A 54,411-nucleotide genomic window follows, 5' to 3' on the forward strand; every position below is an offset into this window, starting at 1 on the left:
GACGAGATCATGATCAGCACGACGAACCGGTCTTTGCCGTGCGCCGGGACGAGCTTCGTGACGTTGACAAAGACCAGGTAGGTCACAAGTACCGCCGCGGCCATGAGGACGACGACCTGCCACGGGCCGATCGTGGCAACGATCAGCCCGACGGTGACGTAACCGCCAGTGCGCAGCTTCAGCTTCGAGAACGGGCCGTCTTGAATGAGCACGGCCATGAGCACCGACAGCGCCGTGAGCGCGAACGTTAGCGTCGGGTGAGCTTCGGCGGGCGCGAACATCCGGCCGATGGTGCCGGCGTCGGAAATGCGGTACGACAACGAGGCCAGGCCAAGCCCCACTACGCCGGTCAACGGGAGCATCCACACCATGGGGACGAGCGTCTTGGCTACGCCCTGCTTGTTGAACGAGTTGCAGAGCATACCGGGGATGATCACGCCCACGATAGCGATCTGTGAGGGGATGGAATCCGACCCGAACACCGCAGTGGCCACCGCAAGCCAGATCGCGCCGTAACAGATGCCCACGAGCAGGCCGATGCCGAAGATTTGGCGCGGCCGGGGCAGCCACAAACGGAGCACGACCCGCTTCACTGTGACGTAGGAAATTAAGGCGATGACGATGGTGGATACGATGGCTACCGGCCACAGGATGCTCGCCCCGAGGTAGGCGACAGCGAGCGACCCGCCGCAGGAGATGTTGGTCTTTTTGTAGTAGATGTAGCTCACCAAAAGACCAGTGATGAACAAGTAGTGAATGGCTTCGACTGTGAAGCCGTACTCGGTGGGAAGAAACGCAAGGGTCATGATTAGGCCGCCATCTTCGTCTCGGTTGTTTCCAGTTCGGGCTCGTGGTCTTCGATGAACTCGGCGCCCTCGTAGCCGAAGGCGGCAACATCGGAGGTGAGCTCCGCAATCGCCGACTGTTCCTCCTCCGCCACAGGGCTTGCGCCCGCTGCTGCGTCGTCGGTGGCAGCGGCGTCGAAGTAGCGGATGAGCTCAGTAGCGTGATCGGTGTGGATATTGACCATGCCGAAGACGGCGACGTCGCCGTCCAGGCCGTCGATGACCCGGCGCAGGAGCGCCTCGCCGGTCGCGTTTTCTAGATCGCCGGTGGTCACCACCATGTCCGCCGGCAGACCGTTGTCCACGAGCTGCTGGCTCACCACATCCTGTAGGTCACCGAACAGCACCACGCGGTCGATCTCCTCACGCAGGTCCGTGCTGATCAAATCGTTGAACATCTGGGCGCGGTCGGTGCGGTCCGAGCGGTTGTTCAGGATGACCACACGGGAAGCGTCGTCGCTGAGCTTCTCTGCGCTCACCGAGCGGAACACGCGCACTGTGGACTCCCAGTCGTTGACCGCGAACATCGGCACCCACTTGAGGTCGGTGACGGACGAATCCCCAACCGGGATGCGCTGAACGGCCGTGGTGCCCGGGTCGGGGGCCGCGGCCAGCATCCCGCGCGCGGCAGTCTGGGCGTCGATGCCGATGAGCTCGGCGACGGCGAGCACCACGGCGACATTCTCCTCAAACTGCTGGTAGGAGAAGTAGGGGACGAGGCCTTCGGAAAGATCCGTGCGGGCGGCGACAATGACGCGGGATCCGCGCTCCTTCGCGAACTTCTCGATGATGGAGACGAGGCGGGGATTGCGCTCCGCGGTGACGACGGTGCCGTTAAACGGCACGGTGTTGCATAAGGAGGCGGTGATCTCTTCCAGGGTGTCGCCCATGTCCTCCTGGTGATCCAGCCGCACGTTGGTGATGACCGTGATGGGCGATTGCAGGATGGTTTCCTGGCAAACCTTCTGGTACTTGGGCTTCACCGCCATGCACTCGACCACCAGCGCATCCACGTCCTCTGTGACCCATTCGCGGATAAACGAGTACTGCTCGGCGATGTTTGCGGGACCGGTGCGCTTGATTGGGTGCTCGCCGCTCTCACAGTCGATGACGCAGGCGTACGTGCCCGTCGTTTTGGAGATCGTGCGCAGCCCTGCCTCCCGCAGCACAGCCCCCATCATGCGGGTCACGGTGGACTTGCCGCGGATGCCGTTGATGTGGATGTTGTGCTGCAATCCGTCGAGACGGGAGCGGTGGCGCGAGTGAAAGGTGTGGAGGTAGGAGACGTGCGCGGCGGCACCGGCAGCACAGAGGCTAATCATGCTCAGCATTCTGGGAATACCTTTTCAAAACGATTGGGGTGGGTACGGGAACGACGGACTGGAGGAAACTGGGGCGGATCTAGGGGGCCGAGCTAGCAGCGGCGCCTCCTCCCCGGCGAGGGTCGGCGGCGGCAGCCACAGTCCCGTCGATGAACGTGACAACTGACGTACCGCTATCTGCCTCGCCGGTGTCGAGGCTGTGGCCCCACCGTTCGAGGACCTTGCGCATTCGCTTCATATCGCGGGGGATGTCCTCGTGCTTCGGCGCTTCGACGTAGGCGGAATGTCGTCCGGTCGCGCCGAAATTCGGCATGGTGACTGCCTGGTCGGGGGCGAGGCCCCAGGCGGTGAGCGCCACCGTGGTCTTGATGTTGTAGGACGGGATGGATTTGCCGCCGGGTGAGCCGAGCGCCGCCACCGCGTCGCCGCCGTTATCGGTGATGATGAGCGGGGACATCGTCGTTTTCGGGTGCCGCCTGGGTGCGCGGGCATTCGGCTCGCGCTGGTCGTCGCCGCCGAAATTATCCAGGGAGTTGTTGATGAAAAAGCCGCCTGCTGTCAGCCCGGTGCCGAAGTTCTTCTGCAGCGTCGTCGTCACCGAGGCAAAACTGCCCTCGCCGTCCCGGACGCTGATCTGGGCGGTGCCCTCTTCTTCGAAGTCGCGGTACTTGCCCGCCACACCGTCCAGGCGCTCCGCCTCGGGCTCTTTCAGGGGCCGCTTTTTGCGGATCGACTCCGCCTCGCCTTTGAGCGTGCGGCGGTCGGTGACAATGTCGTTGATGTAGCCGTCCGCGATGGCCTCCTGCGCTTTGTCTCCGGCAGGGTCGCCTGCCCACGTATTCGCGTTGGCGAAGGCGATGCGCTCGGCCTCGATGATCTCGTGCGCCGCTGTCGTCCGGGCGACGCGGAGCCCGTCGTTGTCGTATGGCTCGTGGCGCGCAGGGTCGAGGTGATTCAAGATGCCGAGCGTCTGGGCGACGATCGGGGTCCCTGTGGCGGGGGATCCCACGCCACACACCTCCGTGTCCTGGAAGGTCACGCACAGCGGATCAACCTCGGCGGCGGCGGCGTCGTGCCACTCCCGGGCGAAGTTCGCCCTCCCGGCGACATCGGGCAGCTCGCTCGCAAGGGACTCGATAGTGTCTTTCGACAACGCACCGTCAGTATCGATCCAGGAGCCGAGGAAGTCGGCGTACGCCCTGTTAGTCAGCGTCTCGCCAGCCGTGATGCCGTCGGCGCCCTCAGCGCCGTACAGCTTCTCGGCCAGGCCGGTGTCCGTAAGCGGTGAGCCGTCGCTCGCGGCCGCGTCCGCGAACCGCTCCGAGACGGTAAAGCCGTCCGACGCGAGATCTCGCGCGGGTTCCGCGATGCTGGACGCGTCCAACACCCCGTAATCGGCGCGCAGCGATGCGAGCAACGCGAGGGTGTGCGGTACACCGGCAGAGGAAAGCGCGTCACCCGTTTCGTCCTTGGGCGCCACGACCGTGCCGTCGTAGGCGCTGAGCGAGCGGGTGTGGGCGTCGTAGTACACCGCGAGCGCCCCGCCGCCTGGGCCCGAGGACATTGGTTCAACAACCCCCAATGCCAGCTGGGCGGCCGCGACGGCATCCGCGGCTGAGCCACCCTGGGCAAGCACGGTGCACGCGGCCCACGCGGCCTGCGGGTGCGTTGTGGCGACGGCGAAGCCGTTGCTCCCACTCGTCGACCGGGCTGTATCCGTAGCGCAGCCCGTGTCCGCCGCCGGGGCAGAAGAGGGCGCGGCCGAACGCGTCGAATCCAACGCTGAATCGGTACCGCAGGACGCCAAGAGGACAGCTGACGCTGCCAGCGAGGCGACCAGGGGCCGCGGCGTGTTACTCATCGAATTCTCCCAACCGAATTGCAGTTTTGTAATCAGATCTGCAGTGAACAGACAGGGAGGTTAATAGCGGTGCAATACCTGGGGAAGAGGCCGCAGCGGAGTGGGAACGAAGGTGCCACGGCGGGACGAAAGTACACCGCCGCGCTGCGGTCGGCCCGCGGTAGTGTGGTCTCAAAACGCAGTTCACTGTGGGTATGGGCCGGGCTGGCTGAGAAGACGACGACACCCGTGCACGCGGCCGGAACGTGAAGCCGCAATCATGACACGAAAGTTCCTCGCTTCTCCGGCCGTGAACGGGTACTCAGGTTTACCATGGGCGCGGTGAAACCAACCGCAGTGATTGTGGGCGCCGGGTCAAACGGGCTGACGGCCGCGGCGCGCCTAGCCGTGAACGGATGGCGGGTTGACGTGCGAGAACGTGCGAGCAGCGCCGGTGGTGCTGCCGCGACGCAGCAGCTTGAGGGCGGCGCGATGCGCGACCTCGGCGCGGCCTGCCATCCCTTCGGCGCCGCAAGCCCGGCCTTTCACGCGCTGCGGCTGGAAGACTACGGCGTGCGCTGGCTGCGCGCTCCGTTCGAGATGGCCCACCCACTCGAGGGCACGTCCGCACTGCTTGAGGGCTCCCTCGAGGCAACGGCGGCGGGGCTTGGCGGGGACGGGCGCGCATGGACCCGGCTGCACCAGCCGGTGGTGGACAGTATCGACGGCATCCTGGGCGACGTTCTCGCACCCATGCCGCGGCGGCCGAGGCACCCGGTGGCCCTAGCGCGGTTCGGGGCCCGAGGAGTGCTGCCGGCTGCGGCGCTCGGGCGCACGGTGTTCCGCACCGAGGAGGCACGCGCACTCTTCGCCGGCAGTGCGACGCACGCGATCACGTCGCCTGCGCGGCCGCTCACCGGCGCGTTCGGCCTGCTTTTCGGGGCGCTGGGGATGACGCGCGGGTGGCCTGTGGCCGAGGGCGGCTCCGGCGCGATCACCGCTGCACTGCTCAGGCTCGTGGAGGAGCATGGCGGCGTGGTGCGCTGCGGCGAGGAGGTGCGCGAGCTGCCGGAGGCGGACGCGGTGATCCTCAACCTCACGCCATCGCAGGTGCTGGCTATCGACGGCGCTTCGCTTCCCGCCCGGCGCAAAAGGTCCATGCGCCGGTGGCGCTACGGCCCGGCGGTGCACAAGGTGGATTTCGTGCTCGATGCGCCGGTGCCGTGGGCGGACCCCCGGGTGGGACAGGCGGCGACGGTACACGTCGGCGGCCGCGTGGACGAGATTGTCAGCGCCGAGAAGGCCGTGGCCGGCGGCATCATGCCCGAGCACCCGTTTGTCATGGCCGCCCAGCAGTACGCCGCCGACCCCTCCCGTGGGCTGGTGCTGTGGACGTATGCCCACGTGCCGCACGGCTACCGGGAGCACTACCCCGGCGAGGTGGCGGAAAAGATCGAGCGGCAGATCGAACGGTTCGCGCCGGGCTTCAGCCATGTGGTGAGGCAGAGGATCGAGGCATCCCCGGCGGCGCTGGAGGCGTGGAACCCGAACATCGTCGGCGGGGACATCGCGGGCGGAGCCATGGACGGCGCACAGCTTCTCATGCGGCAGCCGCACCGGCTGCGCAAGGGGCTCTACCTCGCGTCGGCGTCGACCGCGCCGGGGGCCGGCGTGCACGGGATGCCTGGATGGTGGGCGGCGGAGGCGGCCCTGCGGGACTTCGACTAAATTACTTACGTTGCCGTAGGTTAGAGATGAATTCAGCCGAAAGCCATGGCAACGACGACAGCGGAGGTGACCCGTGACCGCCACGAGACCGCACCACACACTCCAGCAGGGCCAAGTGCAGCGCAGCTACGTTATGGCGGATCGAGGCGCGCGCCCCGTGATCCGCGGCTGGTTCCACTTCGGCGCGGCAATACTCTCGGCGCTCGCGGCGGCGGTGCTGATCACGTTCGCGTGGATGACGCTGCAGTGGGTCCAGGCCCTCGGGGTCACCGTGTACGGTGCTGGGTTGTTTCTGCTTTTCGGGGTCTCCGCGATGTACCACCGTTGGCCGTGGCGCACCGCCAGCGCCGTGCAGTGGTGGCGCCGGGCGGACCACGCCACGATCTCGGGGTTCATCGCCGCAACGTACACGCCGCTGTGCCTGACTGTCTTCCAGCCGAAGACTGCGGCCGTGATGCTTGCCGTCGCATGGGCGGGCGGCATCGGGGGAGTGGTGCTCAACCTCGTGTGGATCAACCACCCGCGCTGGCTGGACGTGGTGGTCTACGTTGGGCTGGGGTGGGTCATCGTCCCGCTCCTCCCCACACTGTGGCGCGAGGCGGGAGCGGCGGTGGTGTGGCTACTTGTCGCGGGCGGGGTGATCTACACCCTCGGCGCGCTGGTGTACGGCTTTAAGTGGCCGGGGAGGTCAGCGCGCTACTACGGCTACCACGAGCACTTCCACACCGCGACGGTCGTGGCGGCCGTCCTGCACCTCGTCGCCATCTGGATGGTTGTGGTGCAGGCGGGGTAGCGGCTACGCCTCGCCGGTGAGCTCGTGCAGCTTCGCGCGCACCGCGGAGGCCTCCGGGTTGGTGGCGTGCGTGCCGTCGGAGTAGAGCACGGTGGGGATGATGCGGTTGCCGTCGTTGACGGACTTGATCCACTCGTTGACCTCGTCCATGCCGTCGGCGTCCACGTCCACCACGTCGTAGGGTGTCTCGGTGCGGTCAAGCCGCTCGCGCAGCTTGCGGCAGAACGGGCACCAGTCGGCGGCGAAGATGGTGACGGGCGAGGAGGTTTCGGGGGTCTTTACAGTCATGTCAGATCCTTTCAAAGCGTTGGAATTTGTATCGCAGGCCGGTCTCGGAGGTCTGCCACTCACCGTCGCGGGCGAGCGCGAAGTCCGCATCGATCCGGGGCGCGTAGACGGCTCTGGACGCGGGGACGTCCGGATGGACGTCGATAAGCGTGCGCTCGATGACGTCCACCTCGTCGATGGTGGCCTCATAGACTTGCGCGCCGCCGATGATCCACGCGTCCGTTTCTAGGTCGGGGATGTCGCGGGAGACGTACGCGCCGCGCGACCACGTGCCCGGTTGGCGCGACGACAGCACGTGGTTCGCACGCCCCGGCAGGGGGCGAGTGGGCAATGATTCCCACGTCCGGCGGCCCATGATGATGGGGTGACCGTAGGTGATTTGCTTGAAGTGCTTCAAGTCTTCCGGCAGGTGCCAGGGCATGCCCGCGCCGTCGCCGATGACGCCGCCCAGGCTTTGCGCCCAGATCGCGCCCAGGGTCACGCGCTGCGTCATACGGAGACCTCCGCCTTGATGGTGGGGTGCGGGTCGTAGCCTATGACCTCGATGTCGGCGAAGTCGTAGTCGAAGATGGACGCCGCCTTGCGCAGGCGCAGCTGCGGGTACTGGCGCGGGGAGCGGGAGAGCTGCTCGCGCACCTGCTCGACGTGGTTGTTGTAGATGTGGCAGTCGCCGCCCGTCCAGATCAGCTCGCCGACCTCCAGGCCCGCCTGCTGCGCGAACATGTGGGTCAAAAGCGCGTAGGAAGCGATGTTGAACGGCACGCCGAGGAACATGTCGGCGGAGCGTTGGTAGACCTGCATAGACAACCGCCCGTCGGCGACGTAGAGCTGGAACAGCAGGTGGCAGGGCATGAGCGCCATCTTGTCTAGCTCTGCCACGTTCCAGGCAGAGACGAGGTTGCGGCGCGAATCCGGGTTTTCCTTCAGCGTGCGCAGCACTTCCTCGATCTGGTCGATGTGCCCGCCGTCCGGGGTGGGCCAGGAGCGCCACTGTACGCCGTACACGGGGCCGAGCTCGCCGTCCTCGTCCGCCCACTCGTTCCAGATACGCACGCCGTTGTCCTGCAGCCAGCGCACGTTGGAATCGCCGCGCAAGAACCACAGCAGTTCGCCCGCGACGCCCTTGAAGTACACCTTCTTGGTGGTCAGCAGGGGGAAGGACTCGGACAGGTCGTAGCGGATCTGGCGGCCAAACACGGAGCGGGTGCCGGTGCCCGTGCGGTCGCCTTTCTCGGTGCCGTGCTCGAGGACGTCGCGCAGCAGATCCTCGTACGGGGTGGAAATCACTTGGCTACTCCTTCGAAGGTTCCGTGCTCGTCGCGGTAGCGCGCCGCCGCCTCCAAGATGTCGTCGGCGAGCTCGGGGCGGCAAATCACGATATCCGGAATGTAGGTGTCCGCGTTGTTGTAGCGCAACGCGGAGCCGTCGAGCCGGGAGGCGTGCAGCCCGGCGGCCAGCGCGACGCCCACCGGCGCGGCTTGGTCCCATTCGTACTGCCCGCCGGCATGAACGTAGGCATCGTAGTCGCCGAGCAGCACGTGCATCGCTTTCGCGCCCGCAGAGCCAACGGGTTCCGCCTCGAAGCCCAGCGCCTGCGCAACGTGCGCCGCCACGGCCGGGGGACGGTTGCGCGACATCGCCACCTTGCCAGCGAAGGGGCCTGAGACGTGCCGCACGTCGGACGACTTGAACACCACACCCAGGTCGGGCAGCCCCACCGCTGCGTGGGTGGGCACCCCGTCCTCCACAAGCGCGACGTGCACCGCCCAGTCCTGGCGGCCGGTGGCGAATTCCTTCGTGCCGTCGAGGGGGTCAACGATCCAGACGCGGTCCTTGCTCAGCCGGTCGTGGTCGTCCGCGGCCTCCTCGGACAGGAAACCGTCCTCGGGCCGGTGTTGCGCAAGCACGCGCGCGATCCAATTCTGCGCGAGCTCGTCGCCCGCCTCGCCGAGCTCGCGGCCGCGCAGCAGCCCCACCCCGCGCACGCCTTTGAGGATCTCCCCGGTGCCCTCTGCAATGAGGTTTGTCAGCCGGGAATCCGAGTACTGAGCAGTCATGCGCCCGACTCTACCGCCCACTCGGCTACGCAGGCTAAAGTCTGCACAATGAGCTCGCCAATCCTCTCCCGCTTCCACCCGCAGGTGGCCACGTGGTTCGAGGAGGTGTTCGAAGCGCCCACCAACGTCCAGGAGGGCGCGTGGGAGGCAATCAGCCAGGGCGAGAACGCGCTCGTTGTCGCGCCAACCGGCTCCGGTAAGACCCTGGCCGCGTTTTTGTGGTCCCTCAACGCTCTCGTGGAGCGCGCCGGGCAGCAGGCCCTGCCTATCGACGGCGCTCACGCCTCCACACACGGCGGCGTGCGTGTCCTCTATATCTCCCCGCTCAAGGCGCTCGGTGTGGATGTGGAGAACAACCTGCGCGCGCCGCTCAACGGCATCGCCCGTGTGGCGCAGCGCTTGGGCCGCGACATGCCGGACATCTCCGTTGCGGTACGCTCCGGCGACACCCCGCAGAGTGAGCGCAACCGGCAACTGCGCAAGCCGCCTGACATCTTGATTACCACGCCCGAGTCGCTCTACCTCATGCTCACCTCCAAGGCGGCGGGCATCCTAAAAACTGTCGACACGGTCATCGTGGACGAGATCCACGCGCTCGCCGGCACGAAGCGCGGCGTGCACCTCGCACTGTCGCTCGAGCGGCTGCGACGGCTCGCGGGCGATTTCCAGCGCATCGGGCTTTCTGCAACCGTGCGCCCGGTCGAGGCTGTGGCCAACTTCCTCGGGCCCAAGACCACCATCATCAACCCGCCGGCGGAGAAGCGCTGGCACTTGGACGTGCGCGTGCCGGTGGACGACATGTCCGATCTGCCCGTGCCCGAAGACGCCTCGACCATCGGGGAGGCCATCTTCGACGACGCACTGTCCGACGACGATGAGTCGTCTCCTCCGCCGCCCGGCGCGACCAACTCGATCTGGCCGCACATCGAGCAGGCGGTGTACCAGCAGGTGATGGAGCACCGCTCCACCATCGTGTTTGTGAACTCGCGCCGCACCGCCGAGCGGTTGACCAGCCAGCTCAACGAGCTGTGGGCGAAAGAGCACGACCCGGAAGCGTTGAGCCCCGCAACGCGTCGGCCCCCAGCGCAGCTGATGAAGTCCGTGGATACCGCAGGCCACGCCGCCCCCGTGATCGCGCGCGCCCACCACGGCTCGGTGTCCAAGGACGAGCGGGCGATGACCGAGACGATGCTGAAGGAAGGCTCGCTGCGCGCGGTGGTGTCCACGTCCTCGCTGGAGCTGGGTATCGACATGGGCGCGGTTGATTTGGTGATCCAGGTCGAATCCCCGCCGTCGGTCGCATCCGGACTGCAGCGCGTGGGGCGCGCCGGGCACTCGGTGGGCGCGGTGTCCGAGGGCGCGTTTTACCCCAAACACCGCTCAGACCTAGTGCAGACGGCGGTGACGGTGCCCCGGATGCGCGAGGGGCTCATCGAGGAGCTGCACACCCCACGCAGCCCGCTGGATGTGCTCGCCCAGCAAACCGTTGCCGCGGTTGCGGTGGAGGACCTCGATGTCGACGAGTGGTACGACACGGTGCGCCGCGCGTGGCCGTACCGTGACCTCGCGCGCGAGGTGTACGACTCGGTGATCGACCTTGTCATCGGCATCTACCCCTCCACGGACTTCGCCGAGCTGCGCCCGCGGGCCATCCTCGAGGGCTCCACCTTGAAGGCTCGCCCCGGCGCCCAGCGCGTGGCGGTGACCAACGCGGGCACCATTCCGGATCGCGGCATGTTCGGCGTCTTCTTGATCGCGAGCGATCAAGAAGGGGGCAGAGGACCTCGGCGCGTCGGTGAACTCGATGAGGAAATGGTCTACGAGTCCCGCGTCGGCGATGTGTTCACCCTCGGAGCCTCGAGCTGGCGCATTGAAAACATCACGCGCGACCAGGTGCAGGTGTCTCCGGCACCGGGGCACACCGGGCGCCTACCGTTCTGGACTGGCGACGGGCTGGGCCGGCCCTACGAACTCGGGAAAGCCCTGGGCGCGTTCCGCAGAGAAGCAAAAAGCTCCCTCGACCCCAGCCTGGACGAGCGCGCCCGCAAGAACCTCCTGCGATACCTCGAGGAGCAGGAGGAGGCCACCGGCATCCTGCCGGACGAAACCACGCTGGTGCTCGAGCGCTTCACCGACGAGCTGGGGGACTGGCGGGTGGTGCTGCACACCCCGTTTGGCAAAGGGGTCAACGCCGCGTGGGCGCTGGCGACGGGCTGGCGTGTGGCGCAGGAGACCGGCATGGACGCCCAGGCGGTGGCGGGCGACGACGGCATCGTGCTGCGCCTGCCCCAGGGGGATAAGGAACCGGACGGCAGCCTGTTCCAGTTCGACGCGGACGAGATCGCCGACATTGTCACCGAGCAGGTGGGCAACTCGGCGCTGTTCGCCTCCCGCTTCCGCGAGTGCGCCGCCCGCGCGCTGCTGTTGCCGCGCCGCAACCCCGGCAAGCGCGCGCCGCTGTGGCAACAGCGCCAGCGCGCCGAGCAGTTGCTCGACATCGCCCGGAACTACCCGTCGTTTCCCATCATCCTGGAGACGGTGCGCGAGTGCCTCCAGGACGTCTACGACCTCCCAGCGCTGCAGGAGGTCATGCGGGACGTCAACACCCGCCGGGTGCGCATCGCCGAGGTGACCACCGATACGCCAAGCCCGTTCGCGTCGTCGCTGCTGTTCAACTACACCGGCGCGTTCATGTACGAGGGTGACACCCCGCTGGCTGAGAAGCGGGCCGCGGCGTTGTCGCTCGACCCGTCGCTGCTGGCCAAGCTGCTCGGCACCGTTGAGCTGCGCGAACTCTTAGACGCGGACATCATCGAGGAGGTCGACGCGTCGCTGCGGCGCGTGGGCCGCGCCGAAACGTCGGAGCAGTTCGCGGACACCCTGCGCATCGTGGGCCCCGTGCCTATCGACGCACTCCGCCTCTACACCACGGTGCCCCTGAACTCGCTCGAGCAGAGCCTGCACGGGCGCATGATGCGGGTGCGCATTGGCGGCCGGGAGCACGTCGCGCAGACCCTCGACGCGCCGCTGCTCCGCGACGCCCTCGGCGTGCCCGTCCCGCCCGGCGTGGCCGCCCAGGTGCAGACCATTCCGGACGCCCTGGCGCAGCTGGTGGGCCGCTGGGTGCGCACCCGCGGCCCGTTCACGCTCCGCGATTTGGCAGACGCGTTCGGGCTAGCGGTCGGCGCGGCCCACGAGTCGCTGTCGCGGCTCATAGAAAAGGACAAAGTCATCCCCGGGCGCTACCGGCAGGGGATCGACGAGGAAGAATACGTTGCCGCTGAGGTCCTGCGAATCATCCGCTCGCGGTCGCTGGCGGCGGCGCGCGCCCAGACCCGGCCGGTCTCGCAGTCGGCGTACGGGCGCTTCCTGCCGGCGTGGTCGAACGTCGCGCCGGCTGGCGTTGTGCCCGCGCTGCGCGGGGCGGACGGCGTGTACTCGGTGCTGGAGCAATTAGCCGGTGTGCGGCTGCCCGCGTCCGCCTGGGAATCGCACATCCTGCCCGCCCGGGTGGGGGATTACTCGCCCGTCATGCTCGATGAGCTCACGGCCAGCGGCGAAATCAGCATCGTCGGCGCGGGCAAGGCCGGCGCTCGCGACCCGTGGATCATGCTGCTGCCCGCCGACTACGCCGCGCAGCTCATGCCACAGGTGGACGAGCCGCTGCTGTCGCTCACCCAGTCCCAAGTGATGGAAAAGGTGCGCCGCGGCGGCGGGTTCCTGTTCCAGGATCTGCTCGAGCCGACAACGACCACCGAGGAGCTCCGGGAGGCCATGTGGGATCTGGTCGAGGCTGGGTTGTTGTCGCCAGACTCGTTCGCCCCTATCCGGGCGCGCCTGGCTGGCGGGAAGACGGCGCACCGGGCGAAGCGGAGGCCGTCGAGAAGCAGGGTGCGCTCGGGCCGCACCAGCTTTGCCACGCTCACCCCGCCCGACATGATCGGCCGCTGGTCGCTCACGCCGGAGCCGGACGCGGACGCGACGCGTCGCTCGGTGGCGCTGGGGGAGTCGCTGCTGGACCGCTACGGGGTGGTCACCCGCGGGTCCGTGGTGGCCGAGGACATCCTCGGCGGGTTCGCCTTGGCCTATAAGACCCTGTCGGGTTTTGAGGAAAGCGGCAAAGCGATGCGCGGTTACCTCGTCGACGGATTGGGGGCCTCCCAGTTCTCCACGCCTGCGACCATCGACCGGTTGCGCGGGCACCAGGATTCTGACGACCTAATCGGGTGGCCGTCGGGCGCGAAAAACCCGCACGTGCACGTGCTCGCGGCGACCGACCCCGCGAACCCCTACGGCGCCGCGCTCCCGTGGCCGGAGCAGGGCCCCACCCGCTCGGCGGGCGCAATGGTGGTGCTCATCGACGGCCTGCTCGCCGCCCACGTCACCCGCGGGGGCAAAACGATGACCACGTTCTTCGACACGTTCCCGGAGGGGATTGACGACCCGATGCCCCTCGTCATCGACGCGCTGACGCAGGCTGTCAGGGCAGGACGGATGCAGCCCTTGGGAGTGGAGAAACTCAACGGCGGGCCCGCATTCGAGTTGAAGGACTACGGCGCGACCGTGAGCCACAAGGGCGTGAAGATCGGCGGCAAGGCTGTGGTGCCGCCGAAGCGGCGCGGCCGGAGCGTGGCCGAGGCACTGGGGGAGCTGGACGACGACAGGGCTGAGCCTCCGGACGGTTTGAGCTTCGATGACTGATTCACATTGGAAGCGCATCTTTCTAGGGCCGCATCGGCACCCGGTGGGTGGGCCGATGGGTGGCTTGGGCCGCGCGCCCCGGTGGCGGTGGAGACGTGGGCCAGTGCGTTTTTGCAGGTGGTGGAGCCGACGTTGCTGCACGTTTCGCCCGGATCCGGTTGACCGCCGAGTGCATGGCGGGATCCGTGGTGTTGGTGTGGCGGGTCCCGTCGGCCTTGACTAGGACGGCATCGCCGGTGTCGGGGTCGTAGTCCATGTAGCCCTTATTGAAGGAACCGTCGCGGTGGTCGTTGTTGCACCGGTGGTGGGTGGGGCACAGGCCGGTGAGGTTTTCGATGTCGGTGGCACCATAGCGCAGCCAGGAGATGATGTGGTGGGCCTCGCACTCGCTCATGGCGGTTGTGCACCCGGCCCAAGAGCACACGCCTTGGACGGCGAACATGGCGATGCGCTGACCCACCGATGCGAGCCGTCGCGAACGGCCGAGGTGCAGCGGCACCCCGGTCAGACCGTCGACGGTGAGCAGGAAATCGCTCGTGTCGTCCATGCCCAGCCGAACCAGATCGAAGGCGTTGAGCTCCACCCCGACGTTCGTTTGGAACAGCGTGTTGGCGTCGGCCTCCGCGAGGTCGTCCAGGGTGACCGAGACAACCACCGATGCTGCGCCACCGTTAGCCGCCTGCTGGTCCTCTTCGAACTGGCGCAGGATGGCCATGAACTGGTCGTAGCGGCGCTGGCCCTTCGTGCGCGGGTCGCGATCGCCCTGGAGTTCTTCGGGGATGTTGGAGTTCGGCGACAGGCCCTTGTCAGTGAGCGCCTTGTATAGGGCGTAGTCGCCACGGGTGAGTGAAAGCGTTACGCCGTAGGTGCCGTCACTGTTCTCTTTGCCCAGCGATGCCTCGCGCTTCTCAAACCCTGCGTTCGGGTTCGCCTTCGCGTACGGCTTGTTCGCCTCGTCGACCAACCGCTTGACCAATTGCCGCAGATCCTTCTCGTCGCGGTACTTCGCCTGCTCCATCGCGCGGGCATAGATCCGCATCCGCTCGCCCTCGGCTGCCTTGAGCAGCTTGTCTAGCTCGCGGCGGATGATGTCCTGCTTGGCGGCCGGAATTTCGTCGGCGCGCTTGCGCGCTTCTTCCTGGTCCTTTCGGCGGCGCTCCGCTTCTTCCTCAGCGACCTTGCGCGCGGCCTCCTCAGCGGCGATGCGGTCATCGTCCGAGCCGTCCTCCTCGAAAAGTCCACCCAAATCCGGCTCGGGCGGAGGCGGCGCGTCGAACAGCGCCTTCGCCCGCGCGACGCGGTTGTACGCCTCGCCACGGGAGATGCCGAGCTTCTCGGTCAGGTACGCGTCCGGGTGGTTCGCGCCGACCAGCTTGCCCGCGTCTGCCAGCACGCACGCCTGCGCGAAGGACGCATCCACATACGCCTTCTTGTCCATCGCGCGTTCGAGGCGCGCGATGTCGCGGGTGATGGTGGCGAGGGGGAGGGCCGAAGGATCGTCGAGAAGCTGGCGCAGCTGCGTGAGGCCGTCAACGACCTTGTCTACGAGCTCAGTGACGTTGCTCATCGCACCCTCCTTTCCGCACTTTTCGCGGGTGATGGGGTCAATGTAACAACGCAGCCGACACCACAAACTAGTGTGCGAACAGGTGTTCTAAATTAGCTGCTTGACCAGGTGGTTAGCAGCCGCAAGTCCGAGTCGCGGGTTCGCTTCACGCACGTCTTTCACCGCGCGCACGAACTGCTCCTTGGGGTTGGTGCCGGTCTCCGCGAGCACCCCGCGCGCCCACTCGGTCGCGGCGTCCATGTCCGGGAAGAAACCCACCAGCGATTCCTCCGGCGTCGGGCCAGTGTTGAAGATATTGCGCAGAAAGCGGAGCATAGACGTCACTATGCCCGAAGGTGATTCCGTCTACCAGCTGTCCAAGCGCCTGCAGTGGATGCAACACCGCGAGGTCACAGCCACCTCCATTCGCGTTCCCCGCTACGCCACCGTTGATTTCACGGGCATGACCTGCGAGCGCGTCTGGCCGCACGGCAAGCACCTGTTCATGCAGTTCGGCGCTCCAGGCCACCGGCCGCAGATCCTGCACACCCACCTGAAAATGGAGGGCACCTGGTCCATGCACCGCGCTGGCGACAGGTGGAAAAAGCCCGGCCACGCCGCACGCGTGGTGCTCAGGCTAAGCGACGCGCCAAAGGCCGACATCGAACTGGTCGGCTTCTGGCTCGGCCTAGTCCGCGTCTTCCCGGCGAGGGAGTACGACCAGGAGATGGGCTACCTCGGCCCAGACCTGCTCGACCCGGACTTCGACGAGGAGGAGGCGGTACGGCGCATCCAGGCCGAACCCGACCGTGAGATTGGGCGCGCGCTGCTGGATCAGCGGAAGCTGGCCGGCATCGGCAACGAGTACCGAGCGGAGATCAACTTCCTCGCCGGTACCCACCCGGCAGAGTTGGTGCGGAACGTGGACGTCGAGAAGCATGTGCGCCTGGCACGACGCCTGATGTGGGCCAATAAAGACGCCCCCGTCCGCGTGACCACAGGGATCAAACGGGCGGGGGAGACGAGCTACGTGTTCGGCCGCAACAACAAGCCGTGCAGGCGATGCGGCACCTTAATCACCAAGGGCTTCCTCGGTGGGGAAGGGGACCTCGAGCGGGTTATTTGGTGGTGCCCGCAGTGCCAGCCTGAGCCTGGCGCTCCCGCACCGCACGGCGGATGAAGAACACCAAAAAGCCCAAAATGATCAGTGCCAGCACCACGTAGATGATGCTGGAATACGTGTCCGCGTAACCGGTAGCCTTTTCCCAGTTATCGCCGAGGACGTAACCCAGGTAGATCAGGATGGCGTTCCAGATGCCGGAGCCCAGCGTCGTCCACAGACCGAACGTGAGCAGGTTCATGCGGTCCAGGCCAGCGGGGATGGAGATGAGCGAGCGCACGCCGGGGATGAGCCGGCCGATAAACACGCTGGGTTTGCCGTATTTGTGGAAGAAGTTCATCGCCGCGTCCACGTCGGAGGCGCGCACGAGCCACATCCAGTCCGCGATCTTGCGCAGTCGCTCCAGCCCCAGCCACGCACCGACGCCGTACAGCACGTAGGCGCCGATGACGGAGCCCAGGACAGACCAGATGAACACGTTCACCATGTTCAGCGAGCCCTGCGCGACGGTGAAGCCGGCGAGCGGCAGCACCACCTCGGAGGGGATCGGCGGGAACAGGTTCTCCAAGAGGATCGCCACACCCACGCCGGGCGCGCCGAGGGTCTCCATCAGACCCACAATCCAGTCGATGATGCTCTGCATTGGGCCTATCTTACCCTACTCAACCTCGAGCGTCCAAGTGTGCACCGGCGCGTCTGCCTGCGAGTTTTTTAGGTATTGGCGCACAACACGGGCCAAGCCTTCGGTGCGCTCCTTCGTCAGCGGCTTCGATTCGGCCGCCACCCGCTCCAGCGCGGCGAGCTGCCATGCAGCGCCGTTTTGGCGGGTGCGCACCCTTCCCTCGATCACGCCGAGGTACTCGTCCGCGCACGCTTGATCGACCTCAAGCGAGCGCAGGCCCTCGGACGCCAGCTCCAGCAAATGCTTCTCGACGAGCTCCGCCACGCCAACCGACCCCAGCGTCGGCCACTCCATTTCCGCCTGGATGCCGTGCTTGGCGCCAGCGAGGAAGTTGCGCTCCGCCGCGTCGAAACTCAAACGCGACCACACCGGGCGGGTTTGGTTGCTCAGCGCCTTGACCAGCCCGTAGTAGAACGCCGCATCTGCCACGATGTCGGTCACGGTGGGCCCGGCGGGCAGCAGTCGGTTCTCTACGCGGAGGTGGCTGACCTCCCCATTCGGATCGTAAATAGGCCGGTTCCACCGCCAGATCGTGCCGTTGTGCAGGTTGAGGTAGTGCAAGCCCGGGTTGTCGCCGTTCATGAACGGCGCGCCTGCCTCCGCGCGCCCCTCCGGCAGCAGGGGAGAGAAGTAGCGTACGTTTTCCTCGAACAGGTCGAACACGCTGGTGATCCAGCGCTCGCCGAACCACACCCGCGGACGCACGCCCTGGTTGACCAGCTCCTTGGTGCGGGTGTCGATGGATTGCTTGAACACCGGGATGCGCGATTCGTGCCAGAGCTTGTGGCCCATAAATAGCGGCGAGTTCGCCGACAGGGCCACCTGCACTCCCGCAATCGCTTGGGAGGCGTTCCACGCGCTTGCGAAGCGGTTCGGCGCTACCTGCAGGTGCAGCTGCATCGAGGTGCACGTCGATTCCGGTGCGATGGTCTCGAAGTAGTGCGTGTATTTCTCGTCGCGCCGGAAGTCGATTTTCACCAGCTCGCCGCGCGATTCCAGGATGGAGTTATTCAGCCCGGCGTAGCGGTTCTCCCGGGTCATCCACTCGTCGCTGTCTAGAAACTGCGAGCTCATGGTGGGAAGCGTGCCCACCATCGCCAGGTGCGAGCCCGCCTCTTCAGCGGCATTGCGCACGATGGCGAGGCGCTCGGCGACGCCGTTGGCCAGCCGCGCGAGGCCGTCACCCGCAATGCTCAACGGCGGGTGGTTCATCTCTACGTTGTACGCGCCGATTTCGGACTGGTACTCGTCGTCCAACAGCGCCAGCACCGCCTGGTTGTTGGGGTGCGGCCGCATGGCGTCGTCAACGAGGTTGAGTTCGAGCTCCAGCCCGATCGTGCCGTGGTCCACAAACTTAGCGCCTTGCAGGTGGCGGTCAAAACGCTCCAGTTCGTCTTCGAGCCGGCGCCTGTAGGTGGTGCGTTGGCGCGGGGTATAGGACTCGGATGAAATTGCGTCGCCCATTAACGGTGCTCCCTGTACCAGGTGATCAAATTATCTGTGGATGCATCGCCCGTCGCGGGCTGTTCTTTCCCAGCCACGGCTGCAGCGAGGTCGTTGGCTTGGGATTTGCCCAGCTCCACGCCCCATTGGTCGAATGCGTTGATGCCCCAGATGGCTGCCTCGACAAACACGATGTGCTCGTACAACGCGATGAGCGCGCCGAGGCTGTGCGGGGAAAGCTCCTCCGCGAGGATCGTGGTGCTCGGTCGGTTGCCCGGCATGACCTTGTGCGGTGCCAGCGCGTGCGGCACCCCCTCGTTCTCGATTTCAAGCTGGGTTTTGCCGAACGCCAGCACCTTCGTCTGCGCGAACAGATTGCCCATCAGAAGATCGTGCATGGATCCTTCACCGGATGCGGTGGGAAGATCTTGGCGCGGTTTGGCAAAGCCGATGAAATCCGCCGGCACGAGCGTGGTGCCTTGGTGGATGAGCTGGAAAAACGCGTGCTGGCCGTTGGTGCCCGGCTCGCCGAAGTAGATCTCGCCGGTGTCGTGGTCGACGCTTGCGCCGTCGATATGCGTGTGTTTGCCGTTCGACTCCATGGTGAGCTGCTGCAAATACGCAGGGAAGCGCGCGAGGTCCTGGGAGTAGGGGAGGACGGCGTGCGTCTGCGCCTTGTGGAAGTTGCGGTACCACACGTTAAGCAACCCCATCAAGACCGGCACGTTCTCGCTGAACGGGGTGAGGCGGAAGTGCTCGTCCATGGCGTGGAACCCGTCGAGCATCCGTGTGAAGTCGTTGGGGCCGATGACCGCCATGAGGCTCAGCCCGATTGCGGAATCCAGGGAGTAGCGCCCGCCAACCCAGTCCCAGAACGGGAACATGTTGGCGGTATCGATGCCGAATTCGGCGACTTTTTCCTCGTTGGTGGACACAGCCACGAAGTGTTTGGCAATTGCGGACTCGTCGCCGTCGAACTGCTGCAGCAGCCAGCGCTTCGCAGCGTGCGCATTGGCCAGCGTCTCCTGGGTGGTAAACGTCTTGGACGCGACGACGAACACCGTCCGCTCTGCATCCACCTCGCCGAGTACTCGGGTCATGTCCGCCGGATCCACGTTGGAGACGAACTCTGCGGTGATCCCCGCGGTGGCGTACGTGCGCAGCGCTCGCGTCGCCATCGCCGGGCCGAGATCGGAGCCGCCGATGCCGATGTTAACCACCTTGGTGATTGTCTTGCCGGTGTGGCCAACCCACTCGCCGCTTCGCAGCTGCGAAGCGAATTCGCACATCTGGCCCAACACCTCGTGCACGTCTGCGGCGACGTCCTGGCCGTCCACAGTGAGCTCTGTGCCAGCCGGGGCGCGGAGGGCAGTGTGCAACACAGCCCGGTCTTCGGTGGCGTTGATGTGCTCGCCGCTAAACATCGCGGCGATGCGGTTGCCCAGGTCCGCCTCATCGGCGAGCGCGAGCAGGTGCCTTGCAATGTCGTCGTCCACCAGGTTTTTCGACAGATCCACCCGCAGGCCCGCGGCGTCGAAGCTGTAGCGCTGGGCGCGCTGCGCGTCCGCTTGGAACAGGTCTCTCAATGTGGTGCGGGACTTCTCCGCGTGGAGTTTTTCCAGCGCGCCCCAGCTTTTTGTGGACGTGATGTTGTGCATATCGGCCTTCCGGGTGGCGGTTGGTTGATCCTGGAACAAAGGTAGTCAAAACCCGGAGAGCGCGTACGGGAGCCGCGGCGCGTGGATAATGGCGACCATGAGCATCGTGAAAATCAACGCAATCACTGTCCCAGAGGGGGCCGGCGAGGAGCTGGAGCGCCGTTTCGCCGCCCGCAAACACTCCATCGACGGCCACCCCGGTTTTGAAGGCTTCCAGCTGCTGCGGCCTGTCAAGGGCGAGCAGCGCTACTTCGTGGTCCCCCGCTGGGCCGACGAGGAGTCGTACCAGGCGTGGTGGGAAGGCGCCGGCCGCGCCGGGCACGGCAAAAGCACAGGGGAGCAGCCCCGCAAGCCGGTGTCACAGTCCGCCGAGCTGCTGGAGTTCGACGTCGTCCTCGACTCGCTGGACGAGGATTAACCGACATTCCCGTCGCCCGGAGCGACGCCCGGGAACTACCCCAGCTTGCCCCGGCCGAGCCGCAGGAGGATCTGCGCAAGGCCGGGGCCTTCTTCGCCCAGCTCGTCGCGGAACTGGTTGATGATGGCCACCTCACGGGTGTGCACGAGTCGGGTGCCGCCGGAGCCCATCCGGGTCTTGCCAATCGCCCGGGAAATCTCGCTGCGGCGCTTCACCGCGTCGAGAATGATGCGGTCTAGCCGGTCGATCTCCTTGCGGTACGCCTGAATCTCCGCGTCCGAAAGTGGGTCGTCTGTGCCGGAAGGCATGCGGATTTCAAGCTCGCTCATGGCAGATGATTATGCCAGTTCGAACACCCGCGCGGGTCGTGTCGGTGGCGTTAGTACAGTAACGGCCATGACAGATCTGACTCTGGGTTTGAATCCGCAGCAGCAGGCGGCCGTGGTCCACGAAGGCAGCCCGTTGCTCATCGTCGCAGGTGCGGGTTCCGGCAAGACTGCGGTGCTCACCCGGCGCATCGCTTACTTGCTGCAGCACCGTGGTGTTGCGCCGTGGCAGATCCTCGCCATCACCTTCACCAACAAAGCCGCGGCTGAGATGAAGGAGCGGGTGAGCCAGCTTGTCGGCCCAGAGGCGGGGCGGATGTGGGTGGCCACGTTCCACTCCGTGTGCGTGCGCATTTTGCGGCAACAGGCGCAGCTCGTCCCTGGGTTGAATACCAACTTCACCATCTACGACTCGGACGATTCGCGCCGCCTGCTTGGCATGATCGCCAAGGACTTCAACCTGGATTTGAAGAAGTTCACCCCGCGGACCCTGGCCAACGGGATCTCGAACTTGAAGAATGAGCTTATTGGCCCGAACGAGGCGCTGACGAATGCGGAGCGCACCCATAACCCGTTCGAGACCACCGTGGCCAAGGTCTACGTGGAATACCAGCGCCGCCTGCGCCAGTCCAATGCCCTCGATTTCGACGACCTCATCGGGGAGGTCGTGAGGATTTTCCAGGAGCACCCGCAGGTGACGGATTACTACCGTCGCCGCTTCCGCCACGTGCTGGTGGACGAGTACCAAGACACCAACCACGCCCAGTACGAGCTCATCCACACCCTCGTCGGCGACGGCCCGGACGCGCCGGAGCTCGCCGTGGTGGGCGATTCGGATCAGTCGATCTACGCGTTTCGCGGCGCGACGATCCGCAATATCGAGGAGTTCGAGCGGGACTACCCGAATGCCAGCACCATCATGCTCGAGCAGAACTACCGCTCCACCCAGAACATCCTGGGCGCCGCGAACGCCGTCATTGCGCAGAACGAGGGGCGCCGCCCGAAGAAGTTGTGGACCGATCAAGGATCCGGTGAAAAGATCGTCGGGTACGTCGCCGACAACGAGCACGATGAAGCGCGCTTCGTGGCCTCCGAGATCGATGCGCTCGCGGACAAGGGGGTGCCATATTCGGATATGGCGGTGATGTACCGCACCAACAATGCGTCCCGCGCGCTGGAGGACATCTTCATCCGCTCGGGGATTCCGTACAAGGTTGTCGGCGGCACACGCTTCTACGAGCGGCGCGAGATCCGCGACATCGTCGCTTACCTGAAGGTTCTGGAAAACCCGGATGACACGGTGAGCCTACGGCGGATCGTCAACGTGCCGAAGCGCGCCATCGGCGACAAGGCGCAGGCCATGGTCGCGCTCCACGCCGACAACGCAGGCGTGAGCTTCGGGCGGGCGCTTATCGACGCCTCGGAGGGCAACGTCGAGATGCTAGGCGCACGCGCGGTCAACGCCATCCGCGGCTTCGTCGAAATGATGCAGCAGATTCGCGAGGCCATGCCAGATATGCGTAACGAGGTGACGGGCATGCCCGACCTCGGCGCCCTAATCACACGTGTCTTAGACGACACCGGCTACCGCGGGGAGCTCGAGGCGTCCAACGACCCGCAGGACGGCGCCCGCTTGGACAACTTGAACGAACTGGTCTCCGTCGCGCGCGAGTTTTCCTCTGAGGCCGCGAACCAGGTGGCGTACATGACGGATGAGGAGCTCGAGGAGGTCATGCAAGAAGGGGAGCCTGCCCCGGGGTCGCTGCAGGCGTTTCTAGAGAAGGTCTCGCTTGTTGCGGACGCGGACCAGCTACCGGACAATGAGCAGGGTGTGGTCACGCTGATGACGTTGCACACCGCGAAGGGGCTGGAGTTCCCGGTGGTGTTCGTCACCGGCTGGGAGGACGGGCAGTTCCCGCACTTGCGTGCCCTCGGGGACCCTGCAGAGCTCGCGGAGGAGCGCCGTCTGGCGTACGTGGGCATCACTCGCGCGAAGAAGCAGCTTTACCTCACCCGGTCCATCCTGCGCGCGTCGTGGGGTTCGCCGGTGACGAACCCCGCCAGCCGCTTCCTCGCAGAGGTCCCGGAGGATCTCATCGACTGGCGCCGTCTGGAACCGGACCGCTCATTCAGTTCGGACGCATGGGGTGCCCCCGCAACCTCGCGGCCTCGCACCCAGACCCGTGCTCGACGCGGCGGCACCGGCACGAAGGTGCACAAGAACCTCAATCTGGCGGTGGGTGACAGGGTCAACCACGCCAAGTACGGGCTCGGAACCGTAATGGCGGTTGAGGGTGCTGGCGTTCGCGAGACTGTCACCATCGACTTCGGCTCCTCGGGCACGGTTCGCCTGATGACGATCGGCGGCGTCCCGATGGAGAAGCTCTAGTTCGGTTAGATCCGGATTCCCTGGGCCGCGAACCACGGCACGGGGTCCACCTGGGTCTGCCCGTCAGGCTTGATTTCGAAGTGGAGGTGCGGGCCGGTGGACTGGCCCTCGCTACCGATGGACGCGATCTTTTCCCCGGCGCTCACGCGCTGTCCAACGGCCACGTCGTAGTAGCGCATGTGGCCGTAGACCGACACTTCGCCGCCGTCGTGCTTGATGACAACCCAGTTGCCGAAACCGCGGGCCGGACCAGCGGCGATGACCGTCCCGTCCATCACCGCGTAGATCGGCGTGCCAAGGGAGTTGGCAATGTCGATGCCCTGGTGCACGGTGCCCCAGCGGGGGCCGAACCCGGAGGTGTAGCGGCCGGACGCAGGAAGCACAACAGTGCGGCCGTCAGCAGTGCGCCCGCGTTGCGGCGCAACCCAGTCGCTGCTTTGGGCCGGTGCGAACGCGGCTGCCAGCGGGGCATCGAGGGCGCGGGGGTCGTACACAACCTTGTATTCGCCAGCGGTGATCGTCGCGCCACTGTCCTTAATCGCGTCCGCCGCCTTGGTTGCCGCGTCGAGAGCCTGGTTTGCATCGGAGATGGGGGTGCCGCCGATCGTGATGGTTACGGCATTGGCAGGGGTGGGGGCGATGACAAGTGCCAACGCCACTGCGGCCGAGACGGCTGCGAGGCTCGAAGGGAGACGTCGGTTCATAGTGGAGGGATACCTTTTCTCACGCTGTAAACGGGTCAGGCGCGGTCTCGGCCACGCACACAGGCGTCGAATCTAACGGTTGAAAGCCCCTGTCGCAACGCTGTGACGTGCACGTTTGTTCGAAAAGTTGGAGAAATTCCAGCGTCCATACAGCTCACAACGTGTGTTGCTGGAGTGAAAAATGTTGTCAATGGTGTTTCTGAGGGGGTGACGCGGTTACCCCCCGCGACATGACGAAACGGCGCGTGGGGCCGCCCGCACCGGTGGTGGTGCGGACGGCCCCACGCGTGAGAGGGCGTCGCCTCGGCTTACAAGGTAATACCGTGGGCCGCCAGCCACGGGGCCGGGTCGATCGGAGTTACGCCGTCGGGCCAGATTTCGAAGTGGAGGTGCGAGCCGGTGGAGAAGCCCTCGCTGCCCATGCCGGCGATGATCTGGCCGGGCTGCACAACGTCGCCGACAGAGACGTAGAGGGACTGCATGTGGCCGTAAACGGTGATCGCGCCGTCCTCGTGGCGGATGCGGATCCAGTTGCCGTACCCCTGCGCCGGGCCGGAGTCAATCACGGTGCCGCCGGCGACGGCGTGGATCGGGGTGCCCAGGGCGTTCGCGATGTCGACACCGTTGTGCGACGTGCCCCAGCGGATGCCGAACCCCGAGGTGAAGGCGCCATCCGCGGGTTTGGTAAACAGTGGCGCGCGTGCGGCCTCGTCCAGGCGGGCGACCTCCTCGGAGTGGTGGACGGCCTTGTCCAGCTGCTCGGAAAGGTTCTCTACCGGCTTGTACTCGGCGATGGCCAAGATCTGCGGAGCTGCTTCCGCGGACGCGGCATTTTCGGTGGTGCCGCTCGTCTGCAGCTCGTCGGTATCAGCCGCGAGCTCGATGTTCACATCCTGATCATCGCTTTGGTTGCTGGTGATGGCACCGGCGACGAGACCAGAAAAACCAGCGGTGGAAACGGCACCGGTGGCTGCCGCGACAACGGCAACGCGCCCTTTGTTGGCGGATTGCTTGCGGTGCTTGCCACCCTGCTTTGTGGAGTTGAACATGTGCCCTCTTCGAGATCTTGCGTTGGTCACTTTCTTCTGCTGCTCACAGGTGGAATGTGACCTTCCTGTTATCTACGAGAGGTTACTGTAACGAATCGGTTTCACCGGAGCAAGATAGAAACTGAAAGTTCTTGTACATCGCTGGCTGGCCGCGAAGCGTTACACGTCACGGCGGCGTGAACTGAGGCTCGGGTGTCACTGTGCAAGGCCGGAAAGACAGGGTGGCAGAGTAAGGCACGATGAGCACTACACCCAGCCAAAGGCCCCGTCAGCCGGAAGCCCGCCGCCAGAGCCGTAAGGGCGGATCGACCCGCAAGATCACCGGCATCAAGCGCACGGCGCAGCCAGACGCGGCGCCCGCCACTACACAGGAACGGCTGCGCCACTACGCGCCGAAGGCGCTCGTGCCGAATCTCGCGATCGTGCTCGGTGTTATTGCAGTGTGTTTCGCGGTGATTCTGGTCGGCGGCTGGAGCCTCACGTATCTCCCAGGTGCGGTGGGTGAGGCCTGGCTGGCGCTCCATGGTGTGCCGCTTCGCATCGACGGCGTCACGTTGTCGGCGATGCCCTTATTGCCCGTCATTGGCGTGGTGGCCGTGGTTGCGGCCCAGGTACGAAAGGCGACCGCGGGGCGCGTCAGCGTTTTGGATCTGCTGGCACTGCTCGGCCTCGTGCTGGGGGCACCACTGGTCTTGAGCATCGTCGCGTTGTTTATGGTCTTCGACGCCTCCCACGTGTACGCGGTAGAAATGCCACCGGTGGCGCTCGCGCTTATGTGCCCGGTGCTTGTGCATCTCGTCGGCTTCGTCCTCGGCGTGCGCCGCGTGGTGTGGCGCGCGCTGGCAAAGCGCTGCGGGGTGCCGGTGGAGGCGGTTGACGCCGCGGCGAGTGCGGCTCGCCTGAGTACGCGCCTGTTCGTCGCAGCGGGTGTTGTGTACGTGGTCGCTCTTGCGCTGGGCTACGACCGGGTCAGTGACCTGCTCGCGCAGTATCCTCAGCTCGGAGCCGGCGGCACGGTCGCGCTGCTGCTACTCAGCGTGCTGTATCTGCCAAATGCGGTCATAGCCCAGCTAGCCCTCATGCTCGGAGGCAGTTTCAAATATGGGGGAGCGGATGTGAGCGTCTTCGCCGCCTCGAACGTGCCGTACCCGCCACTGCCGCTCTTTGCCGCGATCCCGGCAACCATGCCGCAGTGGGCACCAGTGGTGCTGGTCGTACCGGTGACGGTGCTTGCGCTGGCCTTCGTCGCAAAGCCTCTGCGTCTCGAGGATGTCGCTGCAGCCGCAACGTGGGTCGCGCTCTTCGGCGCGCTCATCGGTGTCTTCGCATCGGGCGATGCCGGGGCGTACGGCCTTGTGGGCGCGGAGCCGTTTGCGCTGGCGTCGCTGCTGTTTGTGTGGGTGGCGCTGACGGGCGCGCTCGTGCGCGGGGTGGCCTTAGCGAGGCAACGCGCGACCGCGCGCAGCGGTAGTTAGACTGTTTGCTGTGAGTGACTCTGCAAAATCGGTGGCTGTCCTCGTTTCGGGTACTGGCACGTTGCTACAAGCGATTCTCGACGCCCAAGGGACGGGTTACCGGGTTGAGCTGGTAGTGGCGGACCAGATGTGCCCCGGAATCCAGCGTGCGGAAGACGCCGGAATCCGCACAGCTGTGGTGCCAATGGAGGCCAACCGCGACGAGTGGAACGCCAAACTCGCCGCGGCGGTGGCCGCGGCCGAGCCGGACATCGTCGTTTCCGCGGGCTTCATGCGCATCCTCGGGCTGGCGTTCTTGGAGCCGTTTGAGGGGCGCACCATCAACACCCACCCATCATTGCTGCCCTCCTTCCCGGGCGCTCATGCGGTGAAAGACGCGCTGGCGCACGGGGTGAAGGTGACCGGGTGCACCGTGCACTACGTGGACGCCGGGTTGGACAGCGGGCGAATTATTGCCCAGCGACCGGTCGAGGTGGATGCGGGGGACACTGAGGCGGAGCTGCACGAGCGCATTAAGAAGGCCGAGCGGGAGCAAATTGTGGAGCTGCTGCACAACGCCGACATCGTCAACGGAAAGGCTGTGTTCAATGTCAACTGAGGCGAAGCGAGACATCAAGCGCGCCCTCATCAGTGTGTACGACAAGACCGGGTTGGAGGATCTGGCCCGTGCGCTGGGCGAGGCAGGCGTGGAAATCGTCTCCACCGGCTCCACCGCCAAGCGCATCGCTGAGGCTGGCGTTGCCGTGACCGAGGTGGCGGAGCTGACAGGGTTCCCGGAGGTCCTCGACGGCCGCGTGAAGACGCTCCATCCGCGCGTGCACTCCGGCATCCTGGCAGACCTGCGCAAGGACAGCCACGTCACCCAGCTGGAGGAGCTGGGGATCGAGCCGTTCCAGTTGGTGGTGGTCAACCTCTACCCGTTCGAGGAGACCGTCGCTTCCGGCGCGAACTATGACGAGTGCGTCGAGCAGATCGACATCGGCGGCCCCTCGATGGTCCGCGCCGCGGCGAAGAACCACCCGTCCGTGGCAGTTGTGACCTCCCCGCAGCAGTATGGCGACGTTGTGGAAGCCGTCAACAACGGCGGCTTTACGCTCGAGCAGCGTAAGCATCTCGCGCTCGAAGCCTTTTCGCACACCGCGCGGTACGACACCGCGGTGTCTACCTGGCTCGCCTCGCAGCTGGGGGCAGACAACCCCGTTTCCGGCACGGACACGACGTCGCTGCGCTACGGCGAGAACCCGCACCAGGCTGCGCACCTCGAAGGCGAAGGCTGGGGCCTCGCGGCCGCGCAGCAGCTCGGCGGCAAGGAAATGAGCTACAACAACTACCAGGATGCCGACGCAGCGTGGCGCGCCGCCTGGGTCCACGAGCGCGCGTGCGTGGCCATTATCAAGCACGTAAACCCGTGCGGCGTGGCGGTGTCCGATACCTCCATTGCGGACGCGCACAAGAAGGCACACGCGTGCGACCCGGTCTCCGCCTACGGCGGGGTGATCGCCTGCAACCGCGAGGTCACGCTGGAATTGGCTGAGCAGATCAAGCCGATCTTCACCGAGGTCGTGGTGGCGCCGTCCTACGCTGCGGACGCGCTGGAGCTGCTGCAAACAAAGAAGAATCTGCGCATCCTTCAGGTCGAGCCCAAGCAGCAGACGGAAGAGCGCAAGCAGATCGCAGGCGGCTGGCTCGTCCAGGAGCGCGACAGCTTCCAGGCGGAAGGCGATTCCGCGGCGAACTGGACCCTCGCGGCTGGCGAGCCCGCCGACGCGCAGACGCTGGCGGACCTCGAGTTCGCGTGGCGGGCCGTGCGATGCGTGAAGTCGAACGCCATTTTGATTGCGGCCGACGGGGCGTCGGTAGGCATCGGCATGGGCCAGGTCAACCGAGTTGATTCTGCGAAACTCGCCGTCGACCGCGCGAACACCCTCGACGAGGGCCACAACCGCACCAATGGCGCGGTCGCGGCCTCCGACGCGTTCTTCCCCTTCGCCGACGGCTTCCAGCTGCTCGCGGATTCCGGTGTGAAGGCCGTGGTCCAGCCCGGCGGGTCCATCCGTGACGAAGAAGTCATCGCCGCCGCCGAGGAAGCGGGTGTGACGATGTATTTCACCGGTACCCGTCACTTCGCCCACTAGAAAGACAGTATCGTGCCCTCCAAGATCGCTGCGCTGGCCCTCACCGCGGGCCTCGCGCTACCTACGTCCTCCGTGCCGAATTACACCGCGATCGACCAGATCCCGGTGGTTGGCCAGCCCTTCGTGCAGGCGTACAACCAGTTGCCGCCGCAGGTGCGTGACGCGGTGCGCCTGCCGCTGCCGTTGACTGCGCCGGGTCAGCATCACGCGGCATCCGCCGCGGAGATTCAAGCGCAGCTGGACCGTCTTGTGGCGGATGTGGTGGCGCGCCATGGTGGGCGCGCGGCGGTGTCCGTCGGCGGCTTCACCGCGGGCGACAACAGCCCGGTGCCGGCGTTTTCCACCATGAAGGTGCCGCTTTCCATCGCGGCGTTGCGGCAGGATCAGTCCATGTACCCCGATGCGGAGATCGCTGTGACGCGCTCCGACAACCCGGCTGCGCACCGCATGTTTGCCCGCGTGCCTGCCGCTGGGTACGAACGCGTGATCCAGGAAGCAGGTTCACGGACGTCGACCCCGGTTTCGGCCAGAATGAGCACGTTGTGGACCACCAGCGACCAGGCCGACTTCGCTTCCGGCTTGCGCTGCGTGCCCGGCCACGAGCCGGTGTTGGACATGATGGGGCGCATCGTGGACTACCAGCACTGGGGGCTGGGGCGCATCGACGGTGCCCGCTTCAAGGGCGGGTGGTACACCTACCAGGGTGGGCACCTGGCCCGTCAGTTCGGTCTCATCCCAGGGCCGAACGGCGACATCGCCGTGGCGATCACTGCCCGCAACACGAAGGGGTACGAAGGCAGCTTCCGCATGCTCGACGAGCTCGCGGACGGACTTGCCGCAATGCGCGGCGACTTGCCTACAGCGCGCTGCTAGGCTTCTCACAGACCAAAGCAGTGATTGTCAACGGCGCCGTGCGGGGGCCGTATGGGAGGCGCGGGCATGACGGATCAAGGCTCCACCAAGTGGACACCCGACCAGCCGCATTCGGCGGGTCCAAACGACGAGGCCACGCAGCAGTTTGGCGCCGTGCCGCAGCAGCAGTACCAGCAGCAGCCGTACGGTCAGCAGTACCCGCGGCCACCCTACGGCCAGCAGTACCCGGCCAGCTACCAGCAACCGGAAAAGCGAGGCGGGCCGAATACGTGGTTGCTCGTGCTCGTTGCACTCCTGCTCGCCGCGCTCGTTGGCGTGCTCGCGTTTCTGGGAGGCTCCGGGGCGTTTACGCGCACCAGCGAGCCGGTGACCAGCACGGTCGTGGAGACGCACACCCTTCCAAGCTCGAGTGCCCAATCACCGGAGCCTGCGGCGCCCGCGCCTGAACCGGCGGCGAAAAAGCGCACGTATTCCCGTTACGCGCCAGATACCAGTGTGACCACCGCGAGTTTCGCTCCCAACGTGTTCGCGGCGTTCCAGGACGCGTACGGCCGCACGGGCACGACGGAGGTCACGGTGAGCGCGTATAGCCCAGAAACCAAGCTGACCTACCGCATGTCGTGCTCCGGTGACGAAGTCGTGTATTGCTCCGGCGGAAACAACGCCCGGGTGCGCATTTGGTAAAGGCCCGCCGACTAACGGGCGCGCTCGGGATCGCGTGCTCCGTGCTTGCCGGGTGCTCAGGCGGGGGCGAACAGGACACTGTAGTGGTTACCTCGACGTCGTTCGTGGCCGAGACTCCTGCCTCTGTGCCGCTTACGCCCAAAGGACCCAGCCCTGAACCAATGGTTACCGCGCGCGACGCGCAAGCGCTTCTCGACGCCACGGTGGCCGACATCACGGCCGCGTTCGACGGCGAGCTCGGCGTGGCGACAATGGGGGAGCGAGGCCCGGTGACAGCTGGGTTCGCTGATCCCACCCCCGCATGGTCCACGATGAAGGTGCCCATCGCCGTCGCGGCTACGCGTACACAGCCCGGGCTGGAGAGCGACGTTCGCGCCGCGATCACGGTGTCCGATAACGAAGCGGCTGGGCGCCTCTTTGACGCTGTCGGGCCCGATGCGGTCGACTCGGTGCTCTCCAAGGCCGGAGTGCCGGCCCAAGTGAATATGGTGGATCTGCGCCCCGAGTTCAGCACGTTCGGGCAGACGCTGCTCAGCGCGGCCGACGAGGCGGTGTTGGCTGATTCCCTCCCATGTGCGGACGGATCGGGCCCTGCATTGGGTTACATGGGGCAAGTGGAAGCCTCCCAACGCTACGGGCTTGGCGCTGTGGGGGCGTTGTTCAAAGGTGGGTGGGGGCCGGATACGGCCGGGAGATACCACGTTCGGCAGCTCGGGCTTATTCCCCGGGGCGATGGAGTGTGGTCGCCGGCGGCGTTGACAGCGATTCCCGCCGACGGCACCTATCAGACGGGGCAGGCCATGCTGACAGCGGCCGCTACGCGTCTCGCGGAGGCGTCCCCGGCTTTGCCGGCGGCGCGCTGCCAGCCCTAACTAGCCCTCCTCGCGCGAGACAAGCGCAACCAGCTCCAGCATCCGCTCAGTGCGGTGCTCGGGCAGGTCTGTGTGGAGCACGTCCAGCACGGCGTCGGCGAGGGTGACGGCGGGTTCGGGCAGAGCGTCGTCGACAAGCGGGTAGGGCGCGGTGCCGGTGTTGTCGCGCATCTCAATGGCGGCAAGGGTCATGTGGAACGGGAGGTCTAGGCGCGGGTCGTCCTCGCCGACGATCTGCGCGGCCAAGTCGTGGAAAATCGCCTCGAGCTCCTGCCGGGCTTCGTGGTACTCGGCGAACTCCTCCGAAACCAATACCGGCAGCTGGTAGAGCCTGCCGATGTTCCAGTTGGACGAGAGCAGAATGCGCGATTCGGCGGCGACGAGCGCCCACAATCTCACTGTCGCGGTTTCGTTCGTCTTCGCGAGGTCGGAGGCGAGATCCAGCGCTGGCTGCAGCGTGCCCATCAGCAGCGTGAGGAAGATGTCTCGTTTGGAGGGGAAGTGGTAGTAGAGCGAGGCCTGCCGCATCCCCACCGCGTCCGCGATGTCGTGCGTGGATGTGGTGGCAAAACCCTTCCGGGTGAATAGCTCTGAGGCGGCGTCAAGGATCTCGTCCCGCGCGGTGGCGCCTCGCCGGCGGGGGCTCTGTTTGCGGGGCCGTCCAACCGGTTTTGCCATAACCGCGCGTCCTTCCGTTGTTGCTCGCTTCTGGTGCGTCCCAGACGCATCACTATAGACGAGAAGCGCCCGCTCTCGACCCTCCGGTGAGGGGAGTGCGGGCGCTTCTTAAGAGCCGAAGACTCTACGCTGTCATCGTCAACCGGCTTATTAGCGGGTGGTGAACGGCAGAAGAGCCATCTCGCGCGCGTTCTTCACAGCGGTAGCGACCTGGCGCTGCTGCTGCGGGGTCAGGCCCGTGACGCGACGGGAGCGGATCTTGTGGCGGTCGGAGATGAACAGACGCAGGGTCTCAACATCCTTGTAGTCGACCGACTCGATGCCCTTCGCCTTCAGCGGGTTCTTCTTCGGGCGACGGGACTGCTCAATGCGCGGCTTACGCGAATTGTTGCGCTTCATATTGTGAGTCCTCCTTACCACGAAGACTTACGGACGCCAGGCAGCTCACCGCGGTGAGCCATCTCGCGCATACGGACACGGGAAACACCGAACTTGCGGAGGTAGCCGCGGGGACGGCCGTCACGCGAGTCACGGTTGCGCACGCGCACCGGGGAGGCGTCGCGCGGCTGGCGGTTGAGCTCGAACTGGGCGTCAAGACGGTCCTCGTCGGAGGTCTCCGGGTTCTTGATGATGGCCTTGAGCTCGTTGCGGCGCTCCGCGTAGCGGGCGACGATCTCTTTGCGCTGCTCGTTCTTAGCGATCTTGGACTTCTTCGCCATGGATTATCGCTCCTCGCGGAATTCGACGTGCTTGCGCACAACCGGGTCGTACTTCTTCAACGTGATGCGGTCCGGGTTGTTGCGCTTGTTCTTACGGGTCACGTAGGTGAAACCGGTGCCCGCAGTGGACTTGAGCTTGATGATCGGGCGGATATCGTTACGTGCCATTAGATCTTCTCACCTCGCGCGCGGATCTGGGCAACGACGGACTCGATACCGTCGCGGTCGATGACCTTGAGGCCCTTAGCGGAGACGTTCAGGGTAATGGTACGGCCCTCGGAGGGCAGGTAGAACCGACGCTTCTGCACGTTGGGGTTCCAACGGCGAGAGTGGCGGCGGTGCGAGTGCGAGACAGTCTTGCCGAACGACGGCTTACGTCCCGTAACCTGGCAATGTGCCGACATGGGTTAGCTTCCTTACTCTTCTTGCCGCCCACGACACGATCGCGATGTGAGGTAAAGCGCCAGGTGAGAAGCGGATTGAGGGTCCGCAGCCGGCGCGAGTGCAATCGGTTGACGCAGGCGTATACGTGTACTTCGACAACAGCGAGTGACAAGCCTACCGTCTCAGGCCTGTATCTCCTAATCGCAGCATCGTTTGACAACGCCCGTGCTCCGCGCAAATCCGCCTACAGGGACGCCAGCAGCGTGACGGTCGCGACGGCCACGGGTGCGAGGACCGCACCCCACGCAACAAACCGGCCCCACGGCACGTCGGCGCCGGTGCGGCGCAGCTGGTCGGCCCAGAGGAGCGTGGCTAGCGACGCCCACGGGGTCACCACCGACCCGGCGTTTACCCCGACAAGGAGAGCCATGGCGCTCGCCGCATCCACGGCCGCGGGCTCTAGTAAGAGGTACGCCGGGATGTTGTTCACTGCGTTGGCGGTCACCGCACCCGCGGCCGCGACGACCCCGGGGTGCGTACCGGCGAGCGTGCCCGTCAGTGCCGCGGTGCCTCCGAGTTGCAGCGTCAGGGTGGCTGCGGCCGAGAGCGTAGCTGCCAGGCGCAGCGCGGGCCACGGGATGAGCGAGGATGCACCCTCGCCGCGTCCGGCTGGCCCCACGGCAAACCACATCGCCACGGCGGCTACAACGCCAGTGAGCCAGTACGGGACCGGGGTGAGCAGGGCAACAACGGTGCAGCCGAGCACTGCGGCTGCCCCCGTCGGACGATGGATCTGCGGTGCGTTATCTGCATCGGTGGGCGCGGTGTGACGGTGCCTCCAGCGCGCAAGGTAGGCGGCCACCACCGCAACCAGGATTGCGGCCGCGGCTGGAGCTGCGGCGGCACGCATGTAGTCGTGGTTCGAGCTGAAGATGCCTCCGCTGAGTGCGAGCAGGTTGGTCAGGTTAGAGACCGGCAGTGGCAGAGAGGCCAGGTTGGCGATCCAGACCACCGCGAGTGCGGCGGCAGTCTCCGGCAACCGGTACCGAGCAGCGAGCTGGATTGCCAGCGGGGTGACCATGATTGCGGTCGTGTCCAGAGAAAAGAACACTGTAGACGCGATTGACAGGAGTAGAAGGCCCGCGAAGGCAACCTCGCGGCTCGCGGTTGCGCGCTCGAGCTGTGCGGTCAACCATGCAAATAGGTCCACTCGGGCCGCCAGGTTGACTGCAGCGGACATGCTGGCGGCGAACGTCAGCACGGGGAGCAGGCGCGCGACGAGGGTGGCCGCCGCCGATGTGTCGACGGCGGCGAGGCCCGCGAAGACCGCTACAGCGGCAAGGGGCGCAAAAACGTGGCTGTGGGGCATGGGTGTAGGGACCGGAGGTTCGTCGAGAAGCGGGCGCGCAATTAGGTCAACGCGCAAGTGAACTGTAAGATACTGCAGGTTATTCGGCGACCGCCGGATGAAACGACCATTTCGCACCCAACTCGGGCACGATCTCCGCGCTTTGCTTCGCGTCGCGCGACGAGAGCACGGAGAACCGACCCGTAGTTCAATCCTGAGGGAGACGAATCATATGAGGAAAGACATTCACCCGGATTACCACCCGGTGATTTTCCAGGACGCGAACACAGGCCACAAGTTCCTGACCCGCTCCACCCTGACCTCCGCACGCACCGAGCAGTGGGAAGACGGTAACGAGTACCCGCTCGTCGTGGTTGATGTCACAGCTGAGTCCCACCCGTTCTGGACGGGCGCGCAGCGTCTTATGGACACCGCCGGCCGCGTGGAGAAGTTCAACCAGCGTTTCGGTGGCATGGCCCGCCGCAAGAAGAAGGCCAACTAGAGGGGATAAAGGAGACTCACCATGGCAACACCGAAGTTCAGGAAGTCCCGCGCGAACACGCGCATGCGCCGTTCCCAGTGGAAGGCGGACAACGCGGACCTGCAGACCGTCAAGGTCGACGGCCAGGAAGTGCGTATTCCGCGCCGCTTGGTCAAGGCCGCTCAGGCTGGCCTGATCGACGTCGAGCAGTTCTAAGCGCTCCGGGCCGATCACGCCCGCACGAACAAACCGGTACCCCGCGCAGGGTGCCGGTTTTTCTGCGTCGGCGACGGCCAGGGCATACAGCAACCGTACAGAAAACGTTACGTTTGGCAGCGCATGGCCTCAAGGGCGCCTGCAGGGTGGGCGGGCATAATTTCCCTTCATGAGTGACCAGAACTACTTGGGGGAGACGTCCGCCTTCCCGGCGCATGATGGCCCCAGCAGCGTGTACCAGGTGCAGCCGGACCCGTCGGGGCAGCGGGGAAGCGAGCCGCAGAGTAAAGCACGCCTCGGCGGGCCCTTTGCCATCGCCTTGGTGACCGCCCTGGTGGCTGGCGGCGGGGCGGGGTACTTCGCGGGCTCCGCCCAGTCGAACAACGAGGGTACGGCATCGCCCACCAGCGTCGCGTCTGATTCCGGGGCGGGAGACGGGGAGGCGTCGGAAGGCGAGCTGCGCAACCCGACGGTTGCGGACCCGTCTGAGGCGCCCGCCGGCTCCGTGGAGCAGGTGGCGGCTACCGTGCTGCCCGCCGTCGTCTCCATTGAGGTGGCCACCCCGCGCGGTACCGCTGAGGGGTCAGGCTCCATCATCTCTGCAGACGGCTATGTGCTGACGAACCACCACGTCATCGCGGGCGCGGAGGAGCAAGGGTCCGAGATTCAGGTGTCGCTGAACGACGGCACCCGCCACAGCGCGCAATTTATCGCCTCCGACGTCAACACTGATGTCGGCGTGATCAAGATTGACGGTGTGGATGACCTTCCCGTCATGCAGTTCGGTAACTCCGACGACCTGCGCGTGGGACAAGAAGTCGTTGCGGTGGGCTCCCCATTGGGGCTTTCAGCGACGGTGACCAGCGGCATCGTCTCGGCCCTCAACCGCCCGGTCCGCGCCTCGCAGGGCGGCGGGGAAAGCTCCCTGATGGACGGCATCCAGACCGACGCCGCCATCAACCCCGGCAACTCCGGCGGACCCCTGGTGGACATGAACGGGAAGCTGGTGGGCATGAACTCCGCGATCGCCTCACTGTCTTCCGGAGGCTTCGGCTCGACGGGCCAGGGCGGATCGATCGGCCTCGGGTTCGCGATTCCGTCCAACTTTGCCAAGCGCGTTGCGGATCAGCTCATCGAGGGCGGCGAAGCGACCCAGCCGATGCTCGGTGTGCGGGTCAGCGTGGGGCAGAGCATCGGCGGCGGCGCCGTTGTCGCGGGGGTGGAGCCGGGCAGCCCCGGAGACCAAGCCGGGCTGCAGCCGGGCGACGTTATTACCCGCCTGAACGATCGCCCCATCGACTCTGCAGATGCGCTGATCGCAGCCACCCGGTCGAAAGACTTCGGGGAGACCGTCACCCTGCAGGTGCAGCGCGGCGAGGACTCGCAACCGATTCCGGTAGAGGTGACCTTAAGTTCCGAGTAACTTCTTACCTGTTCTATCCGCCACGCTTGCACAGAGGGAGTCTGACCACGATGCCGGAATTGTTTGACTCGTTTGACACCACCGAGCCGGACGACGCCACGCTGCGCGCGTCCGAGCTGGAGGTCGACTCCCCGGCCTCTCCGTGCGCGATCGTCGTGCTGGTGGGCGACCGCCGCTACGACGCGCCCGGAGACAACACCGACGAAATGGTGGTGGAGCTGCTGCGCGAGGTCGGATTCCAGGTCGACGGCGTCGTCCGCGTGAAGTCGAAGAAGTCGGAGATCAGAAAGGCGATCGAGACCGGTGTGGTCGGCGGCGTCGACCTCGTGCTCACCCTCGGCGGCACCGGTGTAGGCCCCCGCGATAAGACGCCGGAGGCCACCCGCGCAGTCATCGACAAAGTTGTGCCGGGCGTGAGCCAGGCTATCCGTGCCTCAGGCCAGGCGTGCGGGGCCGTCGACGCGTGCACCTCCCGCGGCGTGTGCGGTGTCTCCGGCTCCACGGTGGTGGTGAACCTCGCGTCGAGCCGGCAGGCCATTCGCGACGGCGTGTCCACCGCCGCTCCGCTGGTCAGCCACCTAATCAACGAGCTCAACCAGTACTCCGTCTAGCGCTGGGAGCATACAAATGGCCAGGCAGCGACGGCGGGCGGTGCGCACCGCAGACGTGGATTACGACAGGTCGGCGGATGTCGCCCCGCAGCGTAGGGCAGAGGAAAACCCGGCCTCCGACGCCGAGCGGGAAGTGCTCCTAGACGACGAAGAGCCAGGGTTGACTGGCCGCGATTTTTACGAGGCGGAGCGGCCGCCGCACTACGGGGATTAGTGGGAGCGGGGCTGCGTTACTGCAGGGGCTTTTCCGGGCGGTTCTGCTGCTGCGCGGCGAGTAGATCCCGGATCTCGGTGAGCAGCTCGGTGTCAGTGGGTGCCTGCTCTTCCGGGTCGATGCCCTTGCGGCGCTTCGTTGCCTCGTCGAGCTTGTTCATCGGAGCGACCAGCAGGAAGTAGATCACGGCCGCGATGAGTAGGAAGTTGATGATGGCCGTGAGCAACGCGCCGAAGTTGACGAAGGTGGCATCGTTTCCTTCGCGGACGTGGAAGCCGAGGCCGAGGCCGGAGTAGTCCACGCCGCCGAGGGCAGCGAGCAGCGGGTTGATGATGGAGTCGGAGAACGCGGTGACGACGGCGGTGAACGCCGCGCCGATGACCACGCCGACGGCAAGCTCGATGACGTTGCCGCGCATAATGAAGTCTTTAAAGCCCTGCAGCATGACGGAAACAGTATCCGTTCATGGACGGTTGCTCAATACGAGCGTCAGCGGCTCCGACAGTGAGGCCGCCGCAACCGCGGCCGCTTGGTCTTGTCTCAATAACACCAGCACCGCGTCGCCCTCCCCGGTTGTGACCACCCTTCCACCTGACGCAACCACCCGCGGACCCTGCCCAACCACGTCGACGCGCGCACCATGATGCAGCATGGGCACGATGTCCGGCTCCGCCACGGGCACCGGCACCATAGAAAACGTCTCCCCGTCAGGCTCGTCCGCCGTGAGCAGCGCCGCGAGGTCGGGCCCAACCAGGCGCGCGGAGGTCACTACCTCACCACGGGCGGCAGCGGCTGCGAGCATCTGTCCCTCTGCCAGCGCCACCTCGCCCAGCGCGGTGTCGGGTACCGCCTCGGCCGGGAGACGCCGCATCTCCACGTCCTCTGCTGTCAGCACCGTGCCCGGCGCAATGTCGCGGGCGAAGGTGAGCGTGGGTGGGTCGGACCGTGAGGCGTCGACAAGCACCTGCGCGACCGCGGCGACAACAAGGATCACGGCCGCGGCCCTGCGGATGAGCACCGAGCGGCGGTATCCAGGGGTGCGCAGCTGCTCCATGCGCGCGGAAATCTGCATGGGCATAGGACGCGGATTTGCCCCCCGCGGTTCCCTAGATGCGGAAGAATCCTTGCGGGGTGATCACCGCGTCCACGGCTTGGTCGAATGCGTTGTGGGGCACCGCGTCCACCACTTCCCAGTCGTAGACCACCGCCGCCACCGGCGCGTCCAACCCCGTCAGGGCGCGGTCATAGTATCCGGCGCCTTTGCCCAGGCGCATGCCCTGCCTATCGACGGCTAACGCCGGGGCCACCACCAGCCCGCAGGACCGCAGCACCGCCGAGGTAAACCGCGGGCCGCGTGGCTCCGCAATGCCCAATGCGCCCGGGGAGTTGTCGCTGCCTGCCTGCGCCCAGGCCAGCACGCCGTCCGGCAGCGAGATGGGTAAGAACACTGCGCGTGCCACGTCGGCGAGCCGGGCGGGAATATCTACGGGGGCGGGCTCGCTCGACAGCGGGCTGTACGCGGCGATGTTGGTCCCGCGTGCGCCGAAGGCGTCGATGCAGGCAAGTGTTGCAGCCGCGATGCCGTCGTCGAGCGCGCGCTTCCTGTCGGGATCGGAGCGCAGGGCCCGCCGCCCGGCGAGGTGGGCGGTGCGCATCGCGGCCTTGTGGCGGTGTGTGGTGGCATCCAATGTGCTTCGTGCGCTCCTCGTCGTGGTTGGGTCGCCTGGGCCAGCAGGCTTGTTGGCGTCGCAGCCCAGATGGCGCGGGCGGGGGCTGTAAAGTTTCCGTTTATGGCGAATTCTACTGACCTCCCCGCGCAGGCTTCGAACGCTTCGGTGAAGACCGTTGTGGTGCCTGCGGCTGGTATGGGGACGCGATTCTTGCCGGCGACGAAGACGGTGCCCAAGGAGCTTCTGCCGGTGGTGGATACACCGGGCATCGAACTCATCGCTGAGGAGGCTGCAGCCTTGGGGGCGCAACGCCTTGCCGTGGTGGTTGCGCCGAACAAGGAAGAGATCATGCGGCACTTCGGGGAGTTCTCCGAGCTGCAGGAGTTGATGGTTGCCCGCGGCAAAGACACGCAGGCGGAGAAGGTGGCTCGGGCCTACGGGCTGATCGATGCGGTGGCAGTCACGCAGGACAAGCCGCTGGGGCTGGGCCACGCTGTCGGGTGCGCTGAGGAAGCGCTCGACGACGACGAGGATGTCGTCGCAGTCATGCTGCCGGATGATTTGGTGCTGCCGGCGGGTGTGATGGAGAAGATGGTCGCCGTGCGCGAGGCGCTCGGTGGGTCGGTGCTCTGCGCGTTCAACGTCACCCGCGACGAGGTGTACAACTACGGCGTGTTCGACGTGGAGGACGCGGACGCTGACATCGACGGCGTTGAGGTGAAGCGGGTGCGCGGCATGGTGGAAAAGCCCGCCGTGGAAGATGCCCCGTCGACGCTGGTGGCCACCGGCCGGTACTTGCTGGACCGCGGCATTTTCGACGCGTTGCGCCGCATCGAGCCGGGCAAGGGCGGCGAATTGCAGCTCACGGACGCGATTGAGCTGATGATTTCTGAGGGCCACCCGGTGCACGTGGTGGTGCACGAGGGCAAGCGCCACGACCTGGGCAACCCGGGCGGGTACATCCCCGCAAACGTGGACTTCGGGCTGCGGGACGAAAAATACGGCCCGGCGCTCTACACCGCGGTGAAGAAGATCGTTGCCGAGTTCGAGGCGGAGCACCCGGAGGTTGTGGACAAGGGTTCCAACCAGGCCCAGAACCAGGCCCAGCACTAGGCCCAGAACTAGGCCCAGAACTAGGCAGAAACCAACGCGTAACAGCGAACGAAAGGGGCACAGGCAATGCGCAGCGTAGAAGACCAGCTCGCGGCTGTCGTGGACGCGGCTGTCGCGCCCGAGCCGATCCGGGTCGCGCTGACGGATGCCCTGGGGCTGATGTGCGCGGAGGAAGTCACCTCGACGACCCAGGTGCCGGGTTTCCCGCAGGCGGCGGTGGACGGCTTCGCGGTCCGCGCTGTGGACGTGGGCGGCTCGGCCGGGTTGCGCCGTCCGGAGCGCCGCGATGCCGCCAAAGAAGGCCCAGAAGGCCCAGAAGGCCCAGAAGGCGAAGAGGGCGCAGAAGGTGCCGGCTCCGAAGCCCCCGCCGATCCGCCCGTGGCGCGTGAGCGTGCCCTGCCCGTCGTGGGCGAGGTGCCCGCGGGCTCCCAGAAACCGCTGCGCCTGCAGCCCCGTCAGGCGGTTCGCGTGGCCACCGGGGCGCCGCTGCCCACGCTGGCCGACGCGGTGCTTCCGCTTGAGTGGACCGACCGCGGCCGCAAGCGCGTTACCCCGCAGCGCCCGGTGCGCACCGGCGACTTCGTGCGCAAACCCGGCGACGACATCCAGCCCGGCGACATCGCTGTGCGCCAAGGCTCGGTGCTGGGGCCTGCGCAGATCGGGCTTGCCGCTGCCGCGGGGCGCGACAAGCTGCTGGTCTATCCGCGCCCGCGCGTGACGGTGATGAGCTACGGGCTCGAGCTGGTGGACTTAGACCGCACACCCGGGCTGGGGCAGGTCTTCGACATCGCCTCCTACGTTGTCGCGGCTGCGGCCAGAGAGGCAGGCGCGGACGTGCACCGTGCGGGCATCGTGAACGCCGAGCCGCGTCGTATGCGCGAAACCGTTGCCGGCCACATCGCTAAAAGTGAGTTCGTGGTCATCACCGGCGCCGTCGGCGGCTCGGGGGCGGCGCCCATGCAGGAGATCCTGCGGGAGCTGGGCGAGGTGGATACCACCCGCGTGGCCATGCACCCGGGATCGGTCCAGGGATTCGGGCTGCTGGGCGACGAGCGGACGCCGACGTTCCTGCTGCCGTCGAACCCGGTGAGCGCGCTCGTCATCGCGGAGACGTTTATCCGCCCGGCCATCCGTCGCTCCCTGGGCAAGACGGCGGTGACCCGCCGCACGGTGAAAGCCCGCTCCCTGCGCGAGCTGGATTCCATCCCCGGTCGCCGCGGCTTCATCCGCGCGCGGCTCATGCGCGACGCGGACAGCGGAGAGTACCTGGTCGAGCCCCTGTCCGCCCTTGAGGCCGGGCCCACCCATCTCTTGGCGGGGTTCGCGGAGGCCAACGCCATGGTCCACCTCCCGGAGGACGCGATCCACGTTCGCCCCGGCGACATTGTGGATGTGGAGTTTCTCCACCAGCGCAGCTAGGCCCCCGCCCGTGTTCGAGTTGTTCCGCCAACCCACCCCAGGTTGGCCTGAGTCCACGCCCTACGCCACGCTTCTCGACGGCGGTTCCGTCCGCCTCCGGCCTCTGACATCCCGCGACGGGGTGGAGTGGTCGGGGACGCGGGTCGTCGATAAGCAATGGCTGCAGCCGGTCGAACCCACGGTGGACGGCACCTGGGAGGACGCGCACTCGCGGGCCGCGTGGCGCAACACCTGGCTGAACCTGAAACGGTTGGCCAATCAGGGTACTGCGGTGCCGCTGGTCATCGAGGTCGACGGCGCCTTCGCGGGGCAGGTCACCCTGGGCAATATCCAGCACGGGATCGTCTCGGAATGCTGGATCGGCTACTGGGTGCACTCGCCGTTCATGGGCCGCGGGGTGGCCACACTCGCGTGCGCGCTCGGCGTAGACCACGCCTTTGCACGCGTCGGGTTGCACCGCCTGACCGCCACCTACCTGCCCGACAACCCGGCGTCGGGCACGGTCCTCGAGCACAACGGTTTCCGCGAGGAAGGCTATCTGCACCGCAACCTGCACATCGACGGGCAGTGGCGCGACCACCACCTCGTCGCGCTGAACGCCGACGACTTCGCCTCCAGCGCGGTGCAGCGACTGCGTCAAGCCGGCCGCGCGGGCTAACCGGCGAAAAAGCCCCGCCCCTCACGGCGCGCCACCCCGGGGCTGCGGGCGCCGCCCGATACCGTGGACACCTGACTTAGGGTGCAACGTACGCGGAAAGGTGGCAGTGCCGATGGGCAGCCCGAGCTTAATGATCATTTTGATCCTCGTCGTCTGGATCATCGTCCTTGCTCCGTTGATGATCGGCAACAACAAGCCGATCCGCCGCTCCGGCGAAGGCTACGAGGAGACGCGGGTGCTGCACGAGGGCGGCACCGCGCCGATGACGGAGCGCCGCCGCCCCAAGCTCACCGCGGCCGACATCCACCGCCACAGCGAGGAGAACGACTACGAGGTGGTGGAGGCCACCGACGCGGAAGAGGACGTGCTTATCGACGACGCTCCGGCCCTGCGCTCCATCTTCCGCCGCCCCGCGGGCGACAACGCTGCCCAGCCAGCGCACGTGGAAGGCGAAGTGGTCGAGCATGACGCGGACGACGAACGCGAAGCTGAGCCTGAACACGCCCCCGCGACCGCCGGCGGCTCCACGAAGGTCGCCGCCAGCGAGACCGGAGGCTCCACCTCCGTCAAGGTCCTCGCTGCGGAGGGCGCGAAGGACCACGCCGCGGAGGACGGCGGTACGGACGAGCAGGCCGAGAGCGCTGAAACGGACGCCGACCGTTACGAGCTGGACGAGTCGTTCACCGCACCCGAAGATTACGGCTACGCAGATGCCCAGACCGCTGAGCCAGAGCAGGAAGAGGTCAACGGCGACGACAACGCACCGGACGAGCAGGAAGCCGCAGCCGATACCGCCGAACAGGTCGACTCCGGCGACGTTTCCGAGGAGGACATCGCCTTCGCTGCCTCGCGACGCGGCCGGGGCGGTTACGACCCGGAGCGCGAGCGCAACACTGCAGCCACCCGTTTCCAGCGCCGTCAGCGCACCTTGCTCGGGCTCACCATCGCCTGCGTGATCACCTTCGTCATCGCGTTCGTGGCGGGCGGCTGGACGTGGGTCCTGCCCGCGGTGGCCGTCGGCCTCACGGCGTGGTTCATGATCGCGCTGCGCAAGGTCGTGCTCAAGGAACGCGCGTTGAAAGAGCGCCGGCTGCGCCAACTGCGCCGCGCACGCATGGGAGTAGCCACTGCCGAAGCGCACCCGCGCGACAGGCACCAGCGCGCAGGGTCCGTTGTGCTGAATCTCGACGACGAAAGCCCCGATTTTGACACCCTGCCGTCCGCCCGCTTCGCCTCGACGCACAACGACACCGATGACGGGTACGGCAACTTCCCCAGCTACGGCGCCCGCGCCAGCTAGCGGGATGCGAAATACCCGCTCACCCTGGCGATTTAGCTCGTGGGCGGGTGAGGAGTAACGTACTGAGTCAGCCGAGGGGCTATAGCTCAGTTGGTAGAGCGTCGCGTTCGCAATGCGAAGGTCAGGGGTTCGATTCCCCTTAGCTCCACTGGTCCACGCGGGGTCCGGATTTTACAGTCCGGGCCCCGCGCCGGTGTATGCATGGGCTAAGCTGCCTTCCCGTTGTCAGCATTCAGAAAAGCAGCGAAAGGAGCAGCCCGGTGGCTAACTCGTTGGGGGCGCAAAAGATCCGTCGTGCAGTGTTGATTGTGGCGCTGTTGAACCTGGCCTACTTTTTCGTCGAATTTTTCGGCGCGCTGGCCATCGGGTCGGCATCCTTGTTCGCGGATTCCGCGGACTTTCTCGAGGACACCGCCATCAACCTGTTGGTGTTCTTCGCCGTCGCGTGGCCGGCGGCTCGGCGCCGCACTGCGGGAAGCGTGCTGGCGGCGCTCATCCTCATCCCGGCTATCGCCGCAATTGTCACCGTGGTGGCCAAGATCATGAACCCGGTGGCGCCGTCGCCGCAAGGCCTGACAGGCATCGCTCTTGGCGCGCTGGTGGTGAACGTGATCTGCGCGGTCCTGCTCATGCAGCTGCGAGACGAGGGCTCGTCGCTGGCCACGGGCGCGTGGCTCGCAGCACGCAACGACGCTCTGGCCAACATGCTGATTATCGCCGCGGGCCTGCTCACGTTCGTGTGGGAGACCGCCTGGTTCGACATCGTCGTCGGCGCGATCATCGCGGTGATCAACCTCTCCGCCGCAAAGGAGGTGTGGGAGGCCTCGCGCGAGGAGCACGACTCCGTCGAAGAAGCATTCGCCGACATGGACGAGGACTAGCCGCTTACGCCCACACCCCGGACGCCCCGCGGCGCCACGTGCCGACAAGGTTGGTGTCCACAATCCCGGTGGACTCCATCAGTGCATACATGGTCACCGGCCCCACAAAGGTGAACCCGCGTTTTTTCAGGTCTTTCGCAAGCTGTTCGGATTCCGGGGAGCGGGTGGGCACCTCTTCCATTGTGCGCGGGCACGGCGTCTGCGAGGGCTGGTAGGACCACACAAACTCGCCGAGGTGCGTGCCCTCGTCCCGCAACGCGAGCGTCGCTTGGGCGTTTATCACCGCCGCTTCCAGTTTGCGACGGTTGCGTATCAAGGAAGCGTCGTCAAGCAAATGCTCGATACTCATACTCGCGACGGCCTCGGGCTCGAAACCGTGAAACGCGTCGCGCAGCGCATCGCGCTTTTGCAAGATGAGCCGCCAGGACAGGCCCACCTGGAACCCTTCGAGGCAGACGCGTTCGAACATGCCGTGCTCGTCCGTGACGGGCATGCCCCACTCGGTGTCGTAATACTCGCGCAGCAGGGGATCGTGGGCGGCCCAGGGCGGGCGGGCGAGGCCGTCATCGCCGACGACGGGCCAGCCGGATTCTGGTGTGGTGTCTGGTTCAGTCATAGGTATTGGACTCAGTTCTACCCTGTGCGGTTCCACGGGTACGCTAATCGGCATGAATAGGCCCGCCGTCCGAGACTTTGCGCTGCTCGTGCTCCGGCTCGTGCTGGGCGCGGTGTTCGTGGCCCACGGCTTCAACCACTGGTTTGATGTCGGGATGGCCGAAACCGGCCGCCAATTCGCCGGCCTCGGCGTGCCGCAGCCGCAGCTGTCTGCGTACCTCACCGGCACCGTCGAGCTCATCGGGGGAGCGTTTTTGGCGGTGGGGCTTCTCACCACCATCACCGCGTCGCTGCTGGTGCTCCTCGTCCTGGCGGCCGGCTACTTTGTGCACCTAGGCAACGGGTTTTTTATCGAAAACGGTGGGATTGAGTACCCGCTCGTGCTCGCCGCCGCGCTGTTTATCATCACCGTCTTCGGCACCGGCCGCGCCAGCCTAGACGGGGTGCTTACCGGTGATTAGTCACGAGGATGTCCAGGCGGCGCTGTCCGCCCGCATCGACGGTGAGCCCTCTGGCCTGGACGATGCTGTTGTGGACGCACACCTTTCCGGGTGCGCGCAGTGCCGGGCGTTTTTGGACCGCTCGCTGGCGCTGTCGCGCGAACTGGGCGGTGGGGGAGAAGGGACGATGGCGCCGCCGCAGGACCTATCCGCGGTCATCCTCGCGGGCGTTGACGACGAGTGGCGCAGCTTTGCCCGCCGCCGAGAGCTTGGCATCGCGGTTGGCCGTTTGCTGCTTGGGGTGATGGCCGTGGTCTGGGTGCTATGGGCTGTGCGCTTGATTCTCTCCGGCGGCGAAGAACCGGTTGTGGCCTCCACCGCCTCGGTGCGCTTCGGCGTGGCGCTGGCACTGGGCTTCACCGCGTGGCGGCCGCAGCAGATCCCCGGCGTGCTGCTGATCGTGGGCACGATGTTCACGTTCACCGTGGGCTTCGCGGTGCGCGACGCAGTGCTGGGGATGGGCCAGTTTGCGGCGGCCGGGGTGGTCATTCCGCTGCTGAGCCTGGTGGCGCTTGTGTGGACCTGGGTGGCCGACAGGGGTGGCGCCGTGCGCCGCGCGTGGCAGCTGCTCGGCGCCCGCCCGCACTAACGGGCCGGCGAGCTAACCCTCAGGCGGCTACTTCCAGCTCGGCAGCCACATGATGGAGTGGTACCACGCGTCCGGAATGCGGAAGCCGTAGAAGATGGGAGACCAGTAGATGAAGCTTGCCACCACGAGGGCGACGTAGACAACGGCGGCGAGTTGGCCCCACCGCATGTCAAAACCCGCCACTTTGCGCAGCCACGGCCACTTCACGAGCCCACCTAGCTTCGACACGTTGCCCACCGCGAGCGCGAGTAGCACCGCTGTGAAGGGCACCAGCGCGGTGGCGTAGAAGAAGTACATCTGGCGGTCAAAGGCCGCCAACCACGGAAGGAACCCGGCCGCGAAGGCGATCATCGGCACGATGACCCTGAAATCTTTGCGGGTCAGCCAGACCCAGCACGCCCACAGCAGGACGGGCACGGTGAGCCACCAGATGGCGGGGGTGCCAAACAGGTAGATCATCTCGCGGCACGTGCCGTCGCCGGGCGCGACGAAGCAGTCCAGGTCGGTTGCGGAGTAATAGAGGATCGGACGGGCAGCGACCAGCCACGCCCACGGTTTCGAATCCCACGGGTGGGAGTGGCCGGACGAAGACGTCAAGGAGGCGTGGAAGTCCAGCACGGAAAAGTGGTAGTAGAACCAGCCGGCAATCGGTTCGGGCAGGTTGGCCAGCCAGGGCCAGTCGGAGTCGGCGATGGTGCCGTCGGAAAGCGAGTGCCGGTACACGGACGTCTCCGACGCGAACCACGCCCGCCACGACCACAGGTACAGCAGGGCGGGGACGAGGACGATGGAGGCGAGGGCCGAAGGGACGTCCCTAAGCAAGGTGCCCGCGATCGGTTTCTCCACGCCGTAGCGGCGCCGCAGGAACAGGTCCCAGAAGGACGACAGCAGGCCGAAGAACATGATGTAGTACAGCCCCGACCACTTCACCGACAAGCTGAGGCCAAGGAGTACGCCGGTGGCGAAGCGCCACCAGCGGAAGCCCACGCGGGGCCCGAAGGGCCCAGTGCCGTCGAGTGCGCCGGTGAGCCACGCGTCGTGCCAGCGGTGATGCACCTCGCGCATGTCGCCAGCCAACGTCCACGCGGCCATGACCACAAACAGCACCTGGAAGATGTCGAGCATGCCGAATTTCGCCGCGACCAGCAGAACACCGTCGAACAGAGCGATAATCCCGGCAACCAGGGCAATGTTCGTGGACTGGCTCACGCGCCGGGCCAGGAGGAACACGAAGACGATCACGGCGGTACCGAACAGGCCCGTCATGATGCGCCAGCCGTACGGGGTGTAGCCGAAGAGGCTTTCGCCTACCGCCAGGAGCTGCTTGCCCAGCGGCGGGTGCACGACCAGACCGAACCCGGGGTTGGACTCGATGCCGCCGAGGACGGGGTTGAACCAGCTGCGCACCATGTCCCACGCCTGCGGCACGTAGTGCTTCTCGTCGAAAACGGGAGTTCCGGAGCTCGTCGGCTGGAACAGGCCAATGAAGCGGGTGAGCAGCGCGAGCACGCCGATGACAGACGCGGCGACCGTGTCGCGGCGTGTCCATGGCACAGTGACCGGCGCTTGCGGTGCCGGGCGGCCAGGCCGCACGGTCCGCGTCGACTCGGGCGACGCCGCGTCAGGGCCGACGGGTGGTCCGGACGGGTTCGGGGTGCTCGCGATAGTGGTCACGACGCAAAATACTAGCGCCTTGCGCGTATGCTCCCGGGGTATGTTCGCCGAGCACGAAGACCAGACGCAGATCCTTCCCACCGGCGTTGTGCTCGCGGCAACCCCGCTGGGCAACGCAGCGGATGCGTCGCCCCGGCTGGCGCAGGCGCTCGCCGCCGCGGAGGTGATTGCGGCGGAAGACACGCGCCGCACCCGCGCGCTCGCCGCAGCACTCGGCGTGGAGATCTCCGGGCGCGTGGTGTCAAACTTCGACCACAACGAAGACTCCAGGGCACGCGAGCTTCTCGACGCCGCACGTGCCGGCACGGTCCTGGTAGTCACCGATGCCGGGATGCCGCTCGTATCCGACCCGGGCTATTCCATCGTCGCCGCCGCCCACGACGCGTCCATCCCCGTCACGTGTATCCCGGGGCCGTCGGCGGTGACCACGGCGCTCGCGCTGTCGGGTCTGAATGTCGGCCACTTCATCTTTGACGGCTTCGCACCGCGGAAGACGGGGGCGCGCCGGGCCTGGTTGGAGACCCTGGTGCACGAGCGACGCGCGGTCTGCTGCTTCGAGTCGCCGCACCGCATCGAGCAGTTGCTTGCCGACGCCGCCGACGTGCTGGGCCCGGACCGCCGCGGCGCGGTATGCCGCGAGCTGACAAAGACGTACGAGGAGGTCAAGCGCGGCACCCTTGGGGAGCTCGCCGAGTGGGCCGAAGGCGGAGTGCGCGGGGAGATCACGGTGGTGATCGAGGGCGGTGCGCAGCAGCACGCCGAGCCGGAGGATTTAGTGGGCCTAGTGCTGGAGCTCGTCCACGGCGGCGAGCGCATGAAGGATGCCGCGAAACGGGTAGCGAAAGAACACGGCGTGAAGGTGGGGGACCTCTACGACGCGGCACTCGACGCGCGCGGATAAGGGCAACCGGGGCGGCTTCTTCCCGCTTGGGGCAGCGTGCGCGGGCTAGCGCGAAGGCGTGTTCTGCGCTAGCCTGCTTGCGCCTTAGAAAACACCTGAATATTTGCGAGGAGAATGTTATGTCTCAGCGTGATCTTCACAGGGATCCTCATGATCCCGGTGCGGAGCCGCGGAGTACGGATCCCATCCAAACGAACGATTCATCTGCAGTCGGCCAGCTCGCCGCGCTGCTGCGCGCGGACCGCGATGGCGTGCAGCCCGAATACACCGACCCGGAGGAGAGCGTCGAGCGCGCCGCCGATGCCGAGGACGCGCCCGTCAACTGGGGCATCGTCATCCCCCTCGCTGTGATTGTCGCGGCGGTAGTCGGCTGGGGTCTGGCGGCTCCGGACAGCTTCTCCGCCTTCGCGGACAGCGCGTTTAGCTGGGTCATCGAGAACCTGGGCTGGGCGTTTGTCCTCGGCGGCACCATCTTCGTCGCCTTCGTCATCGTCATCGCCCTTTCCGGCTTCGGCCGAATCCGGTTGGGAAGCGCGGATGAGCGGCCCGAGTTCAAGACAACCTCTTGGATCGCCATGATGTTCGCCGCAGGCATGGGCATCGGCCTGATGTTCTACGGCGCATCCGAGCCGCTGGCGATGTACCTCGACGGCGTGCCGGGACACAACGAGCACGAGGTCGGCACCGCCATGGCGCAGACCATGTTCCACTGGACGCTGCACCCGTGGGCCGTCTACGCCATCCTCGGTCTGGCCATCGCCTACTCCACGTTCCGGCTTGGTCGGAAACAGCTGTTGTCCAGCGCGTTCATTCCGCTGATCGGCGAGAAGGCCGCCAACGGGTGGCTGGGCAAGCTCATCGACGGCTTCGCCGTGTTCGCCACCATCTTCGGCACCGCCTGCTCCCTGGGCCTTGGCGCGCTGCAGATCAGTTCCGGACTGGAGGCCTCCGGCTTCGTGGACAACCCGTCCACCAAGCTGACCATCGGCATCGTCACTGTCCTGACCCTTGCATTCCTGCTATCCGCGATGTCGGGCGTGTCCAAGGGCATCCAGTGGCTCTCCAACGCGAACATGGTCATCGCGGCCATCCTCGCAATCTTCGTGTTCGTCTTGGGCCCGACCGTGGCGCAGCTGAACATGTTGCCGACCGCCGTGGGCAGCTACCTGCAGAATTTCTTCGAGATGGCAGCCCGCACCGCTGAGAGTTCTGATGGCCAAGCCGGCGAGTTCCTCTCCGGCTGGACCATCTTCTACTGGGCGTGGTGGATCTCCTGGTCCCCGTTCGTGGGCACCTTCCTGGCGCGTATCTCCCGCGGCCGCACTGTGCGCGAGTTCTGCCTCGGCGTCATGCTGGTTCCGGCCGGCCTGTCCACCGTGTGGTTCGCCATCTTCGGCGGCACCGCCATCAAGATGGAGCAGGCTGGCGAGTCCATCGTTGGCGACGGCTCCAACGAGGAGCAGCTGTTCAACCTGCTGCACTCCCTACCGGGCGGCTACATCATGGGCGTGTTCGCTCTGATCCTGCTGGGCACCTTCTTCATCACATCGGCGGACTCCGCGTCCACCGTGATGGCGTCCATGACCCAGTCCGGCAAGACCGAGGCGAAGCCGTGGCTCGCGGCAATGTGGGGCCTGGCCACTGCATTCGTCGGCCTGACGCTTTTGATCTCCGGTGGGTCGGACGCGCTGAACTCGCTGCAGTCCGTGACCATCGTGGCCGCAACCCCGTTCCTGTTCATCCTGATCGCGCTCATGTTCGCGATTGTGAAGGACATGTCCAACGACACGATCTACCTGGACAAGAAGGAGCAGGAGCGCTTCGCGCGCCAGCTCGCCATTGAGCGCCGCATGCACCGCGATCAAGCGCAGCTTGACGCCCGCCGCGAGCAAGTCAAGGGCATGCTGCAGACGCGCAGGAAGTAGGAGGCCTAGCTTCTCGACGCCCTGACGGCACGGCCCCGCTTGAGCATTGCAGAGCGCAAGCGGGGCCATAACTTATGCTGTGAGCCATGACTTCTCCCGAGACCAACCAGAACGTTCTTGTGTGCGTTGCTTGGCCGTACGCCAACGGTCCGCGCCACATCGGCCACGTGGCAGGCTTCGGCGTCCCGTCTGACGTCTTCGCCCGCTACCAGCGAATGTCCGGCAAGAACGTCCTCATGGTCTCCGGCACCGACGAGCACGGCACACCGCTACTGGTCCAGGCGGACAAGGAGGGCGTGACCGTCAAGGAGCTGGCGGACCGCTACAACCGGCAGATCGTGCAGGACCTGGCGGGTCTGGGTCTGTCCTACGACCTGTTCACGCGCACCACCACCCGCAACCACTACGCGGTGGTGCAGGAGTTGTTCCGCGGCCTGAACGACAACGGGTACATGGTCCGCGAGACCACGCAGGGCGCGATCTCCCCGTCGACTGGGCGTACCCTGCCGGACCGCTACATCGAAGGCACTTGCCCGATCTGCGGCGCGACGGACGCCCGAGGCGACCAGTGCGACACCTGCGGCAACCAGCTGGATCCGGCGGACTTGATCAACCCGGTGTCCAAGATCAACGGTGAGACGCCGAAGTTTGTTGAGACCGAGCACTTCATGCTCGACCTGCCCGCGCTGCACGATGCGTTGGAGCAGTGGTTGACCACCCGCGCGGACTGGCGACCGAACGTGCTGAAGTTCTCCCTCAACCTCCTCGAGGACATGCGCCCGCGCGCCATGACCCGCGACATCGACTGGGGCATTCCCATCCCGGTGGAGGACTGGCAGGACAACCCGTCGAAGAAGCTCTACGTCTGGTTCGACGCCGTGATCGGCTACCTGTCCGCCTCCATCGAATGGGCGCACCGCACCGGCGACCCGGAGGCGTGGAAGGAGTTCTGGCAGGACCCTGCCACCGAGGGTTACTACTTCATGGGCAAGGACAACATCACCTTCCACTCCCAGATCTGGCCCGCGGAGCTGCTGGGGTACGCAGGCAAGGGGTCCAAGGGCGGCGAGGTGCACGAGCTCGGCGAGCTGAACCTGCCTACGGAGGTCGTCTCCTCCGAGTTCCTCACCATGTCCGGCTCCAAATTCTCCTCCTCCAAGGGCGTGGTGATCTACGTCAAGGACTTCCTCGAAGAATTCGGCCCCGACCCGCTGCGCTACTTCATCGCCGTGGCCGGCCCGGAGAACAACGACACGGACTTCACCTGGGACGAATTTGTCCGCCGCGTGAACAACGAGCTGGCGAACGGCTGGGGCAACCTGGTCAACCGCACTGTGTCCATGGCCCACAAGAACTTTGGACAGGTGCCGGCGCCGGGCACGCTCGAGGAGTCCGACGAGCGCATCCTGGAGCTCGCGGCCGAGACGTTCACGACCGCCGGCGAAGCGCTGGGCAAGGCTCACTTCAAGTCGGCGATCACCAAGATCATGCACGTCGTGGGCGAGGCGAACGCCTACATCGCCGAGCAGGAGCCGTGGAAGCTAGCCAAGGACGACACCCAGCGCGAGCGCTTGGCCACCGTGTTGTGGATCGCGCTACAGGTGGTCTCGGATTGCAACGCGATGCTTACGCCGTTTTTGCCGCACACCGCGCAGAAGGTCCACGAGACCCTCGGCCGCACCGGCGTGTGGGCGGCGGAGCCGCGGGTGGAAGAGGTCGTGGACGATGCCGACTACAACCTTGTCGGCGTCGGCCTGCCGGAGAAGGGCCAGACCTACCTGACCATCACTGGGGACTACACCCAGCAGCAGGCGGTGTGGAAGCGCGTCGAGGTCACGCCGGGCACCGAGCTGTCCAAGCCGCAGCCCCTGATTGCCAAGCTGGACCCCGAGCTGGGCGAGACCGGCCCGGAATGGGCCCCGGTGCAGTAGCCCGGTGCAGTAGCTAGAGCTGGTCGCCCAGCCACGCGCGCGCCGAGGCGAGCATCTGCTTGACCACGTCGATGTCGAACGCCCACAGCTCAATCGCGTGCGGGGCGCCTTCGACGATTTCCAGCTGCGCGGGCACCCCGGCCTCGCGCAAGCGGCGGGCGTAGCTGCAGATCTCCTCGTAGAACAGCTCGATGTCGCCGGTTGACAGCCAGGCGGGCGGCAGCCCTGACAGATCGACCCGGCGGGCGGGCACCGCGTACTCAGGCACGTGTTCCTTTCCTGGCGCTTGGCCCAGGTAGGAGGTCCACGCGAAGCGGGTTTGCTCGTTGTTGGCCACCGGCCTGTCGCGCGGGATGTCTCGTCGGCGGTCAGCGGTGGGGCGGTCGTCAAGCATCGGGCAAAACAGCCACTGGGCCCGGGGTTGGGGGCCGTGCTCGTCGTACAACCGTTGGCACGCCGCGGCGGCCAGTCCGCCGCCCGCGCTTTCGCCGCCGATGGCGAACGGCTCGCCGAATTCGTCGGCGTGCTCGTGCATCCACGCCCACGTGTCAAGCGCCGCGTTGAGGCCGGCGGGGAACGGGTGGGCAGGGGAAAGCGGATAGCGCGGGGCAATCACGGTGACGCCAACCTCCGCGGCGGTGTTCGCGCACAACGGGCCGTCTTGGCTCGGGTGCCCGATGATGTGGCCGCCGCCGTGGAGCCACAGCAGCGCGCCCTTGGGGTTGCGAGGTTTGTAAATGAGGGTGCGGCCCGACCGGAGCAGCTCTACGCCTTCGCGATGGGGGTGGGGAAACAGCGCCTGCCCGTGGGAGGCGAGCCAGCGGGTCGCGCCGTATTCCACATGCGGGTGGGGGATGAGCCGCGCGCGCCTGCGAAATTCTGGCCGGACGAGCGGCATGATCGACTCGGTCACAGGAATTGTCCCAAAAACTCGGTGAGCTTGCCGGGTTCCTCGTCCTCGAAGCGTTGGTCCACCACCACTAGCGGCGCGGTGTACTTCTCGTCCGCTTCGCCGGGGTTCTTCACCACTACGAGGTCGGTGCCGTAGGCGTCGCTCAGCAGCTTCCAGGAAAAGCCCTCGCGCACGAGCGCCTGGCCCAGTGCGGTGCCGTAGATGCGGGCTGTTTCCCCGCGCGGGTACGAGCGCCGCACGTCTGGGGGAAGTGCGAGGTAATCGGTGAGATCGGCCTCGAACGAGCCGACGATATCGGCCGGGGAGCCGTTGATGCCGCGGCCCGCTGCTTCCGCAAGGTCCGCGTCGATCTGGCTTTGGGTCGCTGAGTCTATGTCTGCAAATGCCATAGGGTGCATCGTATGAGCAAAAAGAAACCGCGTCCCACGCCAGTGCCCGCCGAGCCGATCCCGGGCCTCGTCGATGCGCATACGCACCTCGCCTCCTGCGGTGCGCGCACGCAGGAAGAGATCGATGCCGTTGTGGGCAGAGCTGTGGCCGCCGGCGTGGAGCGCATTTGCACCGTCGGTGACGGGTTGGAGGAAGCCAAGCGTGCGCTTGAGGCCGCGCACCTGAATGACCGTGTCTTTGCCGCGTGCGCGATCCATCCGACGCGGGCCCATGAGCTCGACAGCGACGCTCGCGCGGAACTGACGCGCATGGCAGCGGATACGCGCTGCGTGGCGGTGGGGGAGACCGGCATCGACACGTACTGGCTCACGCACGACGTGGACGCCACCGCGCCACTTGAGGTGCAGGAGGAAGCGTTTCGCTGGCACATCGACCTGGCGGTGGAATCGGGCAAGGCGCTGATGATCCACAACCGCGAGGGCGACGCCGAGGTCATGCGCATTCTCGACGACGCTCCGCGCCCGAAGCACGTGATCCTGCACTGCTTTTCTTCGCACCTGGACGTGGCGCGGGAGGCGATCGAGCGCGGCTATGTGCTCAGCTTCGCCGGCAATGTCACGTTCAAGCGTAATGAGGAACTGCGCGCTGCAGCGGCGCTCGCGCCGGTGGGGCAGCTGCTGGTAGAAACCGATGCGCCGTTCATGACGCCGGAGCCGTTCCGCGGGGCGAAGAACGAGCCGGCCTTGATCGGGCACACCGCCAAGGTGGTCGCCGAAGCTCGCGGAATGGACGTGGCAGATGTGGCGCGTGAGGTGGCCGAGACGTTCTCCCGCGTCTACGGGGTGTGAGCTGGGCGGAAAACGCTTGAAACGCAGCGGGCGTTACCGTATTGTTACCCGGGTTATCTGCT

Annotated in this window: 56 protein-coding genes and 1 tRNA gene (1 of these 57 cut by a window edge); 29 read left to right on the forward strand and 28 right to left on the reverse strand. The window is 66.2% G+C overall.

Features of this window, described 5'->3' with window-relative positions; translation table 11 throughout:
• The 3 genes from CUREI_RS03445 to CUREI_RS03455 form a co-directional block, all read right to left on the reverse strand.
• Positions 1-806 carry the 5' portion of a poly-gamma-glutamate biosynthesis protein PgsC/CapC gene (locus CUREI_RS03445; RefSeq protein WP_038610431.1) on the reverse strand. It extends 208 nt beyond the left edge of the window, so 806 of the gene's 1,014 nt are visible here — the first part of the coding sequence; it begins with the start codon at positions 804-806; its stop codon lies beyond the left edge, outside the window.
• Between the two features lie 2 nt (positions 807-808).
• Positions 809-2,167: a poly-gamma-glutamate synthase PgsB gene (gene pgsB, locus CUREI_RS03450; RefSeq protein WP_236627254.1), complete on the reverse strand. Its 1,359-nt coding sequence runs from the start codon at positions 2,165-2,167 to the stop codon at positions 809-811.
• A 79-nt stretch (positions 2,168-2,246) separates the two neighbouring features.
• On the reverse strand, positions 2,247-4,028 hold the full coding sequence (locus CUREI_RS03455) for a gamma-glutamyltransferase (RefSeq protein ID WP_084768146.1): 1,782 nt from the start codon (positions 4,026-4,028) through the stop codon (positions 2,247-2,249).
• A 312-nt stretch (positions 4,029-4,340) separates the two neighbouring features.
• On the opposite strand from CUREI_RS03455, the gene CUREI_RS03460 reads away from it, so the two are divergent.
• Both CUREI_RS03460 and trhA read left to right on the forward strand, forming a co-directional pair.
• A complete protein-coding gene (locus CUREI_RS03460; RefSeq protein WP_038610436.1) occupies positions 4,341-5,735 on the forward strand; it encodes a phytoene desaturase family protein in 1,395 nt (464 codons plus the stop codon).
• A 133-nt stretch (positions 5,736-5,868) separates the two neighbouring features.
• The gene (gene trhA / locus CUREI_RS03465; protein WP_084768436.1) at positions 5,869-6,528 is read left to right on the forward strand and encodes a PAQR family membrane homeostasis protein TrhA; all 660 of its coding nucleotides are present in this window, start codon (positions 5,869-5,871) and stop codon (positions 6,526-6,528) included.
• Positions 6,529-6,531: 3 nt separating this feature from the next.
• On the opposite strand, the gene CUREI_RS03470 is transcribed toward trhA, so the two are convergent.
• Genes CUREI_RS03470 through CUREI_RS03485 form a run of 4 tightly spaced genes read right to left on the reverse strand, consistent with a single transcriptional unit; the run spans position 6,532 to position 8,873 of the window.
• Complete coding sequence (locus tag CUREI_RS03470; RefSeq protein ID WP_038610439.1) at positions 6,532-6,816, reverse strand: mycoredoxin; 285 nt, start codon at positions 6,814-6,816, stop codon at positions 6,532-6,534.
• 1 nt (position 6,817) lies between these two features.
• A complete protein-coding gene (locus CUREI_RS03475) occupies positions 6,818-7,309 on the reverse strand; it encodes a dihydrofolate reductase (RefSeq protein WP_038610440.1) in 492 nt (163 codons plus the stop codon).
• Positions 7,306-8,103 carry a thymidylate synthase gene (locus tag CUREI_RS03480; RefSeq protein ID WP_038610442.1) on the reverse strand — a complete coding sequence of 266 codons (798 nt, stop codon included), beginning with the start codon at positions 8,101-8,103 and terminating at the stop codon, positions 7,306-7,308. The genes CUREI_RS03475 and CUREI_RS03480 overlap by 4 nt, the downstream gene beginning before the upstream one ends.
• On the reverse strand, positions 8,100-8,873 hold the full coding sequence (locus tag CUREI_RS03485) for a 3'(2'),5'-bisphosphate nucleotidase CysQ (RefSeq protein WP_038610444.1): 774 nt from the start codon (positions 8,871-8,873) through the stop codon (positions 8,100-8,102). The genes CUREI_RS03480 and CUREI_RS03485 overlap by 4 nt, the downstream gene beginning before the upstream one ends.
• Before the next feature lie 48 nt (positions 8,874-8,921).
• Between CUREI_RS03485 and CUREI_RS03490 the strand changes: the two genes are divergently transcribed.
• Complete coding sequence (locus CUREI_RS03490) at positions 8,922-13,574, forward strand: ATP-dependent helicase (protein ID WP_038610446.1); 4,653 nt, start codon at positions 8,922-8,924, stop codon at positions 13,572-13,574.
• A gap of 22 nt (positions 13,575-13,596) precedes the next feature.
• Here the strand turns inward: CUREI_RS03490 and CUREI_RS03495 are convergent, their stop codons facing one another.
• Complete coding sequence (locus tag CUREI_RS03495; RefSeq protein WP_051952178.1) at positions 13,597-15,141, reverse strand: HNH endonuclease signature motif containing protein; 1,545 nt, start codon at positions 15,139-15,141, stop codon at positions 13,597-13,599.
• An 87-nt stretch (positions 15,142-15,228) separates the two neighbouring features.
• Positions 15,229-15,456, reverse strand: a complete 228-nt coding sequence (locus tag CUREI_RS03500; RefSeq protein ID WP_038610448.1) for a hypothetical protein — start codon at positions 15,454-15,456, stop codon at positions 15,229-15,231.
• 10 nt (positions 15,457-15,466) lie between these two features.
• Here CUREI_RS03500 and CUREI_RS03505 point away from each other — a divergent pair, with 10 nt between their 5' ends.
• Positions 15,467-16,300: a DNA-formamidopyrimidine glycosylase family protein gene (locus tag CUREI_RS03505; protein WP_038610450.1), complete on the forward strand. Its 834-nt coding sequence runs from the start codon at positions 15,467-15,469 to the stop codon at positions 16,298-16,300.
• Here CUREI_RS03505 and CUREI_RS03510 read toward each other — a convergent pair.
• The 3 genes from CUREI_RS03510 to pgi are packed head-to-tail and all read right to left on the reverse strand — an operon-like array spanning position 16,239 to position 20,023.
• Entirely contained in the window at positions 16,239-16,883 is a 645-nt protein-coding gene (locus CUREI_RS03510; RefSeq protein WP_038610453.1) for a DedA family protein, read from the reverse strand. The genes CUREI_RS03505 and CUREI_RS03510 overlap by 62 nt on opposite strands.
• A gap of 15 nt (positions 16,884-16,898) precedes the next feature.
• On the reverse strand, positions 16,899-18,386 hold the full coding sequence (locus tag CUREI_RS03515) for a glutamate-cysteine ligase family protein (protein WP_038610456.1): 1,488 nt from the start codon (positions 18,384-18,386) through the stop codon (positions 16,899-16,901).
• Positions 18,386-20,023, reverse strand: coding sequence for a glucose-6-phosphate isomerase (pgi, locus tag CUREI_RS03520; protein WP_038610459.1), 1,638 nt, complete (start codon positions 20,021-20,023; stop codon positions 18,386-18,388). The genes CUREI_RS03515 and pgi overlap by 1 nt, the downstream gene beginning before the upstream one ends.
• Before the next feature lie 97 nt (positions 20,024-20,120).
• Between pgi and CUREI_RS03525 the strand changes: the two genes are divergently transcribed.
• Entirely contained in the window at positions 20,121-20,441 is a 321-nt protein-coding gene (locus tag CUREI_RS03525) for an antibiotic biosynthesis monooxygenase family protein (RefSeq protein WP_038613868.1), read from the forward strand.
• Positions 20,442-20,476: 35 nt separating this feature from the next.
• Here CUREI_RS03525 and CUREI_RS03530 read toward each other — a convergent pair whose 3' ends face one another.
• The gene (locus CUREI_RS03530; protein WP_038610462.1) at positions 20,477-20,770 is read right to left on the reverse strand and encodes a chorismate mutase; all 294 of its coding nucleotides are present in this window, start codon (positions 20,768-20,770) and stop codon (positions 20,477-20,479) included.
• A 67-nt stretch (positions 20,771-20,837) separates the two neighbouring features.
• Between CUREI_RS03530 and pcrA the strand changes: the two genes are divergently transcribed.
• Positions 20,838-23,156, forward strand: a complete 2,319-nt coding sequence (gene pcrA / locus CUREI_RS03535) for a DNA helicase PcrA (RefSeq protein WP_038610465.1) — start codon at positions 20,838-20,840, stop codon at positions 23,154-23,156.
• A 5-nt stretch (positions 23,157-23,161) separates the two neighbouring features.
• Here pcrA and CUREI_RS03540 read toward each other — a convergent pair whose 3' ends face one another.
• Both CUREI_RS03540 and CUREI_RS03545 read right to left on the reverse strand, forming a co-directional pair.
• Positions 23,162-23,860 carry a M23 family metallopeptidase gene (locus tag CUREI_RS03540; protein WP_038610468.1) on the reverse strand — a complete coding sequence of 233 codons (699 nt, stop codon included), beginning with the start codon at positions 23,858-23,860 and terminating at the stop codon, positions 23,162-23,164.
• A gap of 308 nt (positions 23,861-24,168) precedes the next feature.
• Positions 24,169-24,909 carry a M23 family metallopeptidase gene (locus CUREI_RS03545; RefSeq protein WP_038610471.1) on the reverse strand — a complete coding sequence of 247 codons (741 nt, stop codon included), beginning with the start codon at positions 24,907-24,909 and terminating at the stop codon, positions 24,169-24,171.
• 239 nt (positions 24,910-25,148) lie between these two features.
• Here CUREI_RS03545 and CUREI_RS03550 point away from each other — a divergent pair, with 239 nt between their 5' ends.
• The 6 genes from CUREI_RS03550 to CUREI_RS03575 all read left to right on the forward strand — a co-directional run bounded on the left by CUREI_RS03550 (position 25,149) and on the right by CUREI_RS03575 (position 30,948).
• Positions 25,149-26,384: a cell division protein PerM gene (locus CUREI_RS03550; RefSeq protein WP_051952179.1), complete on the forward strand. Its 1,236-nt coding sequence runs from the start codon at positions 25,149-25,151 to the stop codon at positions 26,382-26,384.
• 10 nt (positions 26,385-26,394) lie between these two features.
• The gene (gene purN, locus CUREI_RS03555) at positions 26,395-26,982 is read left to right on the forward strand and encodes a phosphoribosylglycinamide formyltransferase (protein WP_038610474.1); all 588 of its coding nucleotides are present in this window, start codon (positions 26,395-26,397) and stop codon (positions 26,980-26,982) included.
• Entirely contained in the window at positions 26,972-28,519 is a 1,548-nt protein-coding gene (gene purH / locus CUREI_RS03560; protein ID WP_038610477.1) for a bifunctional phosphoribosylaminoimidazolecarboxamide formyltransferase/IMP cyclohydrolase, read from the forward strand. The genes purN and purH overlap by 11 nt, the downstream gene beginning before the upstream one ends.
• Positions 28,520-28,531: 12 nt before the next feature.
• Positions 28,532-29,392: a serine hydrolase gene (locus tag CUREI_RS03565; protein ID WP_051952180.1), complete on the forward strand. Its 861-nt coding sequence runs from the start codon at positions 28,532-28,534 to the stop codon at positions 29,390-29,392.
• Positions 29,393-29,458: 66 nt separating this feature from the next.
• Positions 29,459-30,076, forward strand: a complete 618-nt coding sequence (locus CUREI_RS11565) for a hypothetical protein (RefSeq protein ID WP_144242406.1) — start codon at positions 29,459-29,461, stop codon at positions 30,074-30,076.
• Between the two features lie 161 nt (positions 30,077-30,237).
• Entirely contained in the window at positions 30,238-30,948 is a 711-nt protein-coding gene (locus CUREI_RS03575; protein WP_051952182.1) for a serine hydrolase, read from the forward strand.
• Here the strand turns inward: CUREI_RS03575 and CUREI_RS03580 are convergent, their stop codons facing one another.
• The 6 genes from CUREI_RS03580 to CUREI_RS03605 form a co-directional block, all read right to left on the reverse strand.
• Positions 30,949-31,626, reverse strand: coding sequence for a TetR/AcrR family transcriptional regulator (locus CUREI_RS03580; protein WP_038610483.1), 678 nt, complete (start codon positions 31,624-31,626; stop codon positions 30,949-30,951). It lies immediately after the preceding gene.
• Positions 31,627-31,776: 150 nt separating this feature from the next.
• On the reverse strand, positions 31,777-32,025 hold the full coding sequence (gene rpsR, locus CUREI_RS03585; RefSeq protein ID WP_034999470.1) for a 30S ribosomal protein S18: 249 nt from the start codon (positions 32,023-32,025) through the stop codon (positions 31,777-31,779).
• A 14-nt stretch (positions 32,026-32,039) separates the two neighbouring features.
• Positions 32,040-32,345 (reverse strand): 30S ribosomal protein S14, encoded by a 306-nt coding sequence (rpsN, locus tag CUREI_RS03590; RefSeq protein ID WP_034999472.1) that lies wholly within the window; start codon positions 32,343-32,345, stop codon positions 32,040-32,042.
• A gap of 3 nt (positions 32,346-32,348) precedes the next feature.
• Positions 32,349-32,513, reverse strand: a complete 165-nt coding sequence (rpmG, locus tag CUREI_RS03595) for a 50S ribosomal protein L33 (protein WP_006841072.1) — start codon at positions 32,511-32,513, stop codon at positions 32,349-32,351.
• Positions 32,513-32,749: a 50S ribosomal protein L28 gene (rpmB, locus tag CUREI_RS03600; RefSeq protein WP_038610488.1), complete on the reverse strand. Its 237-nt coding sequence runs from the start codon at positions 32,747-32,749 to the stop codon at positions 32,513-32,515. The genes rpmG and rpmB overlap by 1 nt, the downstream gene beginning before the upstream one ends.
• A 224-nt stretch (positions 32,750-32,973) precedes the next feature.
• Complete coding sequence (locus CUREI_RS03605) at positions 32,974-34,155, reverse strand: SLC13 family permease (RefSeq protein ID WP_158407449.1); 1,182 nt, start codon at positions 34,153-34,155, stop codon at positions 32,974-32,976.
• 154 nt (positions 34,156-34,309) lie between these two features.
• Here CUREI_RS03605 and CUREI_RS03610 point away from each other — a divergent pair, with 154 nt between their 5' ends.
• The 5 genes from CUREI_RS03610 to CUREI_RS03630 all read left to right on the forward strand — a co-directional run bounded on the left by CUREI_RS03610 (position 34,310) and on the right by CUREI_RS03630 (position 37,022).
• Entirely contained in the window at positions 34,310-34,579 is a 270-nt protein-coding gene (locus tag CUREI_RS03610) for a type B 50S ribosomal protein L31 (RefSeq protein WP_034999480.1), read from the forward strand.
• 21 nt (positions 34,580-34,600) lie between these two features.
• Positions 34,601-34,774, forward strand: coding sequence for a 50S ribosomal protein L32 (gene rpmF / locus CUREI_RS03615; RefSeq protein WP_038610496.1), 174 nt, complete (start codon positions 34,601-34,603; stop codon positions 34,772-34,774).
• Positions 34,775-34,943: 169 nt separating this feature from the next.
• Complete coding sequence (locus CUREI_RS03620) at positions 34,944-36,197, forward strand: S1C family serine protease (protein ID WP_084768147.1); 1,254 nt, start codon at positions 34,944-34,946, stop codon at positions 36,195-36,197.
• 50 nt (positions 36,198-36,247) lie between these two features.
• A complete protein-coding gene (locus CUREI_RS03625) occupies positions 36,248-36,808 on the forward strand; it encodes a MogA/MoaB family molybdenum cofactor biosynthesis protein (RefSeq protein WP_051952183.1) in 561 nt (186 codons plus the stop codon).
• Between the two features lie 16 nt (positions 36,809-36,824).
• Positions 36,825-37,022 carry a hypothetical protein gene (locus CUREI_RS03630; RefSeq protein WP_038610499.1) on the forward strand — a complete coding sequence of 66 codons (198 nt, stop codon included), beginning with the start codon at positions 36,825-36,827 and terminating at the stop codon, positions 37,020-37,022.
• Positions 37,023-37,038: 16 nt separating this feature from the next.
• On the opposite strand, the gene mscL is transcribed toward CUREI_RS03630, so the two are convergent.
• From mscL to CUREI_RS03645, 3 genes are read right to left on the reverse strand one after another with little or no spacing between them, the layout of a single operon-like run.
• The gene (mscL, locus tag CUREI_RS03635; protein WP_038610521.1) at positions 37,039-37,467 is read right to left on the reverse strand and encodes a large conductance mechanosensitive channel protein MscL; all 429 of its coding nucleotides are present in this window, start codon (positions 37,465-37,467) and stop codon (positions 37,039-37,041) included.
• Between the two features lie 18 nt (positions 37,468-37,485).
• The gene (locus tag CUREI_RS03640) at positions 37,486-38,094 is read right to left on the reverse strand and encodes an SAF domain-containing protein (protein WP_051952384.1); all 609 of its coding nucleotides are present in this window, start codon (positions 38,092-38,094) and stop codon (positions 37,486-37,488) included.
• Positions 38,095-38,128: 34 nt separating this feature from the next.
• Positions 38,129-38,710, reverse strand: coding sequence for a 5-formyltetrahydrofolate cyclo-ligase (locus CUREI_RS03645; protein WP_051952184.1), 582 nt, complete (start codon positions 38,708-38,710; stop codon positions 38,129-38,131).
• Positions 38,711-38,812: 102 nt separating this feature from the next.
• Between CUREI_RS03645 and CUREI_RS03650 the strand changes: the two genes are divergently transcribed.
• The 6 genes from CUREI_RS03650 to CUREI_RS03675 all read left to right on the forward strand — a co-directional run bounded on the left by CUREI_RS03650 (position 38,813) and on the right by CUREI_RS03675 (position 44,063).
• The gene (locus CUREI_RS03650; RefSeq protein ID WP_051952185.1) at positions 38,813-39,805 is read left to right on the forward strand and encodes a UTP--glucose-1-phosphate uridylyltransferase; all 993 of its coding nucleotides are present in this window, start codon (positions 38,813-38,815) and stop codon (positions 39,803-39,805) included.
• Positions 39,806-39,871: 66 nt separating this feature from the next.
• Entirely contained in the window at positions 39,872-41,224 is a 1,353-nt protein-coding gene (glp, locus tag CUREI_RS03655; RefSeq protein ID WP_038610528.1) for a molybdotransferase-like divisome protein Glp, read from the forward strand.
• Between the two features lie 10 nt (positions 41,225-41,234).
• Positions 41,235-41,882 (forward strand): GNAT family N-acetyltransferase, encoded by a 648-nt coding sequence (locus tag CUREI_RS03660; RefSeq protein ID WP_038610531.1) that lies wholly within the window; start codon positions 41,235-41,237, stop codon positions 41,880-41,882.
• A 130-nt stretch (positions 41,883-42,012) separates the two neighbouring features.
• A complete protein-coding gene (sepX, locus tag CUREI_RS03665; RefSeq protein ID WP_038610534.1) occupies positions 42,013-43,182 on the forward strand; it encodes a divisome protein SepX/GlpR in 1,170 nt (389 codons plus the stop codon).
• A gap of 75 nt (positions 43,183-43,257) precedes the next feature.
• Positions 43,258-43,330, forward strand: a tRNA-Ala gene (locus CUREI_RS03670).
• A 112-nt stretch (positions 43,331-43,442) separates the two neighbouring features.
• Positions 43,443-44,063, forward strand: a complete 621-nt coding sequence (locus tag CUREI_RS03675) for a cation transporter (protein WP_236627255.1) — start codon at positions 43,443-43,445, stop codon at positions 44,061-44,063.
• Positions 44,064-44,067: 4 nt separating this feature from the next.
• Here the strand turns inward: CUREI_RS03675 and CUREI_RS03680 are convergent, their stop codons facing one another.
• Positions 44,068-44,679: a DNA-3-methyladenine glycosylase I gene (locus CUREI_RS03680; RefSeq protein WP_038610537.1), complete on the reverse strand. Its 612-nt coding sequence runs from the start codon at positions 44,677-44,679 to the stop codon at positions 44,068-44,070.
• Positions 44,680-44,731: 52 nt separating this feature from the next.
• Between CUREI_RS03680 and CUREI_RS03685 the strand changes: the two genes are divergently transcribed.
• Together CUREI_RS03685 and CUREI_RS03690 are read left to right on the forward strand one after the other, a co-directional pair.
• Complete coding sequence (locus CUREI_RS03685) at positions 44,732-45,139, forward strand: DoxX family protein (RefSeq protein ID WP_038610540.1); 408 nt, start codon at positions 44,732-44,734, stop codon at positions 45,137-45,139.
• A complete protein-coding gene (locus tag CUREI_RS03690) occupies positions 45,132-45,767 on the forward strand; it encodes a zf-HC2 domain-containing protein (RefSeq protein WP_038610555.1) in 636 nt (211 codons plus the stop codon). Before CUREI_RS03685 ends, CUREI_RS03690 begins: the two co-directional genes overlap by 8 nt.
• Before the next feature lie 27 nt (positions 45,768-45,794).
• On the opposite strand, the gene CUREI_RS03695 is transcribed toward CUREI_RS03690, so the two are convergent.
• Complete coding sequence (locus CUREI_RS03695) at positions 45,795-47,441, reverse strand: dolichyl-phosphate-mannose--protein mannosyltransferase (protein WP_407919151.1); 1,647 nt, start codon at positions 47,439-47,441, stop codon at positions 45,795-45,797.
• Between the two features lie 40 nt (positions 47,442-47,481).
• Between CUREI_RS03695 and rsmI the strand changes: the two genes are divergently transcribed.
• The 3 genes from rsmI to metG all read left to right on the forward strand — a co-directional run bounded on the left by rsmI (position 47,482) and on the right by metG (position 52,198).
• On the forward strand, positions 47,482-48,342 hold the full coding sequence (gene rsmI / locus CUREI_RS03700; protein ID WP_038610559.1) for a 16S rRNA (cytidine(1402)-2'-O)-methyltransferase: 861 nt from the start codon (positions 47,482-47,484) through the stop codon (positions 48,340-48,342).
• 119 nt (positions 48,343-48,461) lie between these two features.
• The gene (locus tag CUREI_RS03705) at positions 48,462-50,267 is read left to right on the forward strand and encodes a BCCT family transporter (protein ID WP_038610562.1); all 1,806 of its coding nucleotides are present in this window, start codon (positions 48,462-48,464) and stop codon (positions 50,265-50,267) included.
• Between the two features lie 86 nt (positions 50,268-50,353).
• Positions 50,354-52,198: a methionine--tRNA ligase gene (metG, locus tag CUREI_RS03710; protein WP_038610565.1), complete on the forward strand. Its 1,845-nt coding sequence runs from the start codon at positions 50,354-50,356 to the stop codon at positions 52,196-52,198.
• A 13-nt stretch (positions 52,199-52,211) separates the two neighbouring features.
• Here the strand turns inward: metG and CUREI_RS03715 are convergent, their stop codons facing one another.
• Both CUREI_RS03715 and CUREI_RS03720 read right to left on the reverse strand, forming a co-directional pair.
• Positions 52,212-53,111, reverse strand: a complete 900-nt coding sequence (locus CUREI_RS03715) for an alpha/beta hydrolase fold domain-containing protein (protein WP_144242407.1) — start codon at positions 53,109-53,111, stop codon at positions 52,212-52,214.
• A complete protein-coding gene (locus tag CUREI_RS03720; RefSeq protein WP_038610567.1) occupies positions 53,108-53,500 on the reverse strand; it encodes a DUF3806 domain-containing protein in 393 nt (130 codons plus the stop codon). Before CUREI_RS03720 ends, CUREI_RS03715 begins: the two co-directional genes overlap by 4 nt.
• A gap of 12 nt (positions 53,501-53,512) precedes the next feature.
• Here CUREI_RS03720 and CUREI_RS03725 point away from each other — a divergent pair, with 12 nt between their 5' ends.
• A complete protein-coding gene (locus CUREI_RS03725; protein WP_038610570.1) occupies positions 53,513-54,349 on the forward strand; it encodes a TatD family hydrolase in 837 nt (278 codons plus the stop codon).
• The last annotated feature ends 62 nt before the right edge of the window (positions 54,350-54,411 follow it).

Source organism: Corynebacterium ureicelerivorans (assembly GCF_000747315.1).
Classification (GTDB): Bacteria; Actinomycetota; Actinomycetes; order Mycobacteriales; family Mycobacteriaceae; genus Corynebacterium; species Corynebacterium mucifaciens.

What these genes read in the sequence shown, in the direction of transcription:
- rpmB (WP_038610488.1), bottom strand. Translation starts at nt 32,749, where the DNA reads ATGTCGGCACATTGCCAGGTTACGGGACGTAAGCCGTCGTTCGGCAAG.
- CUREI_RS03640 (WP_051952384.1), bottom strand. Translation starts at nt 38,094, where the DNA reads ATGCAGATTTCCGCGCGCATGGAGCAGCTGCGCACCCCTGGATACCGC.
- mscL (WP_038610521.1), bottom strand. Translation starts at nt 37,467, where the DNA reads ATGCTGCAGGGCTTTAAAGACTTCATTATGCGCGGCAACGTCATCGAG.
- purH (WP_038610477.1), top strand. Translation starts at nt 26,972, where the DNA reads ATGTCAACTGAGGCGAAGCGAGACATCAAGCGCGCCCTCATCAGTGTG.
- CUREI_RS03510 (WP_038610453.1), bottom strand. Translation starts at nt 16,883, where the DNA reads ATGCAGAGCATCATCGACTGGATTGTGGGTCTGATGGAGACCCTCGGC.
- CUREI_RS11565 (WP_144242406.1), top strand. Translation starts at nt 29,459, where the DNA reads ATGACGGATCAAGGCTCCACCAAGTGGACACCCGACCAGCCGCATTCG.
- CUREI_RS03525 (WP_038613868.1), top strand. Translation starts at nt 20,121, where the DNA reads ATGAGCATCGTGAAAATCAACGCAATCACTGTCCCAGAGGGGGCCGGC.
- rpmF (WP_038610496.1), top strand. Translation starts at nt 34,601, where the DNA reads ATGGCAACACCGAAGTTCAGGAAGTCCCGCGCGAACACGCGCATGCGC.
- rpmG (WP_006841072.1), bottom strand. Translation starts at nt 32,513, where the DNA reads ATGGCACGTAACGATATCCGCCCGATCATCAAGCTCAAGTCCACTGCG.
- CUREI_RS03485 (WP_038610444.1), bottom strand. Translation starts at nt 8,873, where the DNA reads ATGACTGCTCAGTACTCGGATTCCCGGCTGACAAACCTCATTGCAGAG.
- CUREI_RS03545 (WP_038610471.1), bottom strand. Translation starts at nt 24,909, where the DNA reads ATGTTCAACTCCACAAAGCAGGGTGGCAAGCACCGCAAGCAATCCGCC.
- CUREI_RS03685 (WP_038610540.1), top strand. Translation starts at nt 44,732, where the DNA reads ATGAATAGGCCCGCCGTCCGAGACTTTGCGCTGCTCGTGCTCCGGCTC.
- CUREI_RS03705 (WP_038610562.1), top strand. Translation starts at nt 48,462, where the DNA reads ATGTCTCAGCGTGATCTTCACAGGGATCCTCATGATCCCGGTGCGGAG.
- CUREI_RS03475 (WP_038610440.1), bottom strand. Translation starts at nt 7,309, where the DNA reads ATGACGCAGCGCGTGACCCTGGGCGCGATCTGGGCGCAAAGCCTGGGC.
- rpsN (WP_034999472.1), bottom strand. Translation starts at nt 32,345, where the DNA reads ATGGCGAAGAAGTCCAAGATCGCTAAGAACGAGCAGCGCAAAGAGATC.
- trhA (WP_084768436.1), top strand. Translation starts at nt 5,869, where the DNA reads ATGGCGGATCGAGGCGCGCGCCCCGTGATCCGCGGCTGGTTCCACTTC.
- CUREI_RS03575 (WP_051952182.1), top strand. Translation starts at nt 30,238, where the DNA reads ATGGTTACCGCGCGCGACGCGCAAGCGCTTCTCGACGCCACGGTGGCC.
- rsmI (WP_038610559.1), top strand. Translation starts at nt 47,482, where the DNA reads ATGTTCGCCGAGCACGAAGACCAGACGCAGATCCTTCCCACCGGCGTT.
- CUREI_RS03720 (WP_038610567.1), bottom strand. Translation starts at nt 53,500, where the DNA reads ATGGCATTTGCAGACATAGACTCAGCGACCCAAAGCCAGATCGACGCG.
- CUREI_RS03455 (WP_084768146.1), bottom strand. Translation starts at nt 4,028, where the DNA reads ATGAGTAACACGCCGCGGCCCCTGGTCGCCTCGCTGGCAGCGTCAGCT.
- CUREI_RS03620 (WP_084768147.1), top strand. Translation starts at nt 34,944, where the DNA reads ATGAGTGACCAGAACTACTTGGGGGAGACGTCCGCCTTCCCGGCGCAT.
- CUREI_RS03490 (WP_038610446.1), top strand. Translation starts at nt 8,922, where the DNA reads ATGAGCTCGCCAATCCTCTCCCGCTTCCACCCGCAGGTGGCCACGTGG.
- metG (WP_038610565.1), top strand. Translation starts at nt 50,354, where the DNA reads ATGACTTCTCCCGAGACCAACCAGAACGTTCTTGTGTGCGTTGCTTGG.
- CUREI_RS03500 (WP_038610448.1), bottom strand. Translation starts at nt 15,456, where the DNA reads ATGCTCCGCTTTCTGCGCAATATCTTCAACACTGGCCCGACGCCGGAG.
- pgsB (WP_236627254.1), bottom strand. Translation starts at nt 2,167, where the DNA reads ATGATTAGCCTCTGTGCTGCCGGTGCCGCCGCGCACGTCTCCTACCTC.
- pcrA (WP_038610465.1), top strand. Translation starts at nt 20,838, where the DNA reads ATGACAGATCTGACTCTGGGTTTGAATCCGCAGCAGCAGGCGGCCGTG.
- CUREI_RS03530 (WP_038610462.1), bottom strand. Translation starts at nt 20,770, where the DNA reads ATGAGCGAGCTTGAAATCCGCATGCCTTCCGGCACAGACGACCCACTT.
- CUREI_RS03610 (WP_034999480.1), top strand. Translation starts at nt 34,310, where the DNA reads ATGAGGAAAGACATTCACCCGGATTACCACCCGGTGATTTTCCAGGAC.
- CUREI_RS03580 (WP_038610483.1), bottom strand. Translation starts at nt 31,626, where the DNA reads ATGGCAAAACCGGTTGGACGGCCCCGCAAACAGAGCCCCCGCCGGCGA.
- CUREI_RS03625 (WP_051952183.1), top strand. Translation starts at nt 36,248, where the DNA reads ATGCCGGAATTGTTTGACTCGTTTGACACCACCGAGCCGGACGACGCC.
- rpsR (WP_034999470.1), bottom strand. Translation starts at nt 32,025, where the DNA reads ATGAAGCGCAACAATTCGCGTAAGCCGCGCATTGAGCAGTCCCGTCGC.
- CUREI_RS03650 (WP_051952185.1), top strand. Translation starts at nt 38,813, where the DNA reads ATGGCGAATTCTACTGACCTCCCCGCGCAGGCTTCGAACGCTTCGGTG.
- CUREI_RS03540 (WP_038610468.1), bottom strand. Translation starts at nt 23,860, where the DNA reads ATGAACCGACGTCTCCCTTCGAGCCTCGCAGCCGTCTCGGCCGCAGTG.
- CUREI_RS03460 (WP_038610436.1), top strand. Translation starts at nt 4,341, where the DNA reads ATGGGCGCGGTGAAACCAACCGCAGTGATTGTGGGCGCCGGGTCAAAC.
- CUREI_RS03505 (WP_038610450.1), top strand. Translation starts at nt 15,467, where the DNA reads ATGCCCGAAGGTGATTCCGTCTACCAGCTGTCCAAGCGCCTGCAGTGG.
- CUREI_RS03680 (WP_038610537.1), bottom strand. Translation starts at nt 44,679, where the DNA reads ATGACTGAACCAGACACCACACCAGAATCCGGCTGGCCCGTCGTCGGC.
- CUREI_RS03470 (WP_038610439.1), bottom strand. Translation starts at nt 6,816, where the DNA reads ATGACTGTAAAGACCCCCGAAACCTCCTCGCCCGTCACCATCTTCGCC.
- pgi (WP_038610459.1), bottom strand. Translation starts at nt 20,023, where the DNA reads ATGCACAACATCACGTCCACAAAAAGCTGGGGCGCGCTGGAAAAACTC.
- CUREI_RS03495 (WP_051952178.1), bottom strand. Translation starts at nt 15,141, where the DNA reads ATGAGCAACGTCACTGAGCTCGTAGACAAGGTCGTTGACGGCCTCACG.
- CUREI_RS03630 (WP_038610499.1), top strand. Translation starts at nt 36,825, where the DNA reads ATGGCCAGGCAGCGACGGCGGGCGGTGCGCACCGCAGACGTGGATTAC.
- glp (WP_038610528.1), top strand. Translation starts at nt 39,872, where the DNA reads ATGCGCAGCGTAGAAGACCAGCTCGCGGCTGTCGTGGACGCGGCTGTC.
- sepX (WP_038610534.1), top strand. Translation starts at nt 42,013, where the DNA reads ATGATCATTTTGATCCTCGTCGTCTGGATCATCGTCCTTGCTCCGTTG.
- CUREI_RS03515 (WP_038610456.1), bottom strand. Translation starts at nt 18,386, where the DNA reads ATGGGCGACGCAATTTCATCCGAGTCCTATACCCCGCGCCAACGCACC.
- CUREI_RS03725 (WP_038610570.1), top strand. Translation starts at nt 53,513, where the DNA reads ATGAGCAAAAAGAAACCGCGTCCCACGCCAGTGCCCGCCGAGCCGATC.
- CUREI_RS03550 (WP_051952179.1), top strand. Translation starts at nt 25,149, where the DNA reads ATGAGCACTACACCCAGCCAAAGGCCCCGTCAGCCGGAAGCCCGCCGC.